Source organism: Paenibacillus sp. J22FR83, from assembly GCF_059691955.1.
Window position 1 is genome coordinate 1 of record NZ_JCAUAM010000030.1, and the last position, 56,233, is coordinate 56,233.

A 56,233-nucleotide genomic window follows, 5' to 3' on the forward strand; every position below is an offset into this window, starting at 1 on the left:
TCAGACGCCGTGCTCCTCCGCTACGCTCCGTCCGCGCGGGCGAACCCCTCAGAGGTTCTCACCCCCATACGGCTCCAAAGAACGAAAAAAAGAACATGTCCGATGACATGTTCTTTTTTTCGTTCAATATGGAGCCTAGGGGGATCGAACCCCTGACCTCATCGCTGCCAGCGATGCGCTCTCCCAGCTGAGCTAAGGCCCCGTGATGTCGCTTACAATTAACGTCGACTTTTTGTATTATACATGAATATGACAGGGCAAGCAATACCTGAGACATAGGATTTTTTCAGCGGCTTTTATTCCTTCAAGCTGTATGGCGATTCTGTTGCAATGGGGGGCTGAACGTTGTTTTCAGAGTTATTTTCATGCTAACCTAGTAATATTAACTAGTTGATCGTTTGGGAGTGAAGTAGAAGTGTCAAACGCAGTATTGTATTGGCTTTACTTGGGGATCGCTTTCGTTGTTCCGTTTGTAATTGGTGTCCTTTTGATGCGAAAAACGAATCGTTTAGGATTCTCTTTTTGGATTACGACGGCGTTGAATATAGTGTTAACGGGGCTCGCCGTTTTGTGGTGGAAATCGGTCACGACAGATCAGTTTCAGATGATGTTTGGGATGGCCTTCTATGGTGTATCCGCCGTGAATTTGATGGTTATTGAATTCTTTGCCTTATTCAGTATTCGTAAAAAAATGAATCCGTAAGAGAGAAAGGTGCCGTTATGCCAAAGTCAACACGATCGAAGACGGTATTCTACGTGTTTTTAGTGGCAGCCATTCTGTGGATGGCTTTCATTTTTATGAAGTCTGCCGAGCCTTACCAACAGCAAAGCTTGAAACCATATTTGGAATCGAAATTTTCGACGGATAAATTGAAAGAACATATGCCCAAAGTGAAATTTACATATGATCAACAAGTGATTTCATGGCAAGATCCTATTAATTTAATTGAATTCTTCATAAGAAAAGCAGGGCACGTTAGCGAATACGCTGTGCTTGCCCTGCTTTGGTCGATCGCTTTACTTGCCAAACCTGTCAGAATGAACATAGCTTTGATCAGCTCCTTCCTAATCTCATTGCTGTACGCAATGTCGGATGAATGGCATCAATCGTTCGTGAAAGACCGAACGGGTCACGGCATCGATGTAGTCGTCGACGGAGTTGGTATTGTGTGTGCGCTCATTCTGATTGTACTAGTAGTTACGATACGGAATCGAATTAAATCCAGAAGAATAAGCTAGTTAGAAGTACGTAGACTTTTCTTTTTTTACCAGATTGCCATTTCCAGTGTTCGCGGGATTGGCTTTCCAAATCGTGCTGTTGCCACTCCATTAATTTCTCTGATACATAGAGGTCTGTTGGTTGCATATGAGGGTCACTTTCCTTTCTTTTCCTGATACGCTTAGTTTACGCTAGAATAAGGGGAACAAAAAGAGTATAATTCACTTCAAAGATTTCCCCTTTTATAGAAAGGACGCCAACGATGCAACTACTCACTCATTTTCTGGAGCTGCGTGCAGGTTTTGAGCATGGTGTTGAGCATAAACCACAGCCCATTACGTTAGAAGAATTGGCGGAGAGGTTATATTGCTCGACACGGAATGTGAAGATTTTATTGAAAAAAATGAGTGACCATAACTGGATTTCTTGGAAACCCGGACGGGGTAGAGGGAACATTTCTGAGCTTACTTTTTTGGTCTCCTCGGAAGACATGATCTCGAAACAAGCGATGGAGCTTGCTAATCGAGGTGATTATTTAGGCACGATCGAGCTGATACATCAACTAGGCAAGGGAGAAACACTGCAGGACTCCTTTATCGAGTGGTTGTTCAGCTTTTTTGGCTACAGGGCGGTCGAGCATGAGGAACGCTTTAAGGATACGTTACGTGTCCCTGTTTACAAATGGTTGGTGACGCTGGATCCTGCGCAGACTTTTTTTGCCTTTGATTTCCACCTGGCGAGTCAAATTTTCGATACCCTTATCCGCTATAATCTGCAGACAATGGTGATTGAGCCTCATTTGGCACATTATTGGGAAATTAGTGAGGATGGCTTGCATTATACGTTTTATTTGCGCAAAGGCGTGCTGTTCCATCACGGCAGAGAAATGACAGCACATGATGTGTGTTACTCGTTATCGCGATTAAAGAAGCTTGGTCAAGCCGCCACGCAAGGTTGGATGACCGAAAGTATCGAGTCGATTACGGTGTTGAATCGTAGTGCGATTGCAATTGAATTAAATCAGCCGAACGTGCTGTTTCTTCAACAGTTGGCTCATACCTCGATGGCGATTGTCCCAGAGGAAATTTGCCGGGATAATGAATCGATTTTTGGGCGTATGCCCATTGGGACGGGGCCGTTCAGGTTGGAGAGAAACGATGATTACATATGCAAGCTGCGTGCGTTTGATAATTATTTCGGCGTGAGGCCGCATATGGATCTCGTAGAATTCTGGCTGCTGCCAACAGATCTGCAGGAATCAACGCCAAGTTGGGATACGATTCAAGTGTATCGTGGGCAATCGAATTCGATGAAGCCAGTAGGTGTGATCGATAAAGACTCCGAATGGCGCCAAATTGAACAAACGATTATGGGATGCAGTTTAATCACGTTTAATTGTAATAAAAGAGGGCCTCAGTTCCATCCTAACTTTCGTAAAGCAGTTGATTTGGTTATAGATCGTGAGCGTATGATCGGTGAGCTAGGAGGTTTTCGAGAAGCGCCTGCGAGCAGCTTTATCCCGACAATGGAGCCGTTAGTTAGCAGGTCAAGGACTGATATTGCAGAAGCCAAACGTTTGCTAAATGAAATGGGCTACAAGGGCGAGACGCTACATATGTATGTCTATCGGAACAATAATGATGATGCCATGTGGATTTGCAGGCAGTGCGAGCAGATTGGAATTCCCATTGAGATTACAATTCGAAGCGAGTCTGATATGACGCAAATGGATACGATTGACGAAGCTGATCTTATTTTTTATCACATATGCATGGAAAGCAATTATGATCTTCATATCATTCAAACATTGAAACAAAGCAACAGCTATGTGCGTGCACATTTGAACAAAGAGCGGAAGGCGTGGGTGGATTCGAAAATGCAGGGGATTCTGAGTAATCCTAATCTGGATGATCGAATTGCAGGATTACATGAATTGGTTGCTGAGCTTCAGGAGGAGAAATCGTTCCTTTTCGTTCTGCATCGCTCCCAACAAACGACGTATCATGATTCGATTAAAGGGGTAACGATCAACGATTTAGGATGGATTGATTTCCGGGAAATTTGGTTTACACCAAGTGTTTGAATGAAAAAAACGACCTCACGGTCGTCTAGGAGCAGGTGGCTCAAAACGGTGTTCCATCGCAACCCAGCGTCCATTCGCAACGAAAAAGCCGATGAATGCGAACACAATTAGGCGAATTGGAATCCAAGTGGAATTAATGGAGTGGGACACTACTAATTCGAGCAACGTCGTTAGGAGTGTAGCCCCGATTCCCCATGGAACGATGCCGAACGTAACTAAATATCTGGAGCGGCCTAGGTTCTTTCTTTTAAGCCATATAGCCTTATGCGAATCTTTCATGTCAAAGCTCCCTTTTTTCTTTCTAGTATAGCACTGCTGGCGGAAAATCTCGAATGATGATAGAAGGCTTCACTTTGAAAAGTTGTTTTTCTTCGTAGAGGGTAAACATAATCAGCATAATATGGTAGTATAAGGAAGTTGAAAAGGGGGAACACATCATGCTTATCAAAATACTACTGTTTGGTTTGCTCTGGCGAATCGTGGGTAATCCATTGCTCGCCCTGCTTATTTTACTTGTTATTCTTTACGTATTGGATAGAAGATACGTTGGCATTCTGCCAAATGTTTGGCGACCGTTTCAGTTAAACCGCAAAGCAGCACGTCTGCGAATTGACCTTCATTCGAACCCGCACAATACGTCAGCGAAGCTGGACTTGGCACGTATTCTAATCGAACGCAAAAAATATCAAGATGCGCTGCCCTACTTGGAACAAACACTGCCAATCATGCAGGAATCTGCTGACGTTCATTATGAAATTGGACTGTGTCAACTGAAACTAGGCAGGATTGACAAGGGTGAAACCTATATGCTGAGGGCAATTGAACTCAATCCACGTGTAAAATATGGCGAAGCCTACCTGCGCCTTGGCGAGGCTCTGGCTCCCCATGCGCCTGAGCGTGCGGCGCAGTTTATTGAACAATTCCGCGACCTGCACTCCTCGTCGGTCGAGGCATACTACCGTCTAGGCCAGCTGTATCAGCAGCTCGGCCGCCAGGAAGACGCCAAGCGCGCGTACCGCGAAGCGCTGGACATCTACCGCGGCTTGCCACGCTACAGCCGCAGACAGCAGCGGCGCTGGGCCTGGCTAGCGCGCATGAAATAGAAAGGTTCCGCTCATCTGCGAGCGGAACCTTTTTGCATGGCGCGCGCGTAACCGCGCGCCAGCAGCCAAGCGCCCAGCAGCCCGATCAGGACGGCTGCTGCGGTGTGCACATCATAGAGCCAGATGCGCCCAGGCGCTGGCTCTGGTGCGACGCGATCCCACAGGGTGAGGATCGCGGGATGCACGAGATAGATGCCGAAGGAGGCCGCGCCTAAGGCAGACAAGAAGGCACTGAAGCGTGAGCCGCGCGCCAGTAAGTTGCGCGCCCACGGCACGCAGACGAGTGGGATGGTCAGGCAGTAAGCGAGCAAGGCAAGCTCGAACCACGTATTTTCGATCATAGCAAGACTATACTGCTGTAGCAGGAGCATCCCTATATAAGCGCCACCAGCCACATAGACGGCGCTCCATATCCCTCTTTTGTAACGAATCGCCCAAGTCACTATCGCTGGATAATAGATGCCCATGAAAGCGCCAAAGCAGAAGGTAGCCGTATAGCTTAAGCACAACGTCGCATATTCTGGTAGCGGAACTACCCAATGATGCAAGGTATAGGAAGCCGCTTGAATGCCAATACCTAGAGGAATTAGACCGCGCCGAAGCCAGGCATAACGTTTGACCAGAGGAATGATCAAGGGGAAGAGCGCATAAAACTGGACGATAACGACAATGTAATAGAGATGATAGCTCGCGTTGCCTGACAGAAGCAATTTTAATAGATGAAGCGCATCCACTTGTATCGTGCCATGAAACATGATCTGATTATACAAATAATAGAAGATAGACCAACTGACATAAGGAATTAATATCTTTTGCAGTCTTTTTGTCCAAAATACGCGTGCCATCCCTGACTCCCAGCGGTCATAATAGGAATAGAACAAGACGAGACCACTAATCCAGATGAACAAAGGAACAGTAAACAAACTTGCTTTATTCAGCATGAAAAAGAAGGCCTGAGACCCTGTACCAACAGGAAGTTGAGTGGCGCCAGAGGTACCATGAATGAGTACAACGGCGAAGATCGCAAGTGCGCGTACAATGTCGATTTCTGACAGTTTGGGCTTAGATAACATGGGGGGAAACTCTCCTTTTTTCTCTCGTTTCACTGTAACATGATCCCCATAGGAGGACAATGCCTCTAGGAATGAAAGCCTGTGTAGCTTGACGCTCTCACCTACCCGAGATAAACTGTTGATAGCATGTAATGAGATCAATCAAGAGGGTGAATGAACGTGAGTTATGAATATTTGATGCAGGCGGTTTTGCTCATATTTTTGGTGATTATCACTTTTTTTGCGATGTTGGTATGGACGAAATGGCGAAAAAGAGGACGGAGATAGACCATGTACTTTATTAATCATGAACAAATCGATGGACGTATTCAGTTTCTATCGGTATTAGCTGAAGCGAGTCAGCAATTAGAGGCACAGTGGGCAGAAGGTAAACAGGATCTGACATGGCAGCTCTCTCAAGAACGCGTACTTCATTTGGCGATTGAAACCGTAACAGATGTAGGGAGCTTGCTTATTGATGCTTTTATTCTCAGAGATGCAAGCAGTTATGAGGATATTGTAGAAATTGTACAAGGTGAAGGCGCATATTCAGAGTCTTTAACGGAGATTTTGCTCCAATTAGTGAAGCTGCGTAAGCCGCTTGTTCAAGACTTTGTAGAATGGCAACGTCAAGACTTGCATCCATTAATACCTAAACTCCCAGCGGCTTTTGAGGAATTCGCGGCATCTGTTCGCGCGTTTATTAAGAGTGAATTGGCATAACATACATAAGTGTTTCATAATTTACTTATTGACTGTGATGCTGTAAAATGAGACTTAAACGAGTTCCGAGGACAGGTGAGAGCATGAATCCAACACTAGAAACATCAACGCGTAAAGTGATTCTTTCTATGCTCAAAACGCAAGGGTCGTTGAGTGTTCAAGATATGGCCAAACAACTCGGAATCACTGAGATGGCAGTAAGGCGACATATTCATTCGATGGAGAAGGACGATCTGCTCGAGGCTAAGCTCGTCAGGCAAGCGATGGGACGTCCGACAAGTGTGTATACGTTGGCTCCTCAAGCGGACGAATTATTTCCCAAGAAATACTCGCAGTTAACCTTGGATTTATTAGACGAGTTATTAGAAGACGAAGGCCAAGATAAAATTGAACGGCTTTTTGAAGGCAGACAGGGGAAACTGGAAGCTCGCTATCAGTCAAGGATGCAAGCCGAAAGCTTAGGGGAACGCGTAGCTGAACTAGCGCAGATTCAGAATGAGAATGGCTATATGGTTGACTGGTATCCGCAAGGTGACGATGCCTATATCTTCAATGAGCACAATTGTCCGATTGCGAAGGTAGCTAATACCTTTCAGCAGGCATGTCAGTGTGAATTATCGCTGTTCCGAAATCTGCTAGATGCCCAAGTAGAACGTACAGAGTGTCTTGCCAAAGGTGCTAACAAATGTGTGTATATCATACGTCAAAATAAATAGTTTGGAAGAGAAGAAGTTAAGCGGACGATGTCTGTCTTAACTTCTTTTTTTTGCATTGTGCTAATGGAAGCGCAAGCAGTTGGCACCCCCAGGGACACTGAGATAGTCGAATTCTTCGCCTATCCCGGTGCGAATCTTATCCTCGCTTTATTATTTTCACATATCCGGTTTCACGGACTCAGGATGTGTTTAAACATATATAGGTAGATTAATTTTGGGACAAATTTCCAAGTGACGGACTAAAATCACTCCTAATCTATCGAAGTCTATACTACCTAGATAGCAGAGGAGGTGAATCTATTGAATATAAGGAAAAATCAACTCGATTCTAGTTCTAATCAAATAGAGAGAAAAAGGAGTGCATTCAGAGTGAAATCAATGATTGGGAAAATATCCCATGCTTTGGCTCTATTCATGATTGTTTCTATTCTCGTACCTGTCATTGCATTTGGGGCAACGCTAGGCATTAAGTCGTACACATACGACAAGACAACTGGGAATGTAACAGCAACCGTTTATAGCGATGTATATGACAATGTATCTGGAGCTGTGTATCTGAATGTGTATGCTCCTGATCTTCATTTATTGAAGAAAGCTTACTTGTCAGATTACACCACCACGGAGACTGTAAATGGCGTTACCTATTACAATTTCACATTTAATACAGGGATAACAGCTAATGTCTATGATGCCGTATATTTATCAGGTCAATATAGTTCTACAGTTTCTAGCCGTGTATATGCGACGGATGCCAACCCCGATGTGCCAGGATGTACGAACTGCGGTGGAGGGTATGGCGGAGGAGGTTGGTATCCACCGGTAGCGGGGACTAGTATTTCCGTTCCTATGACAGGTGAAGTTAATGAAGATAGCTTGAAAAATGCATTAGCTGCGTATACCAACATTGAACTCACATTATCCGGTGACATTGTCCTTATTCCAGCTTCTGCCTTAGTTGATGCTGTAGGTAAAACGGGCTCGACCATTACTGTACGATCAGACAATGGCACTTATATGCTTCCTCTTTCTATTTTAGATCTGAATGCGTTAGCGCAAACGCTAGGTATTCCTATGAAGGATCTTAAGATCAAAGTAAGCATTACGAAGCTTACCGGCGATTCTGCCGCCGCGGTTACTTCTGCAGCTACTTCTATCGGTGCAAAAGCAATTGCGGATGCAGTAGACTTTCATGTAGTTGCTCTAGGACCTGGAGACAAAACGACTTCGATTGATTTTGGCAAAACGTATGTAGCACGTTCCATTACTATCTCAAATACGGTAGATACGAAGAAGGTAACAGGCGTACTCTACAATGAGACAACGAAGAAGCTAAGCTTTGTTCCGGCAATCTTCGAAGTTAAAGATGGTAAAACAGTTGCAACATTGAAGCGTAACGGCAATAGTATCTACACAGTAGTTGAAATGAACAAAACCTTTACAGATACGGCGTTCCATTGGTCTAGGGATGATGTAAGTCTCCTTGCCAATAAGCTAGTGATTGATGGGATGACAGATACAACATTCGCTCCCGAGCTTTCCATTACCCGTGCAGAATTTGCAGCACTGGCTGTTCGTTCCTTAGGTTTAACTCAAAATACTACAACTGCTATATTCAGCGATGTCGATGCTTCCGATTGGTATGCAACGACAGTTGCTACTGCAGCTAAAGCGGGCATAATTGATGGTTATGAAGATGGTACATTTAAGCCAAATGCTCAAATCACTCGTGAAGAGCTTGCTGCTATGATTGTACGAACAATGAATTATGCAGGATTGAAAGCAAATCTCTCTGATTCACAGCAACAAGCGCTATTAAGCAAATTCAGCGATTCTAACAATATCGTGTGGGCGCAGCGAGAAATTGCTACTGCGATCGATGCTGGTATTATCAATGGTATGACGGATACCACGATCGGTTCGAGCAACCAAGCAACTCGTGCAGAAGCCGCTACTATGTTGAAACGTTTCCTAAGTAAGGCCGGATTCATTAACTAATATTTTTAATAAGGGAAACCTGATCTGTGGACTAACGTGTCCCAAGATCAGGTTTTTTATTGCCGTCCGCGATCCGCCCTTCGTCATACCCTTCAGCATACTTTCAGCTAGTATTCATTCAGCTATCAGCCCAATTTAAGTAACACTTCAGGTTAGCGTTCTATACTTAGTCTATCAGCAAGACAAACAAATGATAGCAATCGAGAGGCGGTAATCGTATGAATGAAGACATGAACAATAAAGTGAACTTGAATGACATAAAAGTTGTAAAAACTAGCAACTCAAGAGTCAAGCCAATCTTTGCGGCTTTTATGGCAGGGGCAGTTGTCGTAGGCGGATTGATGTTTACTTCGGACAAATTGAACCTGTTTGGCTATGATACGCAAACTGTGCTCTCAAGTAGCTCCGCTGCTTCTGCAGCGAACTCTGCTGCGGCTGGTGTCCAAACGGCGTCGCTGAACAATTTGGGAACCAATAGCATTTCTCAAATTACGAAAGCGTCGAGTCCAGCCATTGTCAAAATTGAAACGAGAGTAAAGCAAACAAGCACACCAGGCAATCGTAGAAATTCGCAACAGCAAGGAACGCAAAGTGGAGATACGATCGAAAATGGGATCGGCTCTGGGTTCATTTTTGAAGATAGCGGCTATATCTTAACGAACGAGCATGTGATTGACGGAGCAGATGAAATTGATGTATACGTACAAGGTTATGATACCCCGTTCAAGGCAACGTTACTTGGGAACAGCTATGATTTAGATTTGGCCGTACTCAAAATTCAAGGAGACAAGGCTTTCCCTGCGCTAAAAATCGGGGACTCAGATGCTGCAGAAGTAGGCGAGTGGGTTGTTGCGATTGGCAATCCTTATGACTTCGATTACTCGGTTACGACAGGCGTATTAAGTGCCAAGGAACGTGAAATCAGCATTGATGATGAGCAGGGGACACGGAATTACAAGCACTTGTTACAAACGGATACTGCCATTAACCCTGGAAACTCCGGTGGTCCGCTCTTGAACTTGAATGGAGAAGTAATAGGAATTAATACGGCTGTTAATGCCGAAGCACAGGGAATGGGCTTTGCGATTCCAGCTAGTACGATAAGCGCAGTCGTTGATAAATTGAAAAATAACGAAACCATTGCCAAAGATCCAGCCCCTTACATTGGAGTAGCGCTGCAAAATATTACAGATGACATGCTGCAGGATTTGAAGATTAATAGCACCAATGGTGTGGTAGTGGCAGAAGTGCAGCAAGGTTCACCAGCTTTCAAAGCGGGAATCCGCCAGTATGATGTTATTACAGATGTGAATGGTAAAGGTATTGCCAATACGGAAGAGCTTACGAAAGCGGTTCAAGCCGCGGCAGTTGGCGATGCTTTGAAGGTGAAAATTTCGCGCGAAGGCCAAACGAAGGAGGTATCTGTCCAAGTTGGCGATAAAAATGCAGCAACAGCTTATCAGAGTTAACGGAGACACTAAAGAACGGAGCCGCGATCATTCGCGAGCTCCGTTTCTTCATGTATCGCCGTAATTATCGAGTAATCTTATGCATGCGCTGCAGCAAGCAATTGAATAGCCTTATCCGTGATCCAACCGAAATTACCGGCTTCAATTTCTTTCAGGTTAATGAGCGAGCCGCCAATGCCTAAGCCATAACAGCCAACGCTCAGAAATTGCTTGATATTGGCTTCGGTTACGCCACCTACAGCAATCATTGGGATGGTGTCCAGAGGGCCCATCAATTCTTTGATGTAAGGCAAGCCCAAGCTTGCGCTTGGGAATATTTTAACCGCGGTAGCTCCGGCTTTCCATGCTTTCACAACTTCGGTAGGCGTCATCGCACCAGGGAAGATCGGAATCCCCTCCTGTTTCGACCAACGAATGACCTCTTCATCCAAATTCGGCGTAACCAGGAAAGAAGCCCCGGCAGCAACAGCTTGCTTAGCATCCTCCAGATCCAGTACAGTGCCTGCTCCGATGAACATGCGGTCTCCCCATTGTTCTTGAAGGTTAGTGATCATGGAGAGTGCACCAGGCGTGTTTAACGTTACTTCCATGACGGTGACTCCACCTTTGTGAAGTGCTTCAGCAACAGACTGAATGTGCTCTCCCTTCACGCCTCGAACGATTGCCACAATCCGTGTACGCTCAATTTCTTGTATGCCTTGTTCTCGGTTCATTTCTCGTTTCCCCCAAATCAATTCCTAAGTATTTGTTGTTTATTATGACAGGTTCCAGAAATTTTTCCAATCCGTTTGTGTCAAAACAAGCCCTACCTACCTATACTGTAGTAATTCATAGGCATTCGTCTAGAAGCCACATCAATTCTCACAGCTTTCAGCTCATAGGAGGTGACCTACATGACATGGAGTGAGATCAGTATCGTCAGCTTGGCCGTTGCTTGTTTAGTGCTCATTGTATTTATCGTTCGAACGCTCATTACAGCTGCGCGAACGCTTCGCTTGTTAGGGGACACGGTTATCGAAGTTAAACAGGGAGTTGTCCATACGACAGAGCACGCGGAGAATCTAATGAAGCAATTAGGGCAGCTTACGGAAGAGGTACATTTGCAAGTTCTTGCTTTAGAGCCAAGTATGCAATCGGTTGAAAAGGCAGGGAAGGCAGTAGGGGAAGTTGCTTCCTTACTAAGCAAAGCCTCACGGATGATGAACGATTCCTTGCTAGGTGCGGAAAAGGTCGTACATACGCATCAGAAGCGTATCTACGACATCATGGAATGGGCAACCACAGGGTATGAGCTATGGCAGAGATGGCAGGCGCAGCGAAGTGCGAAATCAGATCATTAAGGAGTGGATATCACATGTCCAATGGAAAAAAAGGAAAAGATCTTCTCGTCGGTGCAGTCGTAGGTGGTTTAGTTGGGGCTGCAGCAGCGTTGCTGTTCGCACCAAAATCAGGTCGTGAACTACGCAGTGATATTGCAGAAGGAGCTGCTGTTGTAAGTGACAAGACCGTTCAATTGGCGACGACAGTTAGTCAAAAAACGCAAGCAGCTGCCAAAACAGTAAGTACGACAACTACGGACCTCGTAGGTAAAGCTAAGGATACAGCAGCAAGTGTTGTCGAATCCGTTCGCTCCTGGAAGGATTCGCAATCCGAAGAGGACGTTCAAGATGAGATCGCAGCTTCTGAAGCAGCAGAGGATTTAGTCATTGTAGGACGTTAATTTCTATAAAAAGAAGCAGAGCGCTCCGTCTAGGAGTACTCTGCTTCTTTCTTGTTTTACCATTTGGAAGGATCAATTTTACTAATATCCAGCCCTTCCCAAACATTCTTAATAACAGCGGTCTCTGGATGATCGAATAGCAGCCATGCGGTAGGGAGATAGCGCTCGCCGTATTCACTTGAAGGTTTATTAATAATAGCATTATTATGGACCAATACGGTTGAGGCGCCCCCATCCAAGTTAGCCGCGGTAATCGCGCCATGGGCTAAGAAAATTTCTTGTATATCATAGAGCGTTGCGCCGATACTGTGCGTTTGTCTGCCATCAATGACCGCGAAGAGAATCGATCCGTCTTTCGTTTGAGCCATGCATGTGCGTGGTGCGATGCCCCAGCCGTCCGCTTGGCTTTTGACTTGGCCTACACCGTTCACGATGAACCGTGGGCTGAAGGAGACAGCTTCCTGAACGCCCATTTCAAGTAGCTCAGATACTTTGTATTTGCCTGAAATCATTCGGCCTTGCTTATCAATCCCAACGATCTGTACGGTACCGTTTATCCCTTTGTCATTGTAGAAAATTTTGCCTCCTGAGATCACAACGCCTTCTGGTTGAAAGCCATTGCCCTCCCAGTTCGGATCAATGAATCCTCCGCCATTCACACCGAGGATGGCTCCCGTACGTTTGACCATAGAAGATACTTTCTCACCTTTACCTACTTTCTCTGGTACTGCGATACGAAGCTTGGTAGGGTCTGAAATCGTAACAAGTTTGCCTTTGAAATTGGGACCCGATATGTTTTCGATGGTTACTAAATCTTTTTTGACTGGAGCTACAGCTTCTGTAGGCGTGTAGGATGGCAGAGGTGCGATTTCTACAAGTCCTCGATCCTTTTCCGTACCCATTTCGTCAAAACTCTTCGTATATGCAGCTACGCGTCTCTGCAACTCGGATGTGCCAATTAAATATTTGGCCCATTCCCGATGCTGCGTGGTGATGATCGTATCTGCCATCATAAAACGCAGGCTCGATCCCGAAGCAGTCAGGAAAAACCAACATAAACCTAGAATGGCTGCAAGGGTAATCGTAAGTAGTGTATACGACACAAAGCGTATGCCTGCAGAACGTTTGTGCTTTACGCGAGTTTGCAAGGTAGTCTGTCGGGTATTCGTTTGTTGAACAGCCATGCTTAAGCATCTATCCTCTCTAACGCTAATGGAGTCCACACTGTCAACTAGTAAGACGAAAAGAAAGGAGAATAAGTTTCAGATTTCCCTGAAAATGTTCTCCTTTTTTTGTAAAATGTTTAATTTTGTCGTTGAAGTGAGGCGAGTAGAGAGTCAGTAATCGGACTCCTCTCATATTGATACTCAAGATCATTTCCGGCATGATAGGCGACACTGCGTAAGATAAGGTCGTGATATTTCTTTTGACGCAAGGCAGCGATTGTCACGCTAAGACTCACGCCTAGCGGATCAAAATATAGCTTGCCAGCCTGCGCATCATATTTCTTCACGTGGGACAAATTGACGAATAAGTCGGTATCCATTTTCTTAAAACCTTGATCTTCTAGTTGATCTAGGAAATGGCTGAAATCTAATAGTGATTGCATCGGAATCGTACGATTGCCGAGCCGTGTATGATACGTCATTTCGGTAGATCCAATTTCTATAAAAAGAATGTCAGCTAGTGGCAGAGTGGGCAGTGCTGTTTGGTTGTCTGGGTTACCTGTTTCCAGATATCCAGCTTTCTCCATAAGATCTGTATACGAAAACTTATAGGCATCCGACAGTTTCTTTAGTGTGATAGGGGATGGTTTAATCTTCTCATTCGTCGAACGGTTACGCTCTAATTCTAAATCGCGAATATAGGCATGGGACAGGCCGCTCTTATTGGCAGCTTCACGTAAGGACATCTTTCCTCGCAAGCTCTCCAGAAATTTACCGAATCCTTCAAATTGCTTCATCATAAGAATCCCTCCATATGTTAATTGTAATTGAATTGGCGTAAAATTGAAACGATTATAGCACTTATTGGTACTAATTACCTGAGTGGATTGTGAACATCTTATATGATTCGTAAGCAAAATGCGAATTTAGTAGGTCGGGAGAATCAACCCCGTGACTTCTTTCATCTATTTTTTTATAATAGGGTAGAAGAGAGGGGACGATTTCATTGTTCAAAAAATGGCTGAGAGACAACGGCATGCATATTTCATGGCTAGTTGCCTTAGTTGCGACGCTTGGAAGCTTATATTTTTCTGAAATCTTGCATTATGCGCCATGTAAACTATGCTGGTACCAGCGTATACTTATGTACCCATTGGTTGTCATTCTTGGGATTGCATCCGTTCGCAGAGATTACAAGTTAACGATCTATGTATTGCCTTTAACAATTTGGGGAGCCTGTATCTCCATCTATCATGTTTTATTACAAATGGGTGTTTTCAAAGAAACGGGTACAGGTTGTGGTCCCATTGCTTGTGATACCGACTATTTGAATTGGCTTGGCTTTATTACGATTCCAATGCTGGCTGGAACAGCATTTATCTTACTGACGGTTCTACAATACTTGACTTATCGCGCTACAAAATAACGCCAAAAATCTAACGTTAGGCAGGTAATTTGTCATTCACTGTCGAATAGGCATGGAAGAAGAATCCATTCTAACCGAGGTGTATATCATGACTAAACATACCCATAAAGCTGCACTGCTGATCGTACTGAGTGTTTCGTTGGTCGGTTGTGCAGATATAAGCCTAACGTCTCCTGTCGGCACGGAAGTGGCTGCCACAGCCAGTCCAGTTATTTCCCCTAGATTTTCACCAACACCTTCTCCAACCCAAACCGTTAAACCATCTCCAACGCCTACACCAACACCGCAGCCAACGATTGTCCCGAGTGCTTCACCGACAGCTTCGCCGAAGCCTAGTGCAACGCCTAAAGCCACAGCGGATCCTGCCAAAACGAAACCGATATCCGCAGATCGGACTCCGTATTCCTGGTACTATATGAAGAAAAAAACAGGGCAAGTTCCTGATTTCCCGCATGAAACCAAAACCTTTACCAGTGACCAGAAAGCGGTCTGGGTTGGTACAGGGAAGAAAGTATATTTAACCATTGATGCCGGAGGGCCTCTCATTGAAGTTGATCTCATGCTCAAATCACTCAAAGAGAACAATGTGAAAGCGAACTTTTTTATCACAGGAAACAACATTAAGAAGAACCCGGAATATTTGAAAAGAATCGTGGCAGACGGTCATTATGTAGCGAACCATACGATGACGCACACGGATTTTAATGACTTGACGGATGATCAAATTCGCAAGGAAATTAAGGATTTTGAAGTCGTGTATAAGCAAATTACCGGTAAAGATGTCGGAAACTATTTCCGTTTCCCTTACGGTCACTATAATCCGCATAACTTAAGTTTGGTATCGGAAATGGGCTATACCTCTGTGTTCTGGTCAACGGCCATGCGTGACTGGGAACCAAGAGCGAATGGCGCTGAGGATCCGTACAACGATATCATGAATAATCTACATGACGGTAACGTGATTCTGATGCATCAAGGTTCCATTGAGAACATGCAGGCACTTGATCGTATTTGTAAAGAAATCAAAAAGAGAGGGTATGAGTTCGGTCTTGTAACGGAGCTTCAACCCAAAAAGTAAAGAAGATTAGGTCGAAATCTGTGTCGTACTCTTGGTACCTTTAAGCTTGGCCGCACATATCCTAACCATGTGGTTTATATCAATTCATCAACCGGCAAAGGAAGCGGATATGTGTGGGGCAAGCGATAGCCGTACTGGACTCCGGAGTCGGAGGGTTAACTGTTGTAAAAGAAGTCATGAGACAGCTGCCGCATGAAAAAGTCATTTATTTTGGTGATACGGCTAGGAGCCCGTATGGACCCCGACCTGCTAATGAAGTTCGTCACTTTACACGTCAAATCGTAGACTACTTACTTCAGTTTAATCCCAAAATGATTGTGATTGCCTGTAATACGGCGACCGCAGTCGCGATAGAAGACATACGTGCGCGTGTCTCGATTCCCGTCGTAGGAGTAATTGCACCAGGGGCAAGAGCAGCAATCAAAATGACACAAAGCGGCGTGATCGGTGTCATTGGCACAGATGGAACGATACGCAGTCAAGCCTATGAAACGGCGTTGAAGCAGATTTCGCCTGATATACATGTCTATAGTGAGGCGTGCCCGTTACTAGCTCCTTTTGTAGAGAGAGGACTTTATAGTAGTGATCGTGCACATACCGTCGTGGAGCAATCCCTGAGTCCTTTGAAAGATAAGCCGATCGATTGTTTAATTTTGGGATGTACCCATTATCCATTTCTTATGGAATCCATTTCTCAAGTCATGGGTCCTAAAGTGACATTAATTTCTTCGGCGGAAGAGACGGCCAGAGATATAAGTACGATCCTGTCTCAAAGAGGCATGCATTCGAAATCTCAAGAAACGCCGATTCATCAGTTTTTCTGTAGCGGGACGCCAACTGTTTTTCGGCAGATTGCAGAGAACTGGCTCAAGGAATATATTGCCTTCATGCCTGTCGTATGGCAGGTTCCAACTATTATTTAAACGGTTCAAATAGACCCTCAGGGGTCTATTTTTATTTCATCACGTGCAACTGTGATACCGCATGATTCCAGCAACCTGATCATAAGAATAGCCATACGAACGAAGTAAAGGCTGTGGGGTGGTTGTGTGTTAGGTTATGGCTATGAAACATTGGTCAGTGAGCTGAATCGTTTAGGCAAAATATATCCATTTGTACAAATGACATCCATTGGCCAAAGTGTGATGGGAAAGGACATTCATGCCCTGCGGATCGGGCACGGCACGAAAGAAATTCATTTCAATGCAGCGATGCATGCAAATGAGTGGATAACGGCCCCCTTACTGATGCAATTCGTGGAGGATCTGGCATGTGCGTATGCTAGAGGGACAGCATGGCAGGGGCGGAATGTTAGACGGATTTTGTCCGAGTATGCCCTGTGGGTCGTGCCCATGGTGAATCCGGATGGGGTTGAACTTGTTGTACATGGACTGTCCGAAGATCATCCGCATCGTGAAGCGTTACTTGCGTGGAACAAAGGCTCGGTATCGTTTCTCAATTGGAAAGCAAACATACGCGGCGTAGACCTCAATGATCAATTCCCTGCCCATTGGGAAGAAGAGAAATTGCGAAGAGAGCACGATGAGCCAGGTGAACGTGATTATGGCGGCGAAGCACCGCTAACTGAGCCAGAAGCCGCGGCATTGGCTGTATTCACCGAGTGCCATGACTTTGAACTTGTCGTTGCTTTACATACCCAGGGAAGAGAAATCTATTGGAATTACCGCGATTATGAACCGGCTGAAGCTGAAGCACTTGCAGTGAGAATGGCTTTAGCGAGTAAATACGAAGCTGTGAAGCTTACGGGAAGTGACGCGGGGTATAAGGATTGGTTCATTCAAAACTTTCGACGACCAGGCTTTACAGTCGAGGTAGGGTTTGGAGTAAACCCGCTGCCTGTTGAAACGTTTGCATTGTTATATGAGGAAGTCGTCCCGATCTTATTGACTGCTTTAGATAGATAATCGCGAGACAAGTCTCTCCAACTTGCTGGTGTTCGCTACGAACCGACTTTGCCCAGGCTTCATATACTGGTGGGGAGGAAGCTGCTGGGGAGGCGTGAACATGGCACCACCTAAAGGTAAGGGCAAAGTTGTTAAGAAGAAAAAGGAAATTTCATCTCGTGCGCAATACACCATGAGGATTGTTGAATCTGCCACTTGTTCGGTGTGCAAAACACCATGCGCAAGGGGAATGCGCTATCTAGACATGATGTCACAGCCCGGGGCTGTCGGCAGAGGCGTTCCGTGTATTTTGACACGAAGGAAAATCAATTAACTTGGATCCGCCCCTGTGTAGGGGGTGGATTTTTGGTTTTCTGTGGGGATAGTTCCCCAAGCTCAACTAGCCTAACTAGCCTAACTAGCTCAATTCCCCCTCGATATTAGCTGAACTACCGCCAGCATCTCCTTGCCACCAACCACTTATCACGAGCCACTTGCCACCAACCACTTTGTCACCAATAACTGTATTTTATGTAGTTAATTCATTAGAATTTCGCTCGAAAACCCATTTAGATGGAAAAAGTACAGCTATTTAGCCCAGTTTTTGCAGAACTTATCGAATGAGGCTGAATTAACTACCTATTTTCCATTTAATTTAAATTTTGGAGCCGATTTGCAAATAATAGCTGTACATTTTCCAGTTAATTAAATTTGCAGCCACAAGCATAAATAAAAAGCCCCACGAGAATATCTCGGGGGCTCGATGTGTATGAATTAATGGTGTGGTGTGAGTAGTTTATCTGCTAGGGATTGTTTGAGCTTCTTCATTGCCTCTGTCTCAACTTTGTTGCTTTGGGCAAATTTTGTTCCTGTTAGTGCAAGCGCTTCCTTGACTGTCATTTCGACACGAATAATTTCTTCGCCATGCGGAATTTGTAACATTTTCATCACTCCTATGTCAGCTTTTAAAAGCGGAAACCTTGATTCTACGCACTTTTAATATAACACATCATGTTAGGTTAAACAAGGGCAAACAAGCCTATTTTTCAAATAAATAATGGGAGTTGTCCAAAGGGATGAACACCTTCAGGAAGGTCAAAGTTGAGTGGTGCATCAACGTATTTTCAACGAAATATACGCAGAAAAATAACCGATCGCAACCATAAAGATCATGGCGGTGATCGGTTATTTCTTTCGTACTATTTTAACTGTAACAACGCAATTCCACGATTTCTGCATGCGCAGAGCCATTCGTTGATGTAACAACGACACGCAGACGGTTCGTTGACACAGCGCTGTCTAACACATGGACATGATGCCGTGTATGATTGTCCGTTGCTTCAACAACTGTTGTCCACGATTCGCCAACCAAAGCTTGCACCGTATAATCTTTAACGAGTTCAGGAATCACTTCGAATTCAGTCCGATGATGATGCAAATTAATGAGATCCTCATTCACGTCATCGTTGAATGTTACATGTATTTCTCTAATAAGTTGAGCTTCTGTCCAGCTAGCTTCGAGCCATTCTTCCCCACCACTTACTCCAGTCGAAGACCATAGATGCGGACTACCGTAAGGCCGTTTGTGTCCGTCAGCAGCTTTGTCAGCAGCAAAAGCGGAAGTAGGTGAGAGAAGACGGAAACACAATGGCTTCCGTTTGAAGCTATAAGGACTCCAGTCGATCACAGGTTGATCAGGGTGCATTTCCCCGAAGTCAGCAGTACTTGTCGTAGCTGCATTGTTGTTCTTAAAGGACAGAACGCCAGATTGCGGGCGATCGGATAGATGTACAGCGAGTGCAGCGTTGCTTCTGAGCACGATGAATGCATTCTGAGCATGGGCCGGCTCCCATTGAAAAGGAGCGTTGACCCATTGCTTAGTTCCCTCACGAACAGGTACTACAACGGATGCAATCAATGTATGAGGGACGTAATTCTGAGCCTTGCCTGTGTCCCACAGTTCGACAGTAAGCTCTGTCGCTGCAGTTGCATCGACGAGAAGCTCGATGCCATTAATAAACGGATCTACGGGCACTAGAAGCCCTAATGGCGTCTCCAAAGGATGAACACCAGCCGACTGCTCCAAAGCCAGCTCCGTCAGCGTGCTGGAGGCCGTCAGCGTCGCGCTTCGCACTAGATCTCCCTCGTCGTTGTTCACAACGCCGAGAATCGAAGCATCCTGCCGCAGCAATGTCTGCTGCAGCTCGTTCAAGTGCTCGCCGTGCAGCTCACGCGGCGAGATCCCTTTGGCTGCGCACAGGGCTGCGCCTGTACCCGCAGCTTCGCCAATAACCGCACATGTCGCCATGACACGCGTTGTGCCGAAAGCCACGTGGGACGCGCTGATATTGCGTCCAGCCATGAGCATATTCGACACGTTGGCCGAATAAAGGGATCGGAACGGGATATGATAGGAACCATCCATATGCATATGTTTAGAGCCGCTTTCCGTCGAATACATGCCTTGCGGCGGATGCAAATCAATCGACCAACCGCCGAAAGCAACGCGGTCATCGAAGAACTCTTGGGCAATCACGTCATTCTGATTCAGGATGTAGTCCCCGACGAAACGGCGGTATTCTCTTTTTCCTGGAATCGAGCCTATCCATTCTAGTGTTAAATTCGCGCTGTCGAATTTCCCGGAGTTTTTGATATAGTCCCAAATCCCGTAGATAACGGAGGAAAGCTCATCGCGAATTCGCTCATTGTCATGGACGGTGTCATGTTCGCCACCCCATTCAATCCACCAGTACGCACACCCATTATCGCCGCTGCGAATGACGCGTTTCATAGGAATTGAGGTTTGCGTAATGTCTTTGGCAAAGCTCGGAGCTATATATTTGACCGGACGCCCTGCATCCTTTGTGTAGAAGAGCAGTGTGCTGCCTAACGTGATATCATCCGGCACAAGAGGTGCCCATTCCTCGTTCAATTCATGCTGTGCTTCGCGGCCAATACGGAATTGGGCACCTGCAAGGAAACCAACCAGGCCATCGCCTGTACAATCGAGAAATACTCGACTTTCAAAACGTATTCTGCGTTCAGACCCCATCATCCAACCTGTAACAGCTTGAATTGTACGATTATCATCATCACCTGAGGCATCGACCTCATGTACATCCGTGTTTAAGTATAAGGTAATATTCGGCTCCGCTTTGACCTTCTCAAGGACAATAAGATCCCAAATATAAGGATTGCCATCGATATTGCGATATTGGTTTTCTACAAAAAGTTCACCCATGATGCCAGTTTCGCGGGCATTTCGATGGACGCCATGTGAGGTGGCACCACACACCCATACACGTATTTCACTGCTGGCATTTCCGCCAAGGACCGGACGATTTTGAACGAGAGAAACAGTTTGACCTAAACGCGCTGCTGCAACAGCTGCACAAACGCCTGCCAAGCCACCGCCAACGACTGTGATATCAGATGTAACGATTTCATGTCTCATTATGAGCACCTCACTAGGATTAGAATATCTATGCTTTCATTTTAGAATAGGTGATATCCTTTTAACATACAGTGAGTTACAATAAGCATATACTTTATTTCATTAATTGGAGTGTGTGATATGGTCTATCGCGATCTAGCCTTGAAACTCCTATCACATGTGTTTTGGCACCACAAAAAAGAGTTTATGTTTGAACTTGATGACTATCCATGTTGGACGATATTTGCAGCCGAAGAGGGGAGCTTCTTCTACGAAATTCGTGGGGAGCAGGGAGAGGCTGGATTTGGAGATCTTGTGCTTTGCCCTCCTCGTACTGTGTTTCGCAGAAAAACATTGGAGCCGTTAACCTTTCACTTTTTACAGTTTATCGGAGAGCCCCATATGGAACACGAAGCAAGTTGGGTGGGAAAGCTGTCTGTACAAGATCTGCCTAGGCTGACTTCTAGTTATCGTTACTTGCGAACGTTGCAGGGATGGGATGAAGAGAGTACAGCGCACAAACTGTATCTTGTGAATGATCTTATGCGAATGGTGCATATGGATCGGCTTATTGAGGAGAGTCCTCAGAGTACGATCGTGGATGGACAAATGGATGAAGCGCGGAGCTTTCTAACGGAGCATGCCTATGGGAATCTGTCCATGTTGGAATTAGCGAATTCCTTAGCATTGACACCTGTTCAATTTACACGTAAGTTTCGGAAAGCCTTCGGCCAAACGCCGACCGAATTTATTAATGACTTGCGTCTTACGCGTGCGAAACATCTTTTGGAAAATACAACATTTACTCTGGACATGATTGCAGCCCAATGCGGATATGAGAATGGCTTTTACTTGAGCCGCGTGTTTACGCAAAAAATTGGCAAGGCCCCCTCATTGTATCGCAGTATGCACCGGGTATAACAGAACAAAAGGACAACTCCCCAGATCTTTTGAAAAGATAAGGGGTTGTCCTTTTGTGCTTAAATTTAATCACCTGTATATGGAAGTCTTCCTTCTGCATATTCGTTCTCGGGCTTGCGAATCCAGCGCTGTAAATATCCTTGCGTATGTAATGCTTTAATCAAAATGATAAGTACAGGGGAGAGAATTACGCCTGCCACACCGAAAAGGGATAGCGATACAATCATGAAAGCTAAGGTTGTAAAGGCCGATACACCTAAGGATTCACCGGTGATTTTGGGTTCCATAATCTGTCTAACGAGAATAACGACAATAAGCAAGGCGCTGAGCCAAATTGCCAACGTGGTATTCCCGACGATGAATAGATAGATAATCCAAGGTATGAACAAGGTAGATACTCCGAGCAACGGCAATACATCAAATACCGCTGATAAAAGTGCGATAGAGAAAGCATTATTCACATTAAGAACTAGCAAGGCAATAAAGATAACGATGAACGTTAATGAAATAAGCTTGGCTTGTGCTTTTACATAAGAAACAATGCCTTTCACAACGTTCTCCTTTAGAAAAAAGAAGGCATTTTTAAACGTATTCGGTGTTTGCTCACTTGCAATACGTTTCCAAGATTCAATTTCGATGCTTAAGAAGTATGCGAGTATGATGCCGACGATGAAATTGAACATGAACGTGGAGAAGGAGGTCAGGGAAGCAACCAATCCGGATAAAAATGCAACAAGAAACGTTGAAGCTTTTCCAGCAAATTGACCTGCATAGTCTTTGGCTTTGCTCGTCACATCATCAGGCATGGCTTGGAAGCGATCGTTTAATTCGGCAATCCGATGAATGATCTGTTCATTAAAGATCGCTGCATAATCATCAATTTTATCAACAAGACTCATGATTTGACTGGTAAAAATGACAACAGCCCCTGCTAATGCTCCTAGAATGATTAGGACGAACACTAACGTTGAGATCGCAGAGGCTAGCGATTTGCTCATCCCTTTACGATTCAAGAATCGAGCTAAGGGCTCGATCATCATGAAGATAATTAAGGCCAAGAAGATTGGCGTGGCGATGGCGTACAAATAACTGAATAACAGCATGAATAAGTAGACGGTCAATGCGATGAGCCCTATGTCAAATACCGTTCGCCAATATTTCTTGTAAAAAGAAAGCATCCCTTTTCCTCCAGATCGTTATTGTTCAGTTAGAATAATCGGACCGTTACTTGTGATTGCAATCGTGTGCTCGTATTGCGCTGACAGGCTGCCATCGTACGTTCTAGCTGTCCATCCATCTTGATCAACTTTGGAATGATACTTGCCCACATTCAACATTGGTTCAATGGTGAAAACCATACCTTCTTTGATGCGCGGCCCTTTACCTGCTGGTCCATAATGAGGTACTTGAGGCTCTTCATGCATCTCGGAGCCGATTCCGTGACCAATGAAATCACGAACAACGGAGAAGCCTTGCGATTCTGCATAAACTTGAATGGCATTGGCGACATCGCCGATCCGATTGCCGACGACAGCTTTTTCAATGCCTTTATATAAGGACTCCTTGGTAACTTTCAAGAGTTTTTCAGCAATGGGCGAAATATTCCCGACCGCGTAAGACCACGCGGAGTCTGCTAGCCATCCATCGATGCGAACAACCATGTCAATCGTTACAATGTCGCCATCGTTGAGCGGCTCTTTTTTCGGAAAACCATGACAGATGACGTCGTTTACGGAAGCACAGGTTGCGTAAGGATAACCGTGATATCCTTTTTGCTCAGGCGTAGCGCCATGTTTGGCTAGAAAGCCTTCGACGAATTGGTCGATTTCCCACGAAGTAACGCCTGGGCGAATCATTTTGGCGATTTCTTTGTGGCAATCGGCAAGAATTCGGCCTGCTTTCCCCATGGCTTCAATCTGTTCTTTTGTTTTAATCGTAATCATTAAGTTTCTCTCCTCTTGGGCTAGCTTCCCTAATTGTACATTATGTCCATTTTGCTGACCAAAGCTTCATCTCTCTAATAATTTGATGCAGATCCTGCCCTTTTGGTGTCAAGGTATACTCAACCGTAACAGGAACTGTAGGGAACGCCATGCGCTCGAGAACCCCGTGTTCTTCCAGATGGCGCAGAATATCCGTAAGGGATTTAGGGCTGATGCCCGTAATTTGGCGCTGAAGCTCTCCGAAACGCTTCGTTCCACAGAATAATTCGCGAAGGACTAGAAATGCCCATTTCCCGCCAATAACCTCCAAGGTTCGTTCAACGGAACACTCGATTTCTTTGGGGATTTTGGGAATGTAATTGCTAAGTGGAGCGACTTTTTCGTTTTCAAGCGTGGACATGAGATCGCTTCCTTTCATCAAAATTGTGTAGGGTACTTACTTTAAGGTTAGTAAGTTAACATTTTGTAATAAGGGATTAATACTCATACTACTATGTATTTTAAAGTTCCTTATGTCATTTGGCAATAGAAGGGCAGAATAGGACAAGGTTGATTTCATGCTCTAGATTCTTTACAATAGAGTTAAATTAAAATTTATTGTTTCAGGAGATGTGTACATATGAAAGTCAAAATTTCTCGTAATGCAGCAAAAGTACTTCAATTGGAGCTTAATAAAGAAGAAAACCAAGGTTTGTTAGTTCGCGTACAAGTGACGCATAAGCATGGTGATCATGCTCACTATGGTTTGGGTCTTGATGATAAAACAGCAAACGATGTTGTGGTAAACACAGACAAAGGAATTGATGTTTTGTTAGATCAATCAGAGCCGCTTTTAGATGGTATTCGTATTGACTATTTCTACACGCCAGAAGAAGGCTTCATGATTACTAACCCAAGCAAGGGGAACCACGGAGACCACTAATGCGGAATGATATTCGCATTTGTGATAAATGCAAACACATGAAGGTGAAGTCGGCACTTGCCAAAATAAGTGCCATTGCACCGGATACGGAAGTCAAAGTTGCGTGCAAATCGTATTGCGGTCCATGTTCGAGATTTGCATTCATTTTTATTAATGGCCGCTATATTACGGGCGCAACGGAAGACGAAGCGATTGAAAAAGCAAAAAAATACGTAAAATAATGAAAAAGCATCCGTCCAATTGGACAGGATGCTTTTTTGGCATATATAGCTGGATCTAAGCGTGAACGGCTGATTTCTCCAGCAACTTACGAATCTCCTGATCGATCTTGTGCGGCTTCGTAGTCGGAGAGAAGCGCTTAATCACTTGACCGTTTCCATCGACTAGGAATTTGGTGAAATTCCACTTGATGCCGGATCCGAATAGACCTGAGGCTTTACTTTTCAAATATTGATACAACGGGTGCGCATCAGCGCCATTCACATCGATCTTGGCGAATAGGGGGAAATTAACACCGAAATTAAGCTGGCATGCCTGCTCTACTTGGGAGTTATCGCCAGGTTCCTGATCTCGGAACTGATTGCAAGGAAAACCAAGAACACTAAAGCCTTGATCTTTATAGGTATCGTGTAACTCTTGAAGTCCTTGGAATTGAGGAGCTAATCCGCATTTCGTTGCTGTATTTACAATGAGAAGAACTTGGTTCTTGTAATCGCTAAGAGATTTGTCCTCACCGCGAATCGTCTTTACTTGAAATTGATGCACACTCATCGTGACACTTCCTCCCGAAAATAATATTTATCACAATTTAATTGTACACAATTTTAATTCGGATGGGAAGTTATTTTTTCGCCAAATCTTCCAATGCTTCTGTCAGCCCAGGAAAACGCCACTGGAATCCATGCTCTTGCAAGACGCGAGGAATGACCTTCTGACCTTCCAAAAGAAGAACAGAAAGCTCACCGAATATCACTTTCATCATCAATGCGGGAACGGGAAAGAGATTGGGTCTACGCATGACGGTTGCAATTGCGCGTCCAAATTGTTTATTCGTTACCGGATTGGGAGCCGTCGCATTTACGGGACCAACAATGTCTTCATTTTGAACGCAAAAATCAATCATTCTCACCATATCGTCAATGTGAATCCACGAGTGCCACTGCCTGCCACTGCCTACGGTGCCGCCTACACCAAGCTTATAAGGAAGCGCCATCTTAGGGAACGCACCTTCTTTATTATCTAACACAAGCCCAACGCGCACCTTGACGTTACGTGTTCCTTGGATGAGATCAGCCGCGGCCTCCCACTGTTTAACGACGCTTGCTAAGAAGTCCGTTTGTCGATACGGGCTCCTTTCGTCAAAGGTTTCCGTCTCCGAAATGCCGTAATAGGACATGCCAGAAGCGTTCACAACAACTTTAGGCTTTGGGTTCATTCTCGCTACTAGCTTGGCTATCTGATCAGCAGCTTGCAATCGGGATTGTATAATACGAGTCTTAGCCGCTTGCGTCCAACGTTGACTGATGGATTCGCCCGCTAAGTTTACAATGGCATCGAGACCTTTGAGGAGTTCCGCATTTCGCTCCAACTCGTCCCATGTGATCGTTCTGACCCCTGGTATCTGCTTCGAAGAGGAGCGTGAGATATTAATGAGTTCGTGACCTTGGCTCATCCAATAAGTGATTAATCGTTTTCCAATAAATCCGCTGCCACCTGTGATCGCTATTTTCATATGCAAGCACCTCCATACCCTTATTATAAATTTTCTACCCACTAAATACCATCTGACAGATCGCGATAGAGAAGGCGAATCTCCCAAACAGAAATGACGACACAATTCGCTATTTTCGTGTATAATTGGAATTCGGTTGTTAATTAACCATTGGGTAATTACTGTGCCAGCGAGAGGAGTCATCGTCTATGAATCGTATGCGTCAATTTCTTCAAACCTATCATCCTATCGTACATACGCTTCTTCTAGGTACGGTCATGGCTCGGGCTGCCTCTTCTATGAGTTTACCGTTCCTAGCTATCTACTTGGCGAAGCACTCTACTATGAGTCCTGGACTTATTGGTATTGTCATTGGAATGGGAGCATTAGCTGGAACGTTTGGCGGTTTTATCGGCGGTACATTGTCAGACCGATTTGGTCGTCGAGTGATTATGCTAGCGGCTCTCTTTGGATGGGGATTCGTATTCCTAGGCTTCGGTATTGTTAAATTACCGGTTCTATTTATGCTGCTGAATATGCTTAATGGATTGTGCCGCTCATTCTATGAACCTGTGTCGCAAGCACTTATGGCAGATTTAACGGAACCGTCCAAAAGAATGCAGGTATTCTCCCTTCGCTATATGGCGATTAACGTTGGTGTAGCTGTCGGTCCATTGCTGGGAGCGTTCTTTGCGACAATGAACGGTGCTCTGCCTTTCCTGCTGACTGGGACAATTTATTTGATCTATGGTGTGACCCTTTATGCTCTTCTCATTAAATTCGGAATTAAGAAGATCGAAGGCGAGAAGAAAGCCATCATTACTTTCCGTTCGGCCATAGATGTCATTCGCAAGGACATGACCTTCCGTTTGTACATCATTGGAGGCATTATTGGAGCTATTGGTTATTCACAGGTAATGGTGACGTTATCGCAGTACTTACAACGGGACTTTGCTAATGGGGTCAAAATGTTTGCCATACTCATGAGCGCCAATGCGATTGTCGTCATTGCCATGCAGATCCCACTCGGGAAATGGGCGGAGAAGTACTCACCCTTAACGGCTATTGTTGTTGGCAATCTCATGTTCGCATTAGGTGATATTGGCTTCGCTTTCTCACACTCCTTGATCTGGATGATTATTTCCATGGGGATTTTCACATTTGGTGAAATTCTGAACTATCCTGCCGCGAATATGCTAATAGATAAGCTAGCTCCAGAACATATGCGTGGAACGTACTATGGTGCTCAAACGTTAACGAATATCGGTCACTTTATGGGTCCATGGATTGGCGGCTTTTTATTGGTATCCTATGGTGGCAGCACGCTTTTCCTAGTAATAGCAATTTTGTCGTTAATTGGATCGATTTTCTATTGGAGAGGCACGAAACGTCAAAGATCTGTGAAAATATCGTCGAAAATGCAAATATTTTGATGGATTTCGTAAAAATAGTTCCTCGGAACTATTCGATTTCAAATCGTCATCCCTTATTCTTGAGAGTATAACAAGTACGCTTATAAAAGCTCCATCTCAAAGATTGTGCATGTCATCTCGACAAAGGCAAAGCTGGCGAAAGCCAGTGACGCAAAGCTACAGGGGCCTTACTTTTCCTGCCAAGGACAAGCAGCCAGCCAGCCGCCGAACGATTGGGAATTCACTTTAGAACCCCTCTAGTCGGTTCACTACGGTGGGGTTTTTTTCTCTGTCATAGCGAAGCAAATGGAACAAATGGAATGACACGAACAAAGGAGGCCCTAGCGGCATGAAATCGGAAGAAAAATTGCAGGATGAACAGAAAGCAATATCGTTATGCGGTAACCATGTTGCGCGTTTGGTGCCATCCACGGATGGACCTAAACTTATGATTAACCGGGAAGAATACGCATTGAACGAAGCTTGTTGGGATGTTGAAATGTTTCACGGTAGAAACAACAGTATTTTGATTTTCTACTGGAAAGGCGAAGTGAAGCTTTCTGTGAAAATGCCTCCAATGGCTCAAATTGAAGGGTTTGTCACAAGACTTTTACAATGTCTATCATCCAAATTGAGAGCGGTTCAACCTATCTAGGTGAATCGCTCTTTTTTTTCGAGTAAGGAAGATCCAATATCCGATTGCCTGATGATTTTCTCATTGTCATCAATCAACACTAGCTGATATAATATGACCAATACATATTCGTAGTTCTTAAGGACTAGGTGAAGGGGATGCAAGGCATGAGATTGATCACACGTTCCGATTTCGATGGTTTAGTATGCGCGATGCTCTTCAAACAATTAAACATGGTGGATGAAATGAAATTTGTCCATCCCAAAGATATGCAAGACGGCTTAATAGAAGTTACAGAGAATGATATTTTGGCCAATGTGCCTTATGTCGCTGGATGTGGCTTATGGTTCGATCACCATTCCAGTGAACTTACTCGGATGGGGGAGTCTGTAACATTCAAAGGTGAAACTCGCCTTGCTCCAAGCGCAGCGCGCGTTGTCTATGATTACTATGGCGGCAAAGATACGTTCGGCGATATCGACGATATTATGATAGGTGTAGATAAAGCGGATTCTGCGCAATTTAGCAAAGAGGATATTTTGAATCCGAGCGGTTGGGATTTGCTATCATTTATCATGGACGCACGAACGGGTTTAGGTCGTTATCGGGATTATCGGATCAGCAACTATCAGTTGATGGAGGATCTCGTTGAGCATTGCGCAACGAAATCAGTTGACGAGATTATGGAATTGCCCGATGTCAAAGAGCGCGTAGCTCGTTACTTTGAACTGGATGCGCTATATCGCGACATGCTTCAAACCTATACACGGGTAGAGGGGAATGTCGTTATTACGGATCTTCGCGATGTGGAGACGATCTATCCAGGGAATCGCTTCATGATCTACGCACTGTATCCAGAGCAAAACACCTCTATTTGGATCGTGGACGGCCGCAACAAACAAAACTGCGTATTCGCTTGTGGGCACAGCATCGTCAATCGCACCGCACAAACAAACATTGGTGATTTGATGCTGCAAAATGGTGGAGGCGGGCATCACGCTGCAGGGACTTGCCAAGTGGACTATGCACAAGCTGATGAGGTATTACGCAAAATCGTTGAAACGATGCAAATCGCAGGTTAAAATAGGAGGATAAGCCGCAGTGGGGGAGCAGCCCATCGTGCGGTTTTTCTTTGTTAGGAGGTAGTAATCCATGGACATAAAACACATGCATCACGTTGCAATTATTTGTTCGAATTATATGAAATCCAAGCATTTCTATGTGGATTTACTGGGACTCACCGTCATTCACGAAACTTATCGCGCTGAAAGAGACTCGTACAAATTAGATTTACGAATCGGGGATACCGCACAGGAAATTGAATTGTTTTCTTTTCCGAATCCGCCGTTGCGTGTAAATCAACCTGAAGCTAGGGGACTACGTCACCTGGCCTTTGTGGTAGCGAATATGGAGCAAAGTGTACACGAGTTGGAAAGTAAAGGGATTTCGGTTGAACCTGTACGTGTGGATCCCATTACCGGGAATTTGTATACATTTTTTGCAGATCCGGATGGGTTGCCTTTGGAATTGGTGGAAGTTATTGGTAAGTGAAACCAACATGTATGAGAGGCTAGGTTTAATAATGAGAATAAGACAGGTTTTCTTATCCGTTTGTTGTTTCGTCACCTTGCTCACTAGCATGCCTTCTTATATTGAAGCAGAAACAGGTGGAGAAGCCATCGTATTGAAGCTCCAGGACGTAAAGGCAATGGTCAAAGGGAACACCTACGAGTTGCAAAGTGCGCCAGTACTTGTGAATGGCGTGACGATGGTTCCACTACGGTTTGTTGGAGAGGCGCTAGGCGCAAACATTGGGTGGAATGGAGATACAAGAACGGTTACGCTCACGACCACTTCTCAAACTGTCCTTTTAACTATCAACTCGAAGGAGGCAGTAGTTGGCAAAGGGGTAGTTGCCATGGAGCAACCTGCATTGATAATGAACGATACGACGATGGTGCCTTTGCGATTCGTTGCGGAGCAGCTCGGTCAAATCGTCACTTACAATGATCAACTTCAAACGATCACTTTGACTGCGAATGTTGCCATAGCGACTCCAGCAGCTGAACGAGTAAAGCTTTCTCCACCGACCGTAGACAACATAATTCCAGATCCAGATGGCGGTCAAATTGTTGCTAGAGCTACACAGGTTTTGAGCGTGGTTGTGGACAAAAATGGTTACATCTATTCGCTTCGTAATTACGCTAACAACGACGGCTATATCATTAGTAAATACGAACCGGATACTGATCGCACGAGTACTGTATTCCGAATCGACGCGAAATTAAATTTTGAGTATGAAGAAGTCTCAGAATATAGTTATTTACCGGTTCCTATCCCTAGGAAAAACACGTTCGTTTATGGGAGCTATCTGCCCGGTCAATTGTATTACAATCCAGTTTTGGATCGCGTGTATATCCGTGGAGGAGGGGTCACCTATTCACTAGAACCAGAAGTGAAGATGGTAACTCATAACTTTACTTTTCTCAAGCCAGTTCCATGGGATGTAAACAGTGGGCAATATGGCACTGGTATAGCGATATTTGAAACGTTGGATGGGGAGAAGTTTTATTGGGGGAGAGGCCGAGCCATTTATTCCAGTCTAAAGGGCGGAGGATCACAGTTTGAAACGAAAACATACATCGAACCTAATAGTCAACTGAAATCGGTGGTCAAAGACAACGCGATATACACCTACAGCATGAGTACCGGATATATTTCTAAGCTAGGGAACACAGGTCTCGAGATAGAGGCTCAAGCGATTGTTGAAGGAGCTGTGAACTTTATTGGCGCCAACGGAAAGTTCATTGTAATGACAGCAGAGCAGATCTACCAAGTGACTGTAGATGGGAAAATCACTTTGCTTATTAATCGAAATGACTTGAAATTCAATAAAGGGCTGTATAATGCGAAAAGTAAGAGCTACGAGCCGATGGTCAATGTATATGATCCTTCAGAACTTAAGTTTAACAAGTTCATTCGTTTTACGGTGGACCCGAATGATAACATCATTTTAATAGATGAGAATAGTAGAATGGTTCGACGGATCAATGTCTATGAACAGAAGTAATAACTTATCCGGATAACGAACAGCGGCCGCTATGACTTTAAATAGAAGTCACAGCGGCCGCTGTTTGATTTGGTTCTTATCGGCGTGGAGGCAATGGCCCAAGATACTGGAACAAATTACACTCAATCCGTCCGTTAAACAGCTTACGCTTCTTATCAGCGCGGCGGTTCATGTAGTGCTCGAGCTGCGTGCTCGGGCTTAGGATGAACAGGCTCCACGACGGCATTGGCCGCGTGAGAGCACCGAGCTCGCGCAGCGCAAGCTCGACATCCGGTGCTTCACCAAGACGCTCGCCATACGGCGGATTGGTGATCAAGCAGCCATAGTCGCCGCGCGGGCGCGCCTTGGCGATGGGCTCAACCTTCAGCTGGAACTGCTTCGTCAGTCCAGCTGCCTTGGCGGCCGCTTCTGCCACTTCGATGGCAGAAGGATCAATGTCGCTGCCGACGATGTGCAGCGGCACGTTGTCTTTGACCGCGTCGAAAGCTTCGTCGCGGGCTTTGTCCCAGAGCTTGCGGGGAATGTTCCCCCAAGCTTCACTAGGGAAGCTGCGCCGCAAGCCTGGCGCGATATTCCAGCCGATCATCGCGGCTTCGATCGGGATGGTCCCCGACCCGCAGAACGGGTCGTAGAGCGGCCGGTCGACATTCCAGCGGCTTAATAAGATCATAGCAGCCGCCATCGTTTCCTTCAGCGGCGCCTCGGTCACGAGCTTTCGATAGCCGCGCTTGTGCAAGCTCGGCCCAGTCGTGTCGATCGTTAGCGTCGCGATATCGTTCAGAAGCGCGACTTCGATCACGTAGCGTGCCCCGTTCTCAGGGAACCACTCGGTGCCATAGCGTTGCTTCATCTTCTCGACGACAGCTTTCTTGGCGATCCCTTGGCAAGCGGGAACGCTCGATAGTTGGGACTTATGGGAACGCCCCTCGACAGGGAATTCGGCATCGTTCGGGATCCAGTCTGACCAAGCAAGGGCTTTGGTTCCTTCAAAAAGCTCATCGAAGGTTGTTGCTTTGAATTGTCCCATTAGCACGAGGATACGATCTGCTGTACGCAGCCAAAGGTTCGTGCGACAGATCGCCAATTCATCACCAAAGAATCGGACGCGTCCATTCTCGACGGTCATTTCCTCATAGCCGAGATCACGGATTTCGCGGGCAACGATAGCCTCAAGTCCCATCGGACAAGTGGCGATTAGTTCAATTTTTTGTGGCATAGGTATAGTCCTTCCATCCGGGTTGTACAACGCTCAGAAAACTCATACAATTAACAAGTATAGGACAAATAGGTTACACTTACAAACGGGTATTGTAAAGTACCTGCCTATGATGCAATTTTAGGAGGACAAATACATGGAAATCGTCACTGCGGAAAGCTATATGGAAGCTCTTTATGAAGAAGATACGGTTCTAACACGGGTTAAGGAAGTTATTGTTGCCCACAATATGCCTGAGATTTCGATCGCTCCAGGATACGGCCGATTGTTAACAATGCTGGTTACGATGATTGGTGCGAAGCGAGTGTTGGAAATTGGTGCGTTAGGCGGTTACAGCGGCATTTGCTTAGCAAGAGGGTTAAAAGAGGACGGGAGGCTCATTTCCCTGGAGTTGAAACAAGATTTCGCAGATGTGGCGAAGCGCAACGTGACCGAGGCTGGTCTTGGCGATTTGGTGGAGTATCGGATTGGCCAAGCACTCGACCACTTGAATGAACTGTTGGAGCGGGGGGAGCGCTTCGATTTCTTCTTTATTGATGCGGATAAAGTGAATTATCCGAATTATTTGGAGCTCGCGATCAAACTGGCGAATCCAGGCGCAATTATTGCTGGTGATAACACGCTGATGCGCGGCAAAGTTATTGATGAGGGGCAAACGAAGGCTTCGGTTCAAGCGATGCGAACGTTTAATCAGCGGATTGCATCAGATGAGAGGCTGGAGAGCACGATTTTACCGGCTTATGATGGGTTAGCGTTAGCACGTGTCAAATAAATAATGGAACAAAAGAGCGATTCGCTGCTGCCAGCCCATCGCTCTTTCGTGTGTTAAGACGCTTTATCCTTCGTATATAATTCAGAATCGATTCTTCGCATATCTTTTATTTGTGGTTGAATTTGTGTTAGTGGTGTTTGAGGTTGCTTGGCAGGTTCGATGTGAGTCGTTGTACGTTGTTTCTTAAAGCTCATCGTGCTAAGGCTGTTCCAGTAAATAAACAAACATTCGGCACAAACGATAATCAGTATGATTTTACGCCAATTTAGCTTCATTCGATAAGCCTCACTTTCCATCACACACCTATATTAGCATATAGTGGAAGTAATTTCCATGGTTTTTATCCAAGGGTAAAATCATTCTAGATTCTCCTGCCTGTCAGTTGAACTCCATCATGTTCGAATAAATGGAAAACCTCCATCTATTTTTAGGGATTTTTGTTGATCTTTTAGATTAGATGGAAAAAGTACATCTAAATTCGCATTTTATTTCTGTAATGAAGGAAATAGTCCAAATTAGCTACATAAAATCCAGTTATTTGAGCAAATGTGCGTTTTAAGCTGATAATAACTGGATGTTTTCCATTTAAATTGTTGAGAGGTGTAACGATGTACAGGTGTAGATAGAAACACGCATTTAAATACTCAAATGCACCAAACCTGTCGTAATCTCCAACTCATACCGTTCACGATCCGGCATTTGTACGTCGTAGGCCATTTGGACAGCTCGCTGGATATCATAGGGCACTCGCACGAATTGCAGAGGAACTCCTGCTGGGTTCGCAGCATCCATCTCGCCCTCAATCACACAGTAGCACGCCTGAGGTATTCCGTCGTAAGGAACGCCGACGCTCCCGACGTTGAACAATAACAACCCGCTGCGCTCCCCTGCACTTGCACTATGCAGTCCTAGGCTTCCGCTGCGCTCTTCCGTACTTGCACTATGCAGTTCTAGGCCTCCGCTGCGCTCCCCTGCACTTCCTCGCATCTCCGAAGGATTACTCAACGTCAACAAATAGGGGATATGGATATCCCCGTAACCGACGATATCCGGCATCATTCCATATCCTGTCATCGGCGTATTTTCAAACATAGCTAACCGCTCGATCTTGGAAGCTTCACGCTTCAAGCGATGAAAGACACTTTGTGCTGACGCGTGGAACAAGCGAATCTGTTTCCCGCTAAGCATCACGTCGATTGAGAAAGGAAGCCGTTTCAAATAAGCCAGCCGCTCATCTCCAAGTGATTGCTGCTGCCAGATACCAGCAGGTAACTCCTGCGGCATCGTAATGCCGAGATCCCAGTTGCCTTGTACAACAGCTTCACAAGTTAATTGAATAAGGTCGACAACCTCAGCTGAGCTTGGCCCCTTGCCAACAAGATCGCCCAAACAGAAGATACGCGTAAGTCCTCTGCGCGCAATATCGTGAAGCACGGCTTCCAAAGCAGGTAGGTTGCCATGAATATCGGAAATAATAGCGATTTTCTCCAAGCAATCCGTGTCCTTTCTCTAACCATATAATCTATGTAATGATTCTGTTATACCACAAGGTAGACAATCTGAAAATGTGAGTCCCTCCCTATTACCCAACGATGTCGACATCTGTTATAATTTGTAGGGGGAAAGGGGAATGTTTGAATTGGAATCTAGACAAGATCGTCACGGTAAAGCGAAGAAAGAATCAAGTCCGAGCAAAAAGCCTTCACTTAAAGTTTTAGGTGGCTTCACAGTTGCAGCGATTGCTTGTTTTGCTATTGGAATCGGAGCATCGTATTTATCCTCCAATTATAATACGGGGGAAGAAGAGGAAGCGGCTTCAACGCCAATGGCTGTTATTTCACCGAAACCATCAACCAACACTACGAATGGAAGTTCGACTGTGGGAGTAAGTCCCAAGCCTTCTGCCATCGTTACCCCGACACCAACACCATCAGCGAACGCAACAGTGGTCAATCAAGTAGGAACTGGGGCACAAGTGAAGTTGACTTTTGTGGGTGATGTCATTATGGCCTCCAAAGTGGAAGATATTCTTAAGCTTAAAGGCTATGATTACCCGTACACGCATGTAAAAGATTTCTTAACCAAAGCTGATTTTACAATCGCTAATTTGGAATCGCCAATAACGACTAGAGGCAGCGTTCAGAGCAAAGAGTATGTGTATCGTTCTGCGCCTGAGGCATTACCCCCGCTTAAACAATCGGGTGTTGACATTGTCAACCTAGCCAATAACCACATCATGGATTATGGATCTGAAGGTTTGTTAGATACGATGAAAGCCTTGGATCAAGAGGGCATTAAGCGAGTGGGAGCGGGCAAGGATCTCGCAGAGGCCTACCAACCTACGATTGTGGAAAAAGATGGAGTGAAGATTGCTGTTTTTGGATTCAGCCGCGTCGTTCCAGAAGCTTCGTGGAAAGCTGCACCTGGTCATCCTGGCGTTGCCGAAACGTATAACTATAAGCCGCCTGTCGAAGCTATTGAGAAAGCCAAAGCAACCGCAGATCTCGTTGTTGTTGTGGCTCATTGGGGCGTAGAGCGCGATGATAACCCGGATAAGTATCAGAAGGAACTTGCACATCGCTACATTGATGCAGGGGCTGATCTGGTAATAGGGGGACATCCGCATGTCCTGCAAGGCTTTGAACAGTACAAAGGCAAATGGATTGCCTACAGTTTGGGCAACTTCATTTTTACGACGAATGATACGCCGAAAACTTGGGAAACCGTCATCCTAGAAGCGGCATGTTCGAAAGACAAATCCTGCAATATTCATCTCGTGCCTATTTTGACGAAATCAGCTTTGCCGACACCAATGAACGAGGAAGATGGAGCGAAGCTATTCCAACGTTTAAGCAAAATATCGATCGGTGCTACGGTGGATGCGCAAGGCAATGTGACTAAGAAATAGAAGAGGAGTTCATCTAACATGACAGCAACGATCCGAAACATATATTGCGTTGGACGAAACTATCGTGCGCATGCGGCAGAACTTGGGAACGACGTTCCTGACCAGCCGATGATTTTCACGAAGCCTACTCATGCATTAGTAGAGATGGATGGCGGGGAACTGGCTCTCCCTAATGATCAAGGTGAGATTCACTATGAGACTGAACTCGTCATACATATAGCGAAACCCTACATAGCAGGTATGAAAGTCGATGAGATCGTCGATCAATATGCACTGGGGATTGATTTTACACTTAGAGATGTTCAGAATGTGATTAAGAAAAAAGGGCAGCCGTGGCTGCCTGCCAAAGGATTCCTGAAGTCCGCGCCAATTACTGCGTTCCGTCCGTTTCCTGGCTCATCCGAATTAACGATATCCAATTTCCAGCTTCACAAGAATGGACAAGTTGTCCAAGATGGGAACATATCGCATATGATATTCGATCTTCAAACCATCATCGATTACATTGCGAAGCATTATGGATTAGGTCCTGGCGATATTATTTTCACCGGGACACCGGAAGGCGTAGGTCCCGTCCAAGACGGCGACCGATTAGCGTTGCATTGGGGAGAAGAACAATTTGGTGCTTTTTCCATTCGGTTGTAAAATAAAAAGGGCAGTTTCTTAGGTCACATCGACCTCAGAACTGCCCTTCTTCATTTGCTATGTAGTCGGTTCAATAGGATTAGCTAAAGCTTCATCGGAATATTGCTCTCTTACACGGAGAATAGCAGGTAATTGTTTAAGGAAAGCATCAACCACATCCGGATCGAAATGCTCTCCGCGTTCCTCCTGAAACAATTGGAGAATACGATCGAGCTCCCAAGCTTTCTTGTAGACACGATCACTGCCAAGGGCATCGAATACATCAGCTATAGCTGTGATGCGCCCGTAAATATGGATCTCTTCACCTTGGATACCACGAGGATACCCACGACCATTCCATTTCTCGTGATGCTCGTAGGCAACAATCGCGGCAGTTTTGAGGATATGGCGGGTCGAATTTCGAAGCAGATTATAGCCGATTACCGTATGATTCTGCATGAGCTTGAACTCGTCCTCGGTCAGCTTACCAGGCTTATTGAGGACCGCATCAGGAATAGCCACTTTGCCGATATCATGCATAGGCGATGCAATCTTCAACAGTTCAGCTTCATCCTGACTCATACCTAATGCAAGTGCTAGTATATACGAATACTCGGCAACACGCTTCACGTGATTACCGGTTTCCTTCGAACGACTTTCACCAATTTCCCCCATTCGGAAGATGATTTCTTTCTGCGTTTCTTCAATTTCCATTGTGAGGAGTGCAGACTCCAAGGATTTACCAGCGTATGAGGAGGCTAGGGTCAAATAAGCCATATCTTTGTCTGAGAATTGCTCACAGGCAGTTAGCTTATTAATCGCTTGATAAGCCCCCATGATCTCTCCTTGGCTATTGCGGAAGGGGATGACCATTAACGCTTTCGTGCGATAACCGGTTTGTTGATCCGTACGGATGGCACCATTTTCCAGATAGGATTTGTATTCCTCATTGGTATAAGCATCATGAATAAAGACAGCTTGATCATTCGTCACAGCATAGCCTACAAGGCCGGCAGAGCTTGGAATTCGGATTTCATCGAGACCATGAGCCACTTTGGACCATAGCTCATTCTTCTGTGTATCGAGCAGCCAGACAGTACAACGATCGGAGACAATCATCTCGCGTCCCATATCCGCCATTAGCATAAGTACGTTATCAAGAATCCGTTCATTCGCAATCTTGGAAGCATAGTCGAAAATGACACGCAGCATTTCTTCGGGTTCTAGGTCTCTTTTGAAAGTGGAAAGGGTAGAGAAGTGATCTTGCTCCATGTCAGCCTCCTATCGCATATTGCTTTTATAGTATCATAGAATAAGTGATTTATGGTTAATAATTTGCAGAAATAACTGAAATATGTCGAATTAAATTTACAAAATACGATAATAAAGAGACATGGTCGACTATGTTACAATGTACATAATTCATTTGGATTGCAGAAATTGGAAGGATAGGGGAGAAGTTTAATTATGCTGTTTATGCCGGTCGTCTACGGATTCATAGGAAGCGTATTAATTGCAGGTGCTGCCTACTGGAAGAGATCGTTATCAGTAACGGGAGGGATTGCTGCCGTGCTGTTAGGAACGACGATGTATGCGTGTGGGAGCCTAGCATGGTTCGGGACACTGATAGCGTTCTTCATATCTTCTAGTTTGCTATCGAAACTCAAACATCAGCGTAAAGCAGCAGCAGAAAGTGGCTATGTCAAAGGTGGGAGAAGGGATGCAGGCCAAGTCGCTGCCAACGGGGGGCTTGGGTTGTTGCTATGTATCGGCAATGCGATCTGGCCAAATCCTGTGTGGTGGTACATGTATATCGGGGTTATGGCAACTGTGAATGCCGATACGTGGGCTACAGAAATTGGTGGGTTGAGCAAGTCAACTCCTCGCTCTATCGTGAATGGGAAGCGGGTTACGGCGGGGACTTCAGGCGGAATTACAAGCTTAGGGATCGTAGCTTCCTTGTTGGGAGGAGCGTTTATTGGACTTGTCGGAGGCATTTTCAACCATTTTGGGGAGACGCAAGCGCTCGATAGCTCGATTATTGTCATAATCTCGATAGGTGCCATTGCCGGATTAGGTGGATCACTCGTGGATTCTTGGCTAGGAGCGACGTTTCAGGTGATGTATCATTGTGAAGTTTGCGGTAAAACGATTGAGAAGCAGGAGCACTGTTCCCGGAAAGCTAAGCAAATTCGAGGTTTACGATGGATGAGTAATGATGCGGTAAACGCATCTTCCTCATTAATCGGAGGGGTAATATGCCTCTACTTGAGCACCTTACCTCTCTAATAGTTGTTCGTAAGTCATCCGAAATACGTTTATACAATCGGTTCTTTCTGTTCGATCTCAGATGTCGTGGAAGATACAGCAGGTGGAAGTTGAGCTTCGTGAAGTTGTTTCTCTAATTGTTTCACTTTACGCTGCAGCTTATATTGACGCACCATACCGAAGAGACCCACTATGAGACCACCTAATAAGGTTGAGGTTAAAATGACGAGAATTAATGGTGTGGACGTCGTGGTGAACATGAAGTTTACTTGTACCGGTTCTACATTGACGACAGCGAATACTGCTGTGAGTAGAGCAAACACTAAAGCACTGATTAGGATCCATTGCATCTTCATATAGCCATCATCCCCTCTTATTTAAGAAAAAGGTTGAAAGCCAATGCTTTCAACCTTTTCGTGTTACTTGCTTGCGCCCTCGCAGAGAACAAGAGAGCTTCTCATGCATCTCGGAATCGTTTACTTCGTAAGCTCTTCCATTTGATCCAGCAACGAGCTGAATACGCTCATCGCTTGTTTAATTGGCTCAGGTGTAGACATATCCACGCCAGCCTTCTTAAGAATATTTAGCGAATAGTCACTGCCGCCGCTTTTGAGGAAGCCGAGGTAGCGGTCAACCGCTGGTTGGCCTTCATCCAAAATCTGCTTCGCAAAGGATGTAGCAGCCGAGAAGCCTGTCGCATATTTATACACATAGAAGCTGTTATAGAAGTGAGGAATACGTGCCCATTCCATCTCGATATCTTGATCCACCACCATGTCGTTGCCATGGTACAGCTTATTCAAGCCGTAGTAGATTTCGCTGAACTCTTGAGGTGTCAAGGATTCGCCTTCTTCTGCTTTCTCATGCGTGATCATTTCGAACTCAGCAAACATCGTTTGACGGAATACCGTTGTACGGAACTGATCCGCATAGTACGTGAGCAAGTACATTTTTTCCTTCGGATCTGTTACGCGTTTTAACAGGTAATCCATGAGAAGGGCCTCATTAAGCGTCGAAGCAACTTCCGCTAAGAAGATCGTGTACTGCGCATAACGGTACTCTTGGTTCTCATCGGACAAATAAGAATGAATCGCGTGACCCATCTCATGTGTCAACGTAAACATGCTGTTCAAATTGTCTTTATGGTTCAACAATACGTATGGATGCGTGCCGTAAGCACCCCAGCTATAAGCACCATTGCGTTTATTTTTGTTCTCATAAACATCGATCCAGTGGTTGTCGAAGCCATCTTGAAGAATTTTTAAGTAATTTTCGCCAAGCGGCGCCAAACTCTTCTTGATTTCTTCCTTTGCTTGATGATACGTAATATCCATTTTGAACTCTTCTACGAGCGGGGCAAACAGGTCATACATATGTAATTCATCGACCTTGAGCAGCTTTTTACGAAGTTTGAGATACCGTTGCAACTGAGGCAAGGATTCGTGAATGGTGGAAATTAAGTTCGTATATACTTCTTTCTTGATATTGTCACCGAAGAGTGTCGATTCAAGGACAGAAGGGTAATTGCGCGCTTTAGCGTAGAAAATGTTTTTATTGATATTCGCGCTTAATGTCGCGCCGATCGTGTTGCGATTGTTGCGGTACGTCTCGTAGACAGCCTTAAATGCATTTCTCCGAACCTCAGGATCGCGGCTCTCCAAGAACTGGATATAGCTGCCATGGGTAAGTTCAACTTCCTCACCTTTTTCATTCTTTACCTTCGGAAATTTCAAGTCTGCATTGTTCAGCATGCCGAAAATCGTACTTGGCGCCCCAGCCATCGTGCCTGCTTGAGCAAGAAGGGCTTCTTGTTCTTTGGATAACGTATGAGGCTTCTGACGAATCATTTCTTCAAGCGTATCTTTATAAAAAGATAAGGAAGAATCACTAACAAGCTGTTGGAGCTTTTCATCCGAAAGGCTTAATATTTCAGGAGAAATGAAGGAAGCGGCTTCGCCAACTTCAACACTGAGTTTTTTGGCTTTCTCGGATAAAGCCTGATAAACAGGTTCAGCTGTATCTTCATGATGCTTCATGTTGGCGTAGACGTATAATCTTTCCATTTTGACAGAGAGCTCATCTTCCAACTGGAAAATTTGCTTCACGGAAGCTGCATCGTTAAGTTTTCCTTGGAAGGCACTGACTTTGCTAAGCGAGCTCTTCACCTCTTGAAATTCTTGATCCCAAGCCTTCTGATCAGCGAATAAATCCTCCAATTGCCAACGGTGCTCGGCAGGTACTTGCTTGCGTTCCAATAATTGAGTCATCGGAGCCCTCCTGTTCTTGTTTTGAGATTGGGGTAAGCTGGTATCCTTTGCGTGTAAATCTGCGATGGGGACAGAGCTAAGCAGAATTCCCATTACAGCTGTTACATAAATCAGTCGCATTACGGTCACGCTCCCGGCATATACCCATGTGGGATGGTATAACTGAAATCCCAATCCATGGTTTTCACCTAGTATGACCGATTGCAAGTTTAATTATCATTATATGAAAAAGCTGGATGGAAGTAAATTCAAGTTCCTGCTCGGAAGAAGCTTAGCACGATCAGCACGAAGGAGATGGAAACCATCACAATGGCCAGCAGAGCCAGATAGCGTTTCATTTGTGCCGGAAGACTGTCTTTTTTCATAATTAAAATGATCGCTAGGCAAAAGGATACAATTACAAATGTGAGTATAGATCCAGAATCGGTCATCGAAAATCATCCTTTTTCCTATAGAGTATGATACTTGTTCCAAAATATAGAATTTATATGTTCACTTAATAAATTGGCTATATTTCTCCATAAACGCTCTCGTCCGTATAGGACGGCGGAGTCGTTTATTGTGTATCATACTAATTTTCGCTACGCAGGGTCAAACTCCTTTTTCAACCGGCATGCTGCATCGAATCTGTTGGCGTCTCATCGTCGTCCTCTTTCACCAGAATGAATTTGCCACGCGAATCCATTTTGACTGTGAAGCGATCCTCAGGAGAAATTTGTGCTTCTTCACTAAGTTCTTTAGGAAGTGTTAGTTGCCCACTATCGCCGACGCTTACTTGATAGCCAATCATTTTCGACCATTTACCTGCACCCAACACGAGCACGATAAGTAATCCAATGAATAACCACTTTCCTAACGGATTGGAATCGAAGAAGGGAGCAAGGAATTTTTCGCCAGTAATCATCTTACCTGCTGTTAGCGCAAGCACGCCTGCACCGATGTAAATAATCGAAGGGTACTTCTCAATCCATTTGATGAATAATGTGCTTCCCCAGACTACGATAGGAACACTGATCAATAGACCGATAACAACAAGCAGGAAGTTCCCGTGTGCTGCACCAGCGACCGCGATGACATTGTCTAAGCCCATGACCGCATCCGCGATGATGATGGTACGAATGGCTGCCCACATGCTATCTTTCGCTTGCATATTGTCATGATTTTTCTTCTCGCTCAGAAGCTTATACGAAATCCATAATAGCAAGATTCCCCCGATAAGCAGCAGGCCAGGTATTTTGAGCAACGTTACAACGACAAGTGTCGCTCCTGCACGAATCACAATTGCGCCAACGGTACCCCAGAGAATGACTTTCTTTTGTGTTTCCTTTTTCAAATTCCGTGCTGCCATACCAATCACAATCGCGTTATCCCCTGCAAGAACCAAGTCAATCAGAATAATGCTTAACAGTGAGACGAAAAAGTCTGTTGACAACCAATCCATACGAACCACTCCTTCAAAGTTAGTTTGATGCAAAAAGAGCCTAGCACCGCTTGACCGGTGAAGGCTCTAATTCATCAAAAAAGACCTTCACCAATGAACATGGCAAAGGTCTTGCTAACAACGTTGTCGTTGCCAATAAAGCCGGGATCTGATGAGGATCCGAATTGACGACTTTACTGTATCAGCTACTCCCCTTTGGAGTGTTACTATGAGATTATACGTTTACTATATGCGATGCGTTTCAAAATAGTCCGAATTTTTTTAAACGTTTTTAAATGCATCCATAATGGCTTGCCATTCTTCTTCTGTTCCATCGAATTTATCTTTGGCAAAGCGCTCGTTAGCCCAGTGTAACATGGCAGGCCGTCCAATAAAGTTATGGCATTCTTCGCCCCACTGATCGGAAATCTCCGTTAAGACGATTTTAGTGCCTTGAACCTCGACATTGAGCATGTTCCATTTATCTTTTTTATAAATCGTATGTCTTTTGAAGGGTTGATGCGACATGTTTTTTTCCCCGTTTCTGTAATAAGCTTATAGATGTGTACAATCGTATCATATAATGACGGTATTTCCAAACGAACAAATCGTTATAATCAATATTTTCATGTTGCGCCACATAATCCCTCGTGATAGAATTCTCCTAATCCTTTCCAAAGGGAACGGGTTATGAGACGAGTTGAGGAGAGATGAGCATGGAACAGAAACAAGTTTATGAGCAAGTTGGGGTTGCAATGACCTCGAGATCGTATGTGGAATATGAGAAAATGTTTATGTTGCAGACGGCTGATTTGATCGGTCAACGAGTTCTGGATGTCGCCGGCGGCGCATCTTCGTTTACAACAGAAGCTAGGCAGCTTGGGGTATTTGCAGAAGCGGTTGACCCGTTGTATGCGAAGTCGCCAAGTGACATCTCAGCGCATGGCGTGCAAGAAATCGAGCTTGTCGCAGCTAAGATGTCCAAGTTAGTTGATGTGTATGACTGGACGTTTTACGGGTCTGTGGAGCAACATCGGTCAGGTCGTGTCCAAGCGCTGCAGCGATTTGTAGAGGATTTCTCCAAGGCAGATGGCTCAACAAGATATCATATAGCCGGTTTACCGTCTTTGCCATTCGAAGCGGAGACCTTCGATCTCGTTATGTGTAGTCATTTCCTCTTTCTATATGAAGAGCAGTTTGATTATGCGTTTCATGTAGAGGCCATTCGTGAGTTGCTGCGTGTCTGCAAACCAGGCGGCGAGGTAAGGATATACCCATTGATGAATTTCCGCACGGAAGAATATTCCCGGCTCAACGATCTAATCAACGAGTTCGAGTTGGCTGGTTGTACACTCCAAAAGCGAGAAGCTAGTCTACCTTTTCTACCGAATTCTCATCAATTTTTAAGCATAAAAAAGTAACCCTCTGCATAGTGGAAAACCTTGCTACATCAACAAATTTTAGCTTATCCACTTCGGGATTTCCGTTGATTTTTCACTACTCAAATGGTATAATTTCCTTATTCGTCATAGATGGCGATATTTTTAGGAGGTTGTTCATTTGAAGGGTACAGTGAAATGGTTTAACGCAGAAAAAGGGTACGGTTTTATTTCTGTTGATGGAGGCGACGATGTATTCGTTCACTTCTCCGCAATTCAGGGCGAAGGATTCAAAACATTAGAAGAAGGCCAATCCGTTGAGTTTGATATTACTCAAGGTAACCGTGGTCCTCAAGCAGCTAACGTCACCAAATTATAAGATTCTGGGACTCCCTACTTATAAATAGTGTCATAGCACAAGCAATAAAGACAGTTCTCGAGTTCAATCGAGGCTGTCTTTTTTGTTTTGTGCTTTCAAATTCTCATTTCGGCGGAAATAAGCCATGCCAGAGAATGTCAATAATTTGCGTTGCGGCTTCTCCTTCATGAGGGAACATTTTATTCCCGTCGCCATCAGTCGCATGGCCCATCATGAGGAGGGAAGTATAGGCACGTGCGATCACACGTGGATTAACTGGACCAATTTCCCCAGAGTCAATCGACTTCTGGAACTCGGTTTCTAGCGCATCGAGAATGCCCTGCTCGGATTTGCGCATAGCTTTCATTTGCTCCTCGGAAAGTGTAGCCTCCATCTTGCGCATGAAGGAATGCAGGTCGAAATCGACTGCTTTCAGATGTCCTTCGGTAATGCCGAGAAGCCTTTCGCGAAGGGGAGCAGGTTCGCTCAAACGTTTCAGCGTGACACGTCTTACGTTATCCATTAATTGAATCATGGAGGCTGTAAGAAGATCAGACTTAGACGGGAAATAGTAATACACAGATGCCTTCGTCACCTGACATTCTTTGGCGATATCGTCCATGGAGACGGATTCGAAGCCACGGGACAAGAACAACGGAATAGCCGTCATTAGAATTTTCTGATTCAGAGGCATGTCCCCCTGGGAAGCACGGGGTCTGCCGAGAGGCTTTGATTTTTTTTCCATATGTGTCACTCCTGAGAGAATTATAAATAAGACTTGATTAATTAACTATCTAGTATATATAATTAATTCTGTTACAAGAATAATTATAACACTATTTCATTTTTTAGGAGAGAGGCTACGTTATGCATGAAAATCCTTTTTTCAGTAAAATAGGCGCTTTTGTCACGGGCCGCCGCAGTAAATGGGTAACATTGGCTGTTTGGATTTTACTTACAGGCATTTTATCTGTCTTTCTACCTAACGTCAATTCTCAAGAAAATAACGCTGCAAGGCAATTGCCGACCGATTCATGGTCTCTAGAAGCAGCGGCTTTGATGAAAGAACAATTCCCAAGTAATGAGGGTGTGCCAGCGCTTGTTGTATGGTATCGTGGATCAGGACTAACAGATCAAGATTTGGCAGCTGTACAGAAAGTTACGAAACAACTCACAGATGCACCGTTGGCTGCTCAGAAGGGATTGCCACCGCTGCATCAGATGCCAGCTCCAGCACTTAAAAGCATGTTATCGAAGGATGGCCAAATCCTCGTCCTTCCCATTTCGTTTAACGAAGGGACGGAAACGGATGTCCTCCAGGAAGGTATGAAGAAGCTGGAAGAGATCACTGTAAGCCAATTAGGCACTGATCCTTTTGAAGCGAAGATAGAGGAAGATGGTTTGCATGCGCGAATTACTGGCCCTATCGGCATTCAGACAGATGCGACAGCGTTATTCAAAGGAGCTGATTTTACGCTGTTGTTAGCAACAGTGCTGCTTGTACTCGTTCTTCTCATTTTACTATATCGCTCCCCGATTCTGGCTCTCATTCCACTGGTTGGCGTAGGCTTCGCTTATGGTGTTATTTCACCTATTCTTGGATTCATGGCGAAGCAAGGTTGGATCACGATCGATGCGCAATCGATCTCCATTATGACAGTCCTATTGTTCGGTGCAGGAACAGACTATTGTCTCTTCTTCGTTGCTCGCTACCGACAAGCTCTATTGGTTGAAAAAGACAAATATTCCGCACTACGTGTTTCATTCGGTGGTTCAACAGGTGCGATCGGGATGAGTGGACTCACCGTAATTGTATCCTTACTAGGCTTATTATTCGCTCATTATGGCTCTAATCATCGGTTCGCGATACCGTTTAGCGTAGCGATCTTCATTATGGCTATTGCAAGCCTTACACTTGTCCCAGCGCTTCTTGCTATTATTGGCAGAGTGTCTTTCTTCCCGTTCATTCCTTTGACAGCAGAAATGAGAGCGGAGAAAGAAGCGCGCAAAGGCAAACGCATTCGCGAGCAAAAGCCTGTCGGTGCGATGAATGCCGCTCTTGGCCGAGTGGTAACGGAAAGACCCAAAAGCGTGCTCGCTATTTCGCTAATCATCCTCATTGCGTTGGCAGCTTTTGCCCCACAAATTAAGTTTACGTATAATATATTGGAATCCTTCCCTTCCACAATGCCGTCTCGAGAAGGCTTTAGCTTGTTGTCAGAGCATGTTTCACCGGGATCATTGGCACCTGTTAAAGTGGTCGTTAATACGGAAGGAAAGACGGCCGATGTCCAAGGAGCTCTTGCTGCATTGCCTTATGTGGAATCGGTGAGCAAACCAGAGGATAGCAAGAAGGACGCTAATTATAAGGCATATGAGTTGATTTTCAAGCAAGACCCGTACGATTTGGAAATCATCAATCGAATTCCTGAAATTCGAGGCACATTGGAACAAAAGTTAACTGAGGCGGGGTTATCTAATCCACAGGTTTGGGTAGGTGGAGAGACGGCAACTCAGTATGACACCAAAACCGTCGTAGAACGGGATACGAAAATTGTCATCCCAGTCGTTATCACGGTAATCGCGATCCTATTACTCGTTTACTTACGTTCCATTGTTGCTACTGTCTATCTAATTGCAACGGTACTGCTTTCCTATTACTCGGCGCTAGGTGCAGGGTGGCTAATCTTGCATTATTTCATGGATACATCAGCAATCCAGGGGCTGATACCTCTGTATGCATTCGTATTCCTAGTTGCGCTAGGTGAGGATTATAATATCTTCATGATTTCGAGCATCTGGCAGGAAAAAAATCGGATGAAACTGAAGGATGCGATCCGTTTAGGCGTTAGCTCAACGAGCAGTGTTATCACCTCGGCAGGTTTAATTTTAGCAGGTACCTTTGCGGTTCTAGCTTCACTGCCAATTCAGGTGCTTGTGCAGTTCGGTGTCATTTGTGCCGTTGGTGTTATCTTAGATACGTTCATCGTAAGGCCGTTCCTTGTTCCTTCCATTACGATGTTACTTGGCGATGCGGTGTTCTGGCCTAGTAAAGTGAAGCGGGCCCCGCTTGTGTCTAATTCCAAGAATTAAGCATGGCAAAAAGGAGCTATCCGCAATTTTGCGGACAGCTCCTTTTTAAGTGCAACTAGCTGGGGAGTTCTTTGGGAAAGCGTAATGCGGTTAGTTGAATCCATCTATTGCGCCCAATTGGCGAGAAACAACAAAAATAACAACATAAAATCCATTTAGTTTGTTTATGGCGTAAAGAAAGTACTAACTAGTCGATGATTTCAAGAATATCGTCAATTTCTTTGCGCGCCATTTTGCCTGGTTTATCCTTCGGATAACCAAGAGAAATAACCATATTAATTTGATACTCTGCCGGAATTTCCAAATAAGCACGGATTTGATCCTGTGCTAAGAGCACAGGGCCTGTCATAGGGCACGTCGCTAAGCCTCTCGCATGCGCAGCAAGCATCAAGTTCTGCGAAGCTAAGCAAGAGCTTTTGATACCTTCCTCGGCCCAAACATGATCATCAACCAATTGAATCGGGTCGAAAATGCGGTCACGGAACTTGGATTCATAAGGTGTTGCCAAGCAAATGATGAGGACAGGTGCGTTCGAGAAGGCCGTTGCGTATGGCCCGAAGGATCTCACCAGCATACGCGCTTCTTTAGAGAGCCCTTTCTCTTCGGCTGCCGCGGCACGTAGATGCAGTTGGTCCCAAGTCAATTGCTCGATATGTTTGATCTTGTCTGTATTTCGAATGGCAATAAATTTCCATGTTTGTGAGTTGGTATCACTGGGAGCATAACGAGCACAATCAATGATTTCTCGAATATCTTCTACTTCAACGGACTGCTCGGTAAAGTTGCGAATGCTGCGTCGTTCAAGAACGATGGTTTTGAAATCTTCATACATCATAATAAATGTGTACCTACCTTTGCTGCTCATAATGTTCATCTTGGATTAATACTTGGTACTAAGACTATATCCTTATTATAGGGGAGATCTACAAGGAGTACAACTGCCGTTGCTCCCCACAAGCCCAAACTAGAAGTAAGAACCGATTCTCTTATCATCGACTAGGGAGAGCTTCCTCATTCTTTTGAAACAAATATGTGCATAGGAACCCTATTGCAGACGTTATAGATAAGCATGCTGCAATGAGATAAACGGTACTTCCGCCAGCTTGGTTATAGATCCAGCCACCTGCCGTGCCGCTAATCAAACCAGCTATACTTGACCAAGCCACAGCGAATATAGCTTGACCCGAAGAACGGTACTCATCCGGAATGATTTGACTCAAATATCGATTCGCGGTGAAGAGGAAAACGCCGAACGTTAAGCTATGTAAGAGTTGAATGCCGATGACCCATATGGGATCTTGGATGAAACTCATCATAACGAAGCGGAAAGCGTAAATTACACCTGCAAAGGCGAGTAAGGGCAGTTCCTTAAAGCGATGACCGTGCTTGCTCAGGTAGAAAAATACAGGAATCTCGCTGAGCGCTGATGTCATCCACGCATAACCGATGAGGGAATCCGAAGCGCCGAGCTGACGCATATACAGGGCTAAGAAACCATCATTGAAACGATGTGAAACCGACATGATGACCACGAGTATAAGGAACCAAATGAACTTTTTGGAACGGATAATGTTCACCATGCCGCCAAAGGCCATTTTTTTGCCGCCTGAGCGCGTATCTTTGAGCAGAAAAAGAATGATTAATGTAAAGCCTATCGTGATAAAAAGTAAAAGAGGCGTAAGCCCCGTTCCATATGCTCGCAAGATTAGACCGAAGCCGCCAGCTGAAAGTGCGAAACCAATGGAGCCATATACGCGGAAGGAAGCATAGCTTTTGCCACTCGATCGAATATGCAGCATGACTTGACTATCATTTAAAGAGTTAACTGGCTGTTGGAAGAAGAAGAACGCTGCCAAACAGACATATAACAGGGAGAACCAGCCTGCCGTAGATACCAAAACAGCAGTTACAAGCTGACCGAGGATCAATATAATCATGATCTTTTTGACCGTTTGAAATCTGTCGCTTAGGAACCCCCATAACAGGTTAGTAGCAATGCCGATCAGCGGTCCAATGGCGTAAAGCAAGCCGATTTGAATCTTCGAATATCCTTTATAATCGAAATAAAGCGGGAAGAACGTCACAACGATCCCCATCGTCATAAAAAAAGAGAAAGTAAACATTTTGAGCAATCGATCATTTCTATCAATCGCGTTCGAATTCGCCAAGCGTAATCATCACCATTTCGTTACATATTTTCTTGAGGTTGATTAGGTTGTTGCACATCGTTCGTACGTTTGAGCACATAGATGACGACAAACAGTTCGGCCAACATGCCCAGTGACTGCGCTAGTGCGCCAATCATCCCATTCCAGCCAGGAACCGTTGCAATGGCAACGAATAAAGTGAATACCGTAAGGATAGCATTTGCAGATTGCGAGAAAACCATGATTTTAGTTTGGCCGCGCAGCATGATAATGCCATTCATATAATCAAGCCATGGGAATACAATTGTCATGATCATGAAAATACGCATTGCGCTTAGGCTCGCGTGCTTCAGTTCTGCATTAACACCCATGACATGCGTCATAAACCAGGGGCCGATCGGCGTATAAGCGAGTATGGCTATTAATGCTCCTGGAATGAAACTGAGCATGAGAATGAATTTGCGCACTTGCACAGCATCTTTACGATAGAAGTTTAAGACGATTTGATGGATGTAAGAGAAGAAACTCATCACTAACTGGGTTAAAGATCCAGCGATCGCAAAGGAAGAGATGGCTAGATGGATATGTGTCGTTTTGCCTAACATGGCATTAATAGAAGGTCCAATAATTACCGCGATAACAGATGAATATAATAAGGGTTTATAAAAGCTGAAAATTTGCCCCTTCGTCTCAATCGGATGATCGGGTGCTTTCTCCGGAATAACATGTTTGAGTAAGCTTGTACCTTCCCAAATTGCAACAGCCGCTTCAATGACCATACCGACAAGGAAGATAATGGCACCTACTTTGCCGCTCGAGACATTATCCGTTGTAATGAAGTACAAAGATAAGAGGTACATCGCGATGATTCGTACGCCCATGCCGATGGTGAGCCATTTGGTGCGCATATTGAAAATAATAATGCCATGAAACAAGCAGCGCAGGCCAGAGAAAATGCTTACATACATGAGGATGCGATAAACACTTAATGTAGCAGCGAGCATTTCACGTTCTACGCCGAAAAAATAAAGAAACACCCATTCTCCAACCGGTGTGTAACAGAGTATGAGGCCCAGCAGAATAATACAAGCAAATACATATGAGCTGACAACGCCCATGGCGCGGAACGAAATCCGATCTCTGACGAGTGCAGAGCAGGCTTGTCGCAGCAATACAACGGGTCTTTCTGTCAGTCCTAGCAGACTTAGGGGGATGGCGTAGCTGGCGATGACGACTTCAGGATTGTCAGCCCTTGCCAAGGTGCTATTAATAATAACATGTGAGAGGGTTACAAGCGTTGCTGAAAGTCCGAGGGGGAGGAAAAAGGAGATGAGCTGTTTCCATGTGATCGTTTCCTTTAATGTCTGAGCATTCATCCAAATCGCACTCCTTCGCGTGTTGCAAAACATTTCTTAAGTATATCAGAAAATGAAATGGGGATGACATACAATTTTAACTGGAAACCGAAGGTTTGAAGTGATACATTTAAAGGTAGAATGTTTCATGAACATGACGGACAGCTTTGCCTGCAAGGAGGTACACAGAAATGAATAGTTATTTTCAGTATGATGAGAGACTCGGCATTGAGATTCCCGTTTTGGAATTGGAGTGGGATATGTATGATGCTGGCGTTCGCATCCATCTTTTACTGCAATGGGAACAAATACGAGGCGCCATTCCGGATCGCATTATGAAATTGGAAGCACAAATCATTGAAAAGCAAAATAAGCTCGATAAGGAAGACGATTTTGTAACCTCCTGCCGTTTGAATTCCGATATTGCTGACTTGGCTTCAATCATAAATGATCTTCATCTCTGGTTCCGAATTAATCAGGATTTGGAATCAAAAACCCACCATTAATGGTTGTCAATGAAGGGAGAATGACTGCATGCATAGCAATGAGGATGGGAATAACTGGATAGGGACGATAGCGAAACCACTTCTGGAGCATCTCCCTGCGCTGTATCCGATTGAGGAATGGGATGTTGCCATGGATGCGCGTATTGAGGCTCTCTCTACATCAGTGATTACGGAAGGAAGACCTGAACAGCTCCCCTATGGGTTAGCTATCAAAGCAGGCCTATTTCTCCTAAATGAAAGTCTAGATAAATCGCACGAGATAGCACAGGAGATTACGAATCCAACCGGCAGTTACTGGCATGCCCTGATGCACCGGATGGAAGGCGATTATAGCAATTCCAAATATTGGTTTAACGATGTTGGTCATCATCCTATTTTTTCTAATCTAATCCAATTTGTAAGAGATAATCTATCGCTCAAAGACTTCATGGAATTGGAAAACGAAGCACTACGACATAAGCTTGAAGTACTTGTAACATCGCCAGTTTGGAATCCATATGTATTTATTGATGTGATTGAAATTCAGGTGTCGCTTGTTCAGAATCCTACAGTCGATAGTTGGTTACGCCAAATACAGCGATCTGAGATGCAATTACTACTTCAATTCTGCTATGAACAAAGTTGTGGAGGAAGTTTACTTGGAGCAATTGGACAAAAGTAGAATAAAGAGCCATGCGAAGGTCCCGCAAGGGCCAATCCGATTAATGATTTGTGTATATCGCTATATTTTACCTGGTGTCGATGAGCAATTGAGTTTCTGGAAAAATAGGGCGTCTAGTATACCAGATGAAGAGCTTCGTACACAAGCGTTAGCAAGCATTGCAACGAAGCAATTTCATTGTCAAGGAGGAGCTGTGTATGCAGCTGCTCATTTATCGATGCGCCATATACTTATTCCGCTCATCGTCGCATTCCAGTCCATCAGTGACTACTTGGATAACTTATGCGATCGAAGCACATCGTTAGATCCTAAGGATTTTCGGCAATTGCATCAATCCATGCTGGATGCCGTTGATCCGGCGAAGCCTCTGCATGACTACTATGCGTTCAGAGATGAGAAAGAAGATGGCGGATATCTAAGAGATCTTGTTCAGCAATGCCAGACGTCGATTAGCCAAATGCCTTCGTATTTGAAAGTAGCGGACCAGGTCAAAGAGTTTGTAGGTTTATACTGTGATTTGCAGGTGTACAAGCATATTCGTAAGGATTTACGCGAACCACAGCTGCATCAATGGTGGGATCATCATCACCACAAGTATCGGCAGATTGATTGGAATGAGTTTGCAGCAGCAACGGGCTCAACTTTGGGCATGTTTATGTTGTTTTTGGCAGCGTGTGATCCTATTCTGACGGACAAGCAGGTGGAGTCCATTCGCGAAGCTTATTTCCCTTATGTGTGTGGACTTCATATTCTGCTTGATTATTTAATAGATCAGGAAGAAGATATTGTAGGCGGTGACTTGAATTTCTGTACCTACTACGATTCATTAGATACAACCGTAGAGCGGATTGCTTTCATTGTCCAAGAGGCGAGGAGTAAAATTTTGTTCTTGGAACATCCGAGATTTCATCGTATGATAATCGAAGGTTTGCTTGCGCTCTATTTATCTGACCCTAAGGTCAATAGTCAACATCAAGTGAAGAAAATCTCAAAGCGTCTGATGAAAAACAGTCCTTTAACCAGGCTTTTTTTCTGGATCAATAGCATGTACATCCGTACGACATCATGAATGACATTCACAAGGATTATGAAGGAGGAAATGGAATATGTCAGAAGTAAAATCAATAGCCGTTTTAACCAGTGGGGGAGATTCTCAGGGGATGAATGCGGCAGTTCGAGCGGTTGTTCGAAGTGCATTATACCATGGGCTCGAAGTGTATGCCGTTCAACGCGGGTATCAAGGTCTAATTAACGATGATATTCGTAAAATGGACTTGCGCAGCGTAGGCGATATCATTCAGCGTGGAGGAACCATTCTCCAAACGGCTCGTTGCAAAGAATTCATGACGCCTGAAGGGCAACAAATCGGTGCAGACAACTTGCGGAGACGTGGAATTGACGGGCTAGTTGTTATTGGCGGAGATGGTTCCTATCAAGGTGCGAACAAATTGAGCAAGTTGGGTATTAAAACGATGGGCTTGCCGGGTACAATTGACAACGACATTCCTTTCACTGATTTTACAATTGGATTCGATACAGCGGTAAGTATCGTCGTGGATGCAATTAACAAGCTTCGCGATACGATGACTTCTCATGAACGTTCATCCGTTGTAGAAGTTATGGGACGTCATTGTGGTGAAATCGCCCTGTATGCGGGACTTGCCAGCGGTGCTGAAACTATTATTGTACCTGAGGTCGATGTGGATGTTACTGAGGTAGCTAATCGGATGAAGGATAACTTTAACCATGGCAAACGTCACAGTATTATTCTTGTAGCTGAGGGAGCAGGAACTGGTGAAGGGATTGCGAGACAGATTACGGAAACGAACGGAATCGAACCTCGTGTGACTGTTCTTGGTCATATCCAACGCGGTGGAGCGCCAACGCATAATGACCGTATTCTAGCCAGCCGTTTAGGCGATTTCGCTGTTCGCAAATTGATGGAGGGTGATTCTTCCAAAGCTTGCGGTATTATCAAAGGTGAGCTTGTAGCAACGGATATCGATCTTGTTGTGAATACCAAACGTACCTTTAACATGGAACTGTATGAATTGGCTAGCCGTTTGTCTCAATAAGCCTAATTATGAGATACGGTGTTGATCTTCATTCATATTTCGGCTATAATAGTGAACAATATATATCGACATCATGTCTATGAAGAGCATCCAACTCGGAGACACTTATGACGATCGGAAGGATGTTTCCTTTCTCACTAAATAGGTCGGCACCGCCCGTTATCGCGGAACCAAGCGGATGATGACTAGTCATGTCATCATCAAGTTGGGTGGCACCGCGAGCAGAACGCTCCTCGTCCCAATCGGACTGAGGGCGTTTTTTGTCTTTTTCACACATACGAAGAGGAAGCGGTGACGGGATATGCTGGATATCAAATGGATTCGTAACAACCCAGGTCAAGTGAAAGCAGCAGCGATTCGAAAAGGTGTAGAATGCCACGTCGAAGAATTGCTTATGGTCGATGAGAAGAAAAGGGATTATCAGGGCCAAGTTGATCTTCTGAGAGAGGAGCGTAACCGTGCCTCGGAGCAGATTGGATCGCTCATGATGCAGAGGAAAACTGTGGAGGCAGAAAGCTTGAAGGAGCAAGTCCGAAGTTGCAATCAACACTTAACGCTGCTTGAAGCGGAATTGAACACGTATGATCAGCGGTTCAAGGAACTTATGCAGAAAATACCGAATCTAGCTTCGCCAGATACGCCAATAGGTGTGAGCGAACAAGATAATGTGGAGATAAAGGTTGTTGGTGATAAGCCGAAGTTTGAATTCGAGATGAGAGATCACCTTCAGCTAGGTGAGGCGCTGAATATCATCGATGTTGCTAGAGGAGTCAAGATAGCGGGGAGCAGGAACTATTATCTCAAAGGAATGGGGCTTTACTTGCATAGAGCTGTTCAACAATTGGCGGTAGACCTGCTAACGGATCGTGGCTTTACAGTTATGGATGTGCCGCTCATGGTGCGGGAGGAAACTTTACTCAATGCGGCTTTCTTCCCAACAGGTAAAGATCAAACGTATGAGCTGCCTGAGGACAATACTTGGTTGGTAGGGACATCGGAAGGTCCATTAGTTTCATATTATGCTGGGGAAATCGTAGATCTTTCGGAGGGGCCTATTCAGTTAGCGGCTGTGTCGAATTGCTTCCGGAAAGAAGCGGGCTCGGCGGGGAGAGATGTACGGGGGTTATATCGTGTCCACCAATTTGCGAAGGTGGAGCAGGTGATCCTTTGCGAAAATAATAGGGATGAGGCAGAGCGCATGCTGCAGGCAATCACACGGAATGCGGAGGATTTGCTTGCCTGTCTAGAACTGCCTTATCGCGTTGTAGCCGTCTGTTCGGGAGACATGGGGGCCAAGAATTACAAGCAGTTCGATATCGAAACGTGGATGCCTAGCCGTGGTGCGTACGGTGAAACGCATTCGTCGTCGAGCCTGCTAGATTTCCAAGCTAGACGCAGTAATTTGCGTTATCGGGATCAAGAAGGTGTATTGCGTTATTGCTACACGCTGAATAATACAGCTGTTGCTTCGCCACGAATCCTTA

60 protein-coding genes, 1 tRNA gene and 1 riboswitch (1 of these 62 cut by a window edge) are annotated in these 56,233 nt (G+C 45.0%); of the genes, 35 read left to right on the forward strand and 26 right to left on the reverse strand.

Annotated features, from left to right (window positions below):
* Positions 1-129: 129 nt before the first annotated feature.
* A tRNA-Ala gene (locus tag AC58PV_RS33005) sits at positions 130-202 on the reverse strand.
* A 213-nt stretch (positions 203-415) separates the two neighbouring features.
* Between AC58PV_RS33005 and AC58PV_RS33010 the strand changes: the two genes are divergently transcribed.
* The 3 genes from AC58PV_RS33010 (at position 416) to AC58PV_RS33020 (ending at position 3,302) form a co-directional block, all read left to right on the forward strand.
* Positions 416-703, forward strand: a complete 288-nt coding sequence (locus AC58PV_RS33010; protein ID WP_497437237.1) for a hypothetical protein — start codon at positions 416-418, stop codon at positions 701-703.
* A gap of 17 nt (positions 704-720) precedes the next feature.
* Positions 721-1,239: a VanZ family protein gene (locus AC58PV_RS33015; protein ID WP_497437239.1), complete on the forward strand. Its 519-nt coding sequence runs from the start codon at positions 721-723 to the stop codon at positions 1,237-1,239.
* Between the two features lie 242 nt (positions 1,240-1,481).
* The gene (locus tag AC58PV_RS33020; protein WP_497437240.1) at positions 1,482-3,302 is read left to right on the forward strand and encodes an ABC transporter substrate-binding protein; all 1,821 of its coding nucleotides are present in this window, start codon (positions 1,482-1,484) and stop codon (positions 3,300-3,302) included.
* 15 nt (positions 3,303-3,317) lie between these two features.
* On the opposite strand, the gene AC58PV_RS33025 is transcribed toward AC58PV_RS33020, so the two are convergent.
* On the reverse strand, positions 3,318-3,581 hold the full coding sequence (locus tag AC58PV_RS33025; RefSeq protein ID WP_497437241.1) for a hypothetical protein: 264 nt from the start codon (positions 3,579-3,581) through the stop codon (positions 3,318-3,320).
* A 158-nt stretch (positions 3,582-3,739) separates the two neighbouring features.
* Here AC58PV_RS33025 and AC58PV_RS33030 point away from each other — a divergent pair, with 158 nt between their 5' ends.
* Positions 3,740-4,405 carry a tetratricopeptide repeat protein gene (locus AC58PV_RS33030; protein WP_497437243.1) on the forward strand — a complete coding sequence of 222 codons (666 nt, stop codon included), beginning with the start codon at positions 3,740-3,742 and terminating at the stop codon, positions 4,403-4,405.
* An 11-nt stretch (positions 4,406-4,416) separates the two neighbouring features.
* Here the strand turns inward: AC58PV_RS33030 and AC58PV_RS33035 are convergent, their stop codons facing one another.
* A complete protein-coding gene (locus AC58PV_RS33035; RefSeq protein WP_497437244.1) occupies positions 4,417-5,478 on the reverse strand; it encodes an acyltransferase in 1,062 nt (353 codons plus the stop codon).
* 270 nt (positions 5,479-5,748) lie between these two features.
* On the opposite strand from AC58PV_RS33035, the gene AC58PV_RS33040 reads away from it, so the two are divergent.
* The 4 genes from AC58PV_RS33040 (at position 5,749) to AC58PV_RS33055 (ending at position 10,360) form a co-directional block, all read left to right on the forward strand.
* Positions 5,749-6,180 (forward strand): DUF86 domain-containing protein, encoded by a 432-nt coding sequence (locus AC58PV_RS33040; RefSeq protein WP_497437245.1) that lies wholly within the window; start codon positions 5,749-5,751, stop codon positions 6,178-6,180.
* Between the two features lie 83 nt (positions 6,181-6,263).
* Positions 6,264-6,896, forward strand: a complete 633-nt coding sequence (locus tag AC58PV_RS33045) for a helix-turn-helix transcriptional regulator (protein ID WP_497437247.1) — start codon at positions 6,264-6,266, stop codon at positions 6,894-6,896.
* 378 nt (positions 6,897-7,274) lie between these two features.
* Positions 7,275-8,891, forward strand: a complete 1,617-nt coding sequence (locus AC58PV_RS33050) for an S-layer homology domain-containing protein (RefSeq protein ID WP_497437320.1) — start codon at positions 7,275-7,277, stop codon at positions 8,889-8,891.
* 218 nt (positions 8,892-9,109) lie between these two features.
* A complete protein-coding gene (locus tag AC58PV_RS33055) occupies positions 9,110-10,360 on the forward strand; it encodes a S1C family serine protease (RefSeq protein WP_497437248.1) in 1,251 nt (416 codons plus the stop codon).
* 77 nt (positions 10,361-10,437) lie between these two features.
* Here AC58PV_RS33055 and AC58PV_RS33060 read toward each other — a convergent pair whose 3' ends face one another.
* A complete protein-coding gene (locus AC58PV_RS33060) occupies positions 10,438-11,073 on the reverse strand; it encodes a bifunctional 4-hydroxy-2-oxoglutarate aldolase/2-dehydro-3-deoxy-phosphogluconate aldolase (protein WP_497437249.1) in 636 nt (211 codons plus the stop codon).
* A gap of 180 nt (positions 11,074-11,253) precedes the next feature.
* Here AC58PV_RS33060 and AC58PV_RS33065 point away from each other — a divergent pair, with 180 nt between their 5' ends.
* Both AC58PV_RS33065 and AC58PV_RS33070 read left to right on the forward strand, forming a co-directional pair.
* Positions 11,254-11,700 carry a DUF948 domain-containing protein gene (locus AC58PV_RS33065; protein ID WP_497437251.1) on the forward strand — a complete coding sequence of 149 codons (447 nt, stop codon included), beginning with the start codon at positions 11,254-11,256 and terminating at the stop codon, positions 11,698-11,700.
* A 14-nt stretch (positions 11,701-11,714) separates the two neighbouring features.
* Positions 11,715-12,080 (forward strand): YtxH domain-containing protein, encoded by a 366-nt coding sequence (locus tag AC58PV_RS33070; protein ID WP_497437252.1) that lies wholly within the window; start codon positions 11,715-11,717, stop codon positions 12,078-12,080.
* 56 nt (positions 12,081-12,136) lie between these two features.
* Here AC58PV_RS33070 and AC58PV_RS33075 read toward each other — a convergent pair whose 3' ends face one another.
* Together AC58PV_RS33075 and AC58PV_RS33080 are read right to left on the reverse strand one after the other, a co-directional pair.
* A complete protein-coding gene (locus tag AC58PV_RS33075) occupies positions 12,137-13,264 on the reverse strand; it encodes a phosphodiester glycosidase family protein (protein ID WP_497437254.1) in 1,128 nt (375 codons plus the stop codon).
* A 119-nt stretch (positions 13,265-13,383) separates the two neighbouring features.
* On the reverse strand, positions 13,384-14,046 hold the full coding sequence (locus tag AC58PV_RS33080) for a helix-turn-helix domain-containing protein (RefSeq protein WP_497437255.1): 663 nt from the start codon (positions 14,044-14,046) through the stop codon (positions 13,384-13,386).
* Between the two features lie 236 nt (positions 14,047-14,282).
* Between AC58PV_RS33080 and AC58PV_RS33085 the strand changes: the two genes are divergently transcribed.
* From AC58PV_RS33085 to AC58PV_RS33105, 5 genes are all read left to right on the forward strand, one after another.
* On the forward strand, positions 14,283-14,672 hold the full coding sequence (locus AC58PV_RS33085) for a disulfide oxidoreductase (RefSeq protein WP_068662998.1): 390 nt from the start codon (positions 14,283-14,285) through the stop codon (positions 14,670-14,672).
* Positions 14,673-14,760: 88 nt separating this feature from the next.
* Positions 14,761-15,750, forward strand: coding sequence for a polysaccharide deacetylase family protein (locus AC58PV_RS33090; protein WP_497437256.1), 990 nt, complete (start codon positions 14,761-14,763; stop codon positions 15,748-15,750).
* Between the two features lie 113 nt (positions 15,751-15,863).
* Positions 15,864-16,673, forward strand: a complete 810-nt coding sequence (gene racE, locus AC58PV_RS33095; protein ID WP_497437257.1) for a glutamate racemase — start codon at positions 15,864-15,866, stop codon at positions 16,671-16,673.
* A 126-nt stretch (positions 16,674-16,799) separates the two neighbouring features.
* A complete protein-coding gene (locus AC58PV_RS33100; RefSeq protein WP_497437259.1) occupies positions 16,800-17,675 on the forward strand; it encodes a M14 family metallopeptidase in 876 nt (291 codons plus the stop codon).
* A gap of 100 nt (positions 17,676-17,775) precedes the next feature.
* The gene (locus AC58PV_RS33105; RefSeq protein WP_068662609.1) at positions 17,776-17,988 is read left to right on the forward strand and encodes a hypothetical protein; all 213 of its coding nucleotides are present in this window, start codon (positions 17,776-17,778) and stop codon (positions 17,986-17,988) included.
* Between the two features lie 440 nt (positions 17,989-18,428).
* On the opposite strand, the gene AC58PV_RS33110 is transcribed toward AC58PV_RS33105, so the two are convergent.
* Together AC58PV_RS33110 and AC58PV_RS33115 are read right to left on the reverse strand one after the other, a co-directional pair.
* Positions 18,429-18,596, reverse strand: coding sequence for a hypothetical protein (locus tag AC58PV_RS33110; protein ID WP_497437261.1), 168 nt, complete (start codon positions 18,594-18,596; stop codon positions 18,429-18,431).
* Positions 18,597-18,858: 262 nt separating this feature from the next.
* Complete coding sequence (locus tag AC58PV_RS33115) at positions 18,859-21,108, reverse strand: FAD-dependent oxidoreductase (RefSeq protein WP_497437262.1); 2,250 nt, start codon at positions 21,106-21,108, stop codon at positions 18,859-18,861.
* 120 nt (positions 21,109-21,228) lie between these two features.
* Between AC58PV_RS33115 and AC58PV_RS33120 the strand changes: the two genes are divergently transcribed.
* Complete coding sequence (locus AC58PV_RS33120; protein WP_497437264.1) at positions 21,229-22,008, forward strand: helix-turn-helix domain-containing protein; 780 nt, start codon at positions 21,229-21,231, stop codon at positions 22,006-22,008.
* Positions 22,009-22,073: 65 nt separating this feature from the next.
* Here AC58PV_RS33120 and ytvI read toward each other — a convergent pair whose 3' ends face one another.
* From ytvI to AC58PV_RS33135, 3 genes are read right to left on the reverse strand one after another with little or no spacing between them, the layout of a single operon-like run.
* Positions 22,074-23,186 (reverse strand): sporulation integral membrane protein YtvI, encoded by a 1,113-nt coding sequence (gene ytvI, locus AC58PV_RS33125; protein ID WP_497437265.1) that lies wholly within the window; start codon positions 23,184-23,186, stop codon positions 22,074-22,076.
* Positions 23,187-23,204: 18 nt separating this feature from the next.
* Positions 23,205-23,951: a type I methionyl aminopeptidase gene (gene map / locus AC58PV_RS33130; protein WP_497437266.1), complete on the reverse strand. Its 747-nt coding sequence runs from the start codon at positions 23,949-23,951 to the stop codon at positions 23,205-23,207.
* 40 nt (positions 23,952-23,991) lie between these two features.
* Positions 23,992-24,351, reverse strand: a complete 360-nt coding sequence (locus tag AC58PV_RS33135; protein WP_068662171.1) for a winged helix-turn-helix transcriptional regulator — start codon at positions 24,349-24,351, stop codon at positions 23,992-23,994.
* 219 nt (positions 24,352-24,570) lie between these two features.
* Here AC58PV_RS33135 and AC58PV_RS33140 point away from each other — a divergent pair, with 219 nt between their 5' ends.
* Both AC58PV_RS33140 and AC58PV_RS33145 read left to right on the forward strand, forming a co-directional pair.
* Positions 24,571-24,873 carry an iron-sulfur cluster assembly accessory protein gene (locus AC58PV_RS33140; protein WP_497437267.1) on the forward strand — a complete coding sequence of 101 codons (303 nt, stop codon included), beginning with the start codon at positions 24,571-24,573 and terminating at the stop codon, positions 24,871-24,873.
* Positions 24,873-25,094, forward strand: coding sequence for a YuzB family protein (locus AC58PV_RS33145; protein WP_028556521.1), 222 nt, complete (start codon positions 24,873-24,875; stop codon positions 25,092-25,094). The genes AC58PV_RS33140 and AC58PV_RS33145 overlap by 1 nt, the downstream gene beginning before the upstream one ends.
* Before the next feature lie 55 nt (positions 25,095-25,149).
* Here AC58PV_RS33145 and AC58PV_RS33150 read toward each other — a convergent pair whose 3' ends face one another.
* Complete coding sequence (locus AC58PV_RS33150) at positions 25,150-25,644, reverse strand: glutathione peroxidase (protein WP_497437269.1); 495 nt, start codon at positions 25,642-25,644, stop codon at positions 25,150-25,152.
* Positions 25,645-25,714: 70 nt separating this feature from the next.
* Entirely contained in the window at positions 25,715-26,605 is an 891-nt protein-coding gene (locus AC58PV_RS33155) for a TIGR01777 family oxidoreductase (RefSeq protein ID WP_497437270.1), read from the reverse strand.
* Between the two features lie 188 nt (positions 26,606-26,793).
* Between AC58PV_RS33155 and AC58PV_RS33160 the strand changes: the two genes are divergently transcribed.
* From AC58PV_RS33160 to AC58PV_RS33180, 5 genes are all read left to right on the forward strand, one after another.
* Positions 26,794-28,017, forward strand: coding sequence for an MDR family MFS transporter (locus AC58PV_RS33160; protein ID WP_497437271.1), 1,224 nt, complete (start codon positions 26,794-26,796; stop codon positions 28,015-28,017).
* 115 nt (positions 28,018-28,132) lie between these two features.
* A riboswitch (cyclic di-GMP riboswitch) is annotated at positions 28,133-28,226 on the forward strand.
* A gap of 119 nt (positions 28,227-28,345) precedes the next feature.
* Entirely contained in the window at positions 28,346-28,651 is a 306-nt protein-coding gene (locus AC58PV_RS33165) for a hypothetical protein (RefSeq protein WP_497437272.1), read from the forward strand.
* A gap of 146 nt (positions 28,652-28,797) precedes the next feature.
* A complete protein-coding gene (locus AC58PV_RS33170; protein WP_497437274.1) occupies positions 28,798-29,712 on the forward strand; it encodes an exopolyphosphatase in 915 nt (304 codons plus the stop codon).
* Between the two features lie 70 nt (positions 29,713-29,782).
* A complete protein-coding gene (gloA2, locus tag AC58PV_RS33175; protein WP_497437275.1) occupies positions 29,783-30,181 on the forward strand; it encodes an SMU1112c/YaeR family gloxylase I-like metalloprotein in 399 nt (132 codons plus the stop codon).
* Between the two features lie 31 nt (positions 30,182-30,212).
* The gene (locus AC58PV_RS33180) at positions 30,213-31,700 is read left to right on the forward strand and encodes a copper amine oxidase N-terminal domain-containing protein (RefSeq protein ID WP_497437277.1); all 1,488 of its coding nucleotides are present in this window, start codon (positions 30,213-30,215) and stop codon (positions 31,698-31,700) included.
* A 76-nt stretch (positions 31,701-31,776) separates the two neighbouring features.
* Here AC58PV_RS33180 and AC58PV_RS33185 read toward each other — a convergent pair whose 3' ends face one another.
* The gene (locus AC58PV_RS33185) at positions 31,777-32,916 is read right to left on the reverse strand and encodes a THUMP domain-containing class I SAM-dependent RNA methyltransferase (RefSeq protein ID WP_497437278.1); all 1,140 of its coding nucleotides are present in this window, start codon (positions 32,914-32,916) and stop codon (positions 31,777-31,779) included.
* Positions 32,917-33,052: 136 nt separating this feature from the next.
* On the opposite strand from AC58PV_RS33185, the gene AC58PV_RS33190 reads away from it, so the two are divergent.
* A complete protein-coding gene (locus tag AC58PV_RS33190; protein ID WP_497437279.1) occupies positions 33,053-33,688 on the forward strand; it encodes an O-methyltransferase in 636 nt (211 codons plus the stop codon).
* A gap of 53 nt (positions 33,689-33,741) precedes the next feature.
* Here the strand turns inward: AC58PV_RS33190 and AC58PV_RS33195 are convergent, their stop codons facing one another.
* Positions 33,742-33,963 carry a hypothetical protein gene (locus AC58PV_RS33195; RefSeq protein WP_497437281.1) on the reverse strand — a complete coding sequence of 74 codons (222 nt, stop codon included), beginning with the start codon at positions 33,961-33,963 and terminating at the stop codon, positions 33,742-33,744.
* A gap of 361 nt (positions 33,964-34,324) precedes the next feature.
* Positions 34,325-35,179 carry a metallophosphoesterase family protein gene (locus tag AC58PV_RS33200; protein ID WP_497437283.1) on the reverse strand — a complete coding sequence of 285 codons (855 nt, stop codon included), beginning with the start codon at positions 35,177-35,179 and terminating at the stop codon, positions 34,325-34,327.
* A 139-nt stretch (positions 35,180-35,318) separates the two neighbouring features.
* Here AC58PV_RS33200 and AC58PV_RS33205 point away from each other — a divergent pair, with 139 nt between their 5' ends.
* A complete protein-coding gene (locus AC58PV_RS33205) occupies positions 35,319-36,596 on the forward strand; it encodes a CapA family protein (RefSeq protein ID WP_497437285.1) in 1,278 nt (425 codons plus the stop codon).
* A gap of 18 nt (positions 36,597-36,614) precedes the next feature.
* Positions 36,615-37,241 carry a fumarylacetoacetate hydrolase family protein gene (locus tag AC58PV_RS33210; RefSeq protein WP_497437286.1) on the forward strand — a complete coding sequence of 209 codons (627 nt, stop codon included), beginning with the start codon at positions 36,615-36,617 and terminating at the stop codon, positions 37,239-37,241.
* 57 nt (positions 37,242-37,298) lie between these two features.
* On the opposite strand, the gene AC58PV_RS33215 is transcribed toward AC58PV_RS33210, so the two are convergent.
* Complete coding sequence (locus tag AC58PV_RS33215; RefSeq protein WP_497437288.1) at positions 37,299-38,492, reverse strand: HD domain-containing phosphohydrolase; 1,194 nt, start codon at positions 38,490-38,492, stop codon at positions 37,299-37,301.
* A 204-nt stretch (positions 38,493-38,696) separates the two neighbouring features.
* On the opposite strand from AC58PV_RS33215, the gene AC58PV_RS33220 reads away from it, so the two are divergent.
* Positions 38,697-39,509 carry a DUF92 domain-containing protein gene (locus tag AC58PV_RS33220; RefSeq protein WP_497437322.1) on the forward strand — a complete coding sequence of 271 codons (813 nt, stop codon included), beginning with the start codon at positions 38,697-38,699 and terminating at the stop codon, positions 39,507-39,509.
* Positions 39,510-39,538: 29 nt separating this feature from the next.
* Here the strand turns inward: AC58PV_RS33220 and AC58PV_RS33225 are convergent, their stop codons facing one another.
* The 5 genes from AC58PV_RS33225 to AC58PV_RS33245 all read right to left on the reverse strand — a co-directional run bounded on the left by AC58PV_RS33225 (position 39,539) and on the right by AC58PV_RS33245 (position 43,703).
* Positions 39,539-39,844 (reverse strand): LapA family protein, encoded by a 306-nt coding sequence (locus tag AC58PV_RS33225; RefSeq protein WP_497437289.1) that lies wholly within the window; start codon positions 39,842-39,844, stop codon positions 39,539-39,541.
* A 120-nt stretch (positions 39,845-39,964) separates the two neighbouring features.
* Complete coding sequence (pepF, locus tag AC58PV_RS33230; RefSeq protein ID WP_497437291.1) at positions 39,965-41,755, reverse strand: oligoendopeptidase F; 1,791 nt, start codon at positions 41,753-41,755, stop codon at positions 39,965-39,967.
* A 248-nt stretch (positions 41,756-42,003) separates the two neighbouring features.
* Entirely contained in the window at positions 42,004-42,186 is a 183-nt protein-coding gene (locus AC58PV_RS33235) for a hypothetical protein (protein ID WP_497283157.1), read from the reverse strand.
* A 173-nt stretch (positions 42,187-42,359) separates the two neighbouring features.
* Positions 42,360-43,196 (reverse strand): YjbE family putative metal transport protein, encoded by an 837-nt coding sequence (locus AC58PV_RS33240; protein ID WP_497437292.1) that lies wholly within the window; start codon positions 43,194-43,196, stop codon positions 42,360-42,362.
* Between the two features lie 261 nt (positions 43,197-43,457).
* Positions 43,458-43,703 (reverse strand): hypothetical protein, encoded by a 246-nt coding sequence (locus tag AC58PV_RS33245; RefSeq protein ID WP_497437293.1) that lies wholly within the window; start codon positions 43,701-43,703, stop codon positions 43,458-43,460.
* Between the two features lie 188 nt (positions 43,704-43,891).
* On the opposite strand from AC58PV_RS33245, the gene AC58PV_RS33250 reads away from it, so the two are divergent.
* A complete protein-coding gene (locus tag AC58PV_RS33250; protein ID WP_497437294.1) occupies positions 43,892-44,596 on the forward strand; it encodes a class I SAM-dependent methyltransferase in 705 nt (234 codons plus the stop codon).
* A 139-nt stretch (positions 44,597-44,735) separates the two neighbouring features.
* Positions 44,736-44,933, forward strand: coding sequence for a cold shock domain-containing protein (locus AC58PV_RS33255; protein WP_028556542.1), 198 nt, complete (start codon positions 44,736-44,738; stop codon positions 44,931-44,933).
* Positions 44,934-45,036: 103 nt separating this feature from the next.
* On the opposite strand, the gene AC58PV_RS33260 is transcribed toward AC58PV_RS33255, so the two are convergent.
* Positions 45,037-45,657, reverse strand: coding sequence for a TetR/AcrR family transcriptional regulator (locus AC58PV_RS33260; protein WP_497437296.1), 621 nt, complete (start codon positions 45,655-45,657; stop codon positions 45,037-45,039).
* A 122-nt stretch (positions 45,658-45,779) separates the two neighbouring features.
* Here AC58PV_RS33260 and AC58PV_RS33265 point away from each other — a divergent pair, with 122 nt between their 5' ends.
* Entirely contained in the window at positions 45,780-48,005 is a 2,226-nt protein-coding gene (locus AC58PV_RS33265) for an MMPL family transporter (protein ID WP_497437297.1), read from the forward strand.
* A 187-nt stretch (positions 48,006-48,192) separates the two neighbouring features.
* On the opposite strand, the gene AC58PV_RS33270 is transcribed toward AC58PV_RS33265, so the two are convergent.
* The 3 genes from AC58PV_RS33270 to AC58PV_RS33280 form a co-directional block, all read right to left on the reverse strand.
* Positions 48,193-48,840: a nitroreductase family protein gene (locus tag AC58PV_RS33270; protein ID WP_497437324.1), complete on the reverse strand. Its 648-nt coding sequence runs from the start codon at positions 48,838-48,840 to the stop codon at positions 48,193-48,195.
* A gap of 154 nt (positions 48,841-48,994) precedes the next feature.
* A complete protein-coding gene (locus tag AC58PV_RS33275) occupies positions 48,995-50,173 on the reverse strand; it encodes an MFS transporter (protein WP_497437300.1) in 1,179 nt (392 codons plus the stop codon).
* Between the two features lie 20 nt (positions 50,174-50,193).
* On the reverse strand, positions 50,194-51,528 hold the full coding sequence (locus AC58PV_RS33280) for a multi antimicrobial extrusion protein MatE (protein ID WP_497437301.1): 1,335 nt from the start codon (positions 51,526-51,528) through the stop codon (positions 50,194-50,196).
* 170 nt (positions 51,529-51,698) lie between these two features.
* On the opposite strand from AC58PV_RS33280, the gene AC58PV_RS33285 reads away from it, so the two are divergent.
* The 5 genes from AC58PV_RS33285 to serS all read left to right on the forward strand — a co-directional run.
* Entirely contained in the window at positions 51,699-52,013 is a 315-nt protein-coding gene (locus AC58PV_RS33285) for a hypothetical protein (RefSeq protein ID WP_497437303.1), read from the forward strand.
* A 28-nt stretch (positions 52,014-52,041) separates the two neighbouring features.
* Positions 52,042-52,674: a hypothetical protein gene (locus AC58PV_RS33290; protein ID WP_497437305.1), complete on the forward strand. Its 633-nt coding sequence runs from the start codon at positions 52,042-52,044 to the stop codon at positions 52,672-52,674.
* Between the two features lie 43 nt (positions 52,675-52,717).
* Positions 52,718-53,743, forward strand: a complete 1,026-nt coding sequence (locus AC58PV_RS33295) for a tetraprenyl-beta-curcumene synthase family protein (protein WP_497437325.1) — start codon at positions 52,718-52,720, stop codon at positions 53,741-53,743.
* 37 nt (positions 53,744-53,780) lie between these two features.
* The gene (pfkA, locus tag AC58PV_RS33300) at positions 53,781-54,749 is read left to right on the forward strand and encodes a 6-phosphofructokinase (protein WP_497437306.1); all 969 of its coding nucleotides are present in this window, start codon (positions 53,781-53,783) and stop codon (positions 54,747-54,749) included.
* A 301-nt stretch (positions 54,750-55,050) separates the two neighbouring features.
* Positions 55,051-56,233, forward strand: the 5' portion of a protein-coding gene (gene serS / locus AC58PV_RS33305) for a serine--tRNA ligase (RefSeq protein WP_497437307.1). It continues 98 nt past the right edge of the window; only the first 1,183 of its 1,281 coding nucleotides appear in the window; its start codon is at positions 55,051-55,053; its stop codon lies beyond the right edge, outside the window.

Coding starts and splice junctions, on each gene's coding strand:
- AC58PV_RS33135 (WP_068662171.1), bottom strand. CDS start 24,351: ATGTCCACGCTTGAAAACGAAAAAGTCGCTCCACTTAGCAATTACATT.
- AC58PV_RS33295 (WP_497437325.1), top strand. CDS start 52,718: ATGATTTGTGTATATCGCTATATTTTACCTGGTGTCGATGAGCAATTG.
- AC58PV_RS33090 (WP_497437256.1), top strand. CDS start 14,761: ATGACTAAACATACCCATAAAGCTGCACTGCTGATCGTACTGAGTGTT.
- AC58PV_RS33245 (WP_497437293.1), bottom strand. CDS start 43,703: ATGTCGCATCAACCCTTCAAAAGACATACGATTTATAAAAAAGATAAA.
- AC58PV_RS33030 (WP_497437243.1), top strand. CDS start 3,740: ATGCTTATCAAAATACTACTGTTTGGTTTGCTCTGGCGAATCGTGGGT.
- AC58PV_RS33040 (WP_497437245.1), top strand. CDS start 5,749: ATGTACTTTATTAATCATGAACAAATCGATGGACGTATTCAGTTTCTA.
- AC58PV_RS33235 (WP_497283157.1), bottom strand. CDS start 42,186: ATGACCGATTCTGGATCTATACTCACATTTGTAATTGTATCCTTTTGC.
- AC58PV_RS33115 (WP_497437262.1), bottom strand. CDS start 21,108: ATGAGACATGAAATCGTTACATCTGATATCACAGTCGTTGGCGGTGGC.
- AC58PV_RS33170 (WP_497437274.1), top strand. CDS start 28,798: ATGAGATTGATCACACGTTCCGATTTCGATGGTTTAGTATGCGCGATG.
- AC58PV_RS33065 (WP_497437251.1), top strand. CDS start 11,254: ATGACATGGAGTGAGATCAGTATCGTCAGCTTGGCCGTTGCTTGTTTA.
- AC58PV_RS33190 (WP_497437279.1), top strand. CDS start 33,053: ATGGAAATCGTCACTGCGGAAAGCTATATGGAAGCTCTTTATGAAGAA.
- AC58PV_RS33210 (WP_497437286.1), top strand. CDS start 36,615: ATGACAGCAACGATCCGAAACATATATTGCGTTGGACGAAACTATCGT.
- AC58PV_RS33250 (WP_497437294.1), top strand. CDS start 43,892: ATGGAACAGAAACAAGTTTATGAGCAAGTTGGGGTTGCAATGACCTCG.
- AC58PV_RS33020 (WP_497437240.1), top strand. CDS start 1,482: ATGCAACTACTCACTCATTTTCTGGAGCTGCGTGCAGGTTTTGAGCAT.
- pepF (WP_497437291.1), bottom strand. CDS start 41,755: ATGACTCAATTATTGGAACGCAAGCAAGTACCTGCCGAGCACCGTTGG.
- AC58PV_RS33225 (WP_497437289.1), bottom strand. CDS start 39,844: ATGAAGATGCAATGGATCCTAATCAGTGCTTTAGTGTTTGCTCTACTC.
- AC58PV_RS33145 (WP_028556521.1), top strand. CDS start 24,873: ATGCGGAATGATATTCGCATTTGTGATAAATGCAAACACATGAAGGTG.
- gloA2 (WP_497437275.1), top strand. CDS start 29,783: ATGGACATAAAACACATGCATCACGTTGCAATTATTTGTTCGAATTAT.
- AC58PV_RS33025 (WP_497437241.1), bottom strand. CDS start 3,581: ATGAAAGATTCGCATAAGGCTATATGGCTTAAAAGAAAGAACCTAGGC.
- AC58PV_RS33155 (WP_497437270.1), bottom strand. CDS start 26,605: ATGAAAATAGCGATCACAGGTGGCAGCGGATTTATTGGAAAACGATTA.
- AC58PV_RS33160 (WP_497437271.1), top strand. CDS start 26,794: ATGAATCGTATGCGTCAATTTCTTCAAACCTATCATCCTATCGTACAT.
- AC58PV_RS33240 (WP_497437292.1), bottom strand. CDS start 43,196: ATGGATTGGTTGTCAACAGACTTTTTCGTCTCACTGTTAAGCATTATT.
- AC58PV_RS33055 (WP_497437248.1), top strand. CDS start 9,110: ATGAATGAAGACATGAACAATAAAGTGAACTTGAATGACATAAAAGTT.
- ytvI (WP_497437265.1), bottom strand. CDS start 23,186: ATGCTTTCTTTTTACAAGAAATATTGGCGAACGGTATTTGACATAGGG.
- AC58PV_RS33075 (WP_497437254.1), bottom strand. CDS start 13,264: ATGGCTGTTCAACAAACGAATACCCGACAGACTACCTTGCAAACTCGC.
- AC58PV_RS33260 (WP_497437296.1), bottom strand. CDS start 45,657: ATGGAAAAAAAATCAAAGCCTCTCGGCAGACCCCGTGCTTCCCAGGGG.
- AC58PV_RS33120 (WP_497437264.1), top strand. CDS start 21,229: ATGGTCTATCGCGATCTAGCCTTGAAACTCCTATCACATGTGTTTTGG.
- AC58PV_RS33140 (WP_497437267.1), top strand. CDS start 24,571: ATGAAAGTCAAAATTTCTCGTAATGCAGCAAAAGTACTTCAATTGGAG.
- AC58PV_RS33185 (WP_497437278.1), bottom strand. CDS start 32,916: ATGCCACAAAAAATTGAACTAATCGCCACTTGTCCGATGGGACTTGAG.
- AC58PV_RS33220 (WP_497437322.1), top strand. CDS start 38,697: ATGCCGGTCGTCTACGGATTCATAGGAAGCGTATTAATTGCAGGTGCT.
- AC58PV_RS33285 (WP_497437303.1), top strand. CDS start 51,699: ATGAATAGTTATTTTCAGTATGATGAGAGACTCGGCATTGAGATTCCC.
- AC58PV_RS33180 (WP_497437277.1), top strand. CDS start 30,213: ATGAGAATAAGACAGGTTTTCTTATCCGTTTGTTGTTTCGTCACCTTG.
- AC58PV_RS33205 (WP_497437285.1), top strand. CDS start 35,319: ATGTTTGAATTGGAATCTAGACAAGATCGTCACGGTAAAGCGAAGAAA.
- AC58PV_RS33060 (WP_497437249.1), bottom strand. CDS start 11,073: ATGAACCGAGAACAAGGCATACAAGAAATTGAGCGTACACGGATTGTG.
- AC58PV_RS33215 (WP_497437288.1), bottom strand. CDS start 38,492: ATGGAGCAAGATCACTTCTCTACCCTTTCCACTTTCAAAAGAGACCTA.
- AC58PV_RS33195 (WP_497437281.1), bottom strand. CDS start 33,963: ATGAAGCTAAATTGGCGTAAAATCATACTGATTATCGTTTGTGCCGAA.
- AC58PV_RS33150 (WP_497437269.1), bottom strand. CDS start 25,644: ATGAGTGTGCATCAATTTCAAGTAAAGACGATTCGCGGTGAGGACAAA.
- map (WP_497437266.1), bottom strand. CDS start 23,951: ATGATTACGATTAAAACAAAAGAACAGATTGAAGCCATGGGGAAAGCA.
- AC58PV_RS33110 (WP_497437261.1), bottom strand. CDS start 18,596: ATGTTACAAATTCCGCATGGCGAAGAAATTATTCGTGTCGAAATGACA.
- AC58PV_RS33105 (WP_068662609.1), top strand. CDS start 17,776: ATGGCACCACCTAAAGGTAAGGGCAAAGTTGTTAAGAAGAAAAAGGAA.
- AC58PV_RS33265 (WP_497437297.1), top strand. CDS start 45,780: ATGCATGAAAATCCTTTTTTCAGTAAAATAGGCGCTTTTGTCACGGGC.
- AC58PV_RS33070 (WP_497437252.1), top strand. CDS start 11,715: ATGTCCAATGGAAAAAAAGGAAAAGATCTTCTCGTCGGTGCAGTCGTA.
- AC58PV_RS33290 (WP_497437305.1), top strand. CDS start 52,042: ATGCATAGCAATGAGGATGGGAATAACTGGATAGGGACGATAGCGAAA.
- AC58PV_RS33080 (WP_497437255.1), bottom strand. CDS start 14,046: ATGATGAAGCAATTTGAAGGATTCGGTAAATTTCTGGAGAGCTTGCGA.
- AC58PV_RS33280 (WP_497437301.1), bottom strand. CDS start 51,528: ATGAATGCTCAGACATTAAAGGAAACGATCACATGGAAACAGCTCATC.
- AC58PV_RS33035 (WP_497437244.1), bottom strand. CDS start 5,478: ATGTTATCTAAGCCCAAACTGTCAGAAATCGACATTGTACGCGCACTT.
- pfkA (WP_497437306.1), top strand. CDS start 53,781: ATGTCAGAAGTAAAATCAATAGCCGTTTTAACCAGTGGGGGAGATTCT.
- AC58PV_RS33045 (WP_497437247.1), top strand. CDS start 6,264: ATGAATCCAACACTAGAAACATCAACGCGTAAAGTGATTCTTTCTATG.
- AC58PV_RS33015 (WP_497437239.1), top strand. CDS start 721: ATGCCAAAGTCAACACGATCGAAGACGGTATTCTACGTGTTTTTAGTG.
- AC58PV_RS33085 (WP_068662998.1), top strand. CDS start 14,283: ATGCATATTTCATGGCTAGTTGCCTTAGTTGCGACGCTTGGAAGCTTA.
- AC58PV_RS33050 (WP_497437320.1), top strand. CDS start 7,275: ATGATTGGGAAAATATCCCATGCTTTGGCTCTATTCATGATTGTTTCT.
- AC58PV_RS33165 (WP_497437272.1), top strand. CDS start 28,346: ATGAAATCGGAAGAAAAATTGCAGGATGAACAGAAAGCAATATCGTTA.
- AC58PV_RS33270 (WP_497437324.1), bottom strand. CDS start 48,840: ATGATGTATGAAGATTTCAAAACCATCGTTCTTGAACGACGCAGCATT.